Annotated in this window: 48 protein-coding genes, 2 tRNA genes and 3 pseudogenes (1 of these 53 cut by a window edge); 21 read left to right on the top strand and 32 right to left on the bottom strand. The window is 71.5% G+C overall.

Annotated features, from left to right (window positions below):
• From QK440_RS15495 to QK440_RS15450, 10 genes are all read right to left on the bottom strand, one after another.
• Positions 1–1666, bottom strand: partial view of a phage tail tape measure protein gene (locus QK440_RS15495; protein ID WP_282793677.1) — the 5' portion only. The gene continues 665 nt to the left of window position 1, outside the view; 1666 of the gene's 2331 nt are visible here — the first part of the coding sequence; its start codon is at positions 1664–1666; its stop codon lies off the left edge, out of view.
• A 282-nt stretch (positions 1667–1948) separates the two neighbouring features.
• Positions 1949–2224, bottom strand: coding sequence for a hypothetical protein (locus QK440_RS15490; protein ID WP_282793676.1), 276 nt, complete (start codon positions 2222–2224; stop codon positions 1949–1951).
• A gap of 2 nt (positions 2225–2226) precedes the next feature.
• Positions 2227–2655, bottom strand: a complete 429-nt coding sequence (locus tag QK440_RS15485) for an HK97-gp10 family putative phage morphogenesis protein (RefSeq protein ID WP_282793675.1) — start codon at positions 2653–2655, stop codon at positions 2227–2229.
• A gap of 37 nt (positions 2656–2692) precedes the next feature.
• Entirely contained in the window at positions 2693–3694 is a 1002-nt protein-coding gene (locus tag QK440_RS15480; protein WP_282793674.1) for a phage tail tube protein, read from the bottom strand.
• Between the two features lie 17 nt (positions 3695–3711).
• Entirely contained in the window at positions 3712–4140 is a 429-nt protein-coding gene (locus QK440_RS15475; RefSeq protein WP_282793673.1) for a hypothetical protein, read from the bottom strand.
• 8 nt (positions 4141–4148) lie between these two features.
• Complete coding sequence (locus tag QK440_RS15470) at positions 4149–4514, bottom strand: hypothetical protein (RefSeq protein WP_282793672.1); 366 nt, start codon at positions 4512–4514, stop codon at positions 4149–4151.
• A gap of 66 nt (positions 4515–4580) precedes the next feature.
• Complete coding sequence (locus QK440_RS15465; RefSeq protein ID WP_282793671.1) at positions 4581–5756, bottom strand: phage major capsid protein; 1176 nt, start codon at positions 5754–5756, stop codon at positions 4581–4583.
• A gap of 37 nt (positions 5757–5793) precedes the next feature.
• Positions 5794–6393 carry an HK97 family phage prohead protease gene (locus tag QK440_RS15460; RefSeq protein ID WP_282793670.1) on the bottom strand — a complete coding sequence of 200 codons (600 nt, stop codon included), beginning with the start codon at positions 6391–6393 and terminating at the stop codon, positions 5794–5796.
• The gene (locus QK440_RS15455) at positions 6356–7624 is read right to left on the bottom strand and encodes a phage portal protein (RefSeq protein WP_282793669.1); all 1269 of its coding nucleotides are present in this window, start codon (positions 7622–7624) and stop codon (positions 6356–6358) included. Before QK440_RS15455 ends, QK440_RS15460 begins: the two co-directional genes overlap by 38 nt.
• Positions 7625–7774: 150 nt before the next feature.
• Positions 7775–9328 (bottom strand): terminase large subunit, encoded by a 1554-nt coding sequence (locus QK440_RS15450; protein WP_282793668.1) that lies wholly within the window; start codon positions 9326–9328, stop codon positions 7775–7777.
• A gap of 110 nt (positions 9329–9438) precedes the next feature.
• On the opposite strand from QK440_RS15450, the gene QK440_RS15445 reads away from it, so the two are divergent.
• On the top strand, positions 9439–9663 hold the full coding sequence (locus QK440_RS15445) for a hypothetical protein (RefSeq protein WP_282793667.1): 225 nt from the start codon (positions 9439–9441) through the stop codon (positions 9661–9663).
• A gap of 74 nt (positions 9664–9737) precedes the next feature.
• On the opposite strand, the gene QK440_RS15440 is transcribed toward QK440_RS15445, so the two are convergent.
• From QK440_RS15440 to QK440_RS15425, 4 genes are all read right to left on the bottom strand, one after another.
• Positions 9738–10178, bottom strand: coding sequence for a phage terminase small subunit P27 family (locus QK440_RS15440; protein WP_282793666.1), 441 nt, complete (start codon positions 10176–10178; stop codon positions 9738–9740).
• A gap of 610 nt (positions 10179–10788) precedes the next feature.
• Positions 10789–10861, bottom strand: a tRNA-Leu gene (locus QK440_RS15435).
• A gap of 392 nt (positions 10862–11253) precedes the next feature.
• Positions 11254–11523 carry a hypothetical protein gene (locus QK440_RS15430; RefSeq protein WP_282793665.1) on the bottom strand — a complete coding sequence of 90 codons (270 nt, stop codon included), beginning with the start codon at positions 11521–11523 and terminating at the stop codon, positions 11254–11256.
• An 83-nt stretch (positions 11524–11606) separates the two neighbouring features.
• Entirely contained in the window at positions 11607–13370 is a 1764-nt protein-coding gene (locus QK440_RS15425; RefSeq protein ID WP_282793664.1) for a recombinase family protein, read from the bottom strand.
• A gap of 96 nt (positions 13371–13466) precedes the next feature.
• Between QK440_RS15425 and QK440_RS15420 the strand changes: the two are divergent.
• The 4 genes and pseudogenes from QK440_RS15420 to QK440_RS15405 form a co-directional block, all read left to right on the top strand.
• Positions 13467–14447 (top strand): annotated as a pseudogene (locus QK440_RS15420) (low temperature requirement protein A); the annotation flags it as partial.
• A gap of 103 nt (positions 14448–14550) precedes the next feature.
• A complete protein-coding gene (locus tag QK440_RS15415; RefSeq protein WP_282793663.1) occupies positions 14551–15654 on the top strand; it encodes a P1 family peptidase in 1104 nt (367 codons plus the stop codon).
• Between the two features lie 322 nt (positions 15655–15976).
• On the top strand, positions 15977–17209 hold the full coding sequence (locus QK440_RS15410) for an Ig-like domain-containing protein (RefSeq protein ID WP_282793662.1): 1233 nt from the start codon (positions 15977–15979) through the stop codon (positions 17207–17209).
• A 203-nt stretch (positions 17210–17412) separates the two neighbouring features.
• Positions 17413–18186: a DUF6227 family protein gene (locus QK440_RS15405; protein ID WP_282793661.1), complete on the top strand. Its 774-nt coding sequence runs from the start codon at positions 17413–17415 to the stop codon at positions 18184–18186.
• Positions 18187–18326: 140 nt separating this feature from the next.
• On the opposite strand, the gene QK440_RS15400 is transcribed toward QK440_RS15405, so the two are convergent.
• The 6 genes from QK440_RS15400 to QK440_RS15375 form a co-directional block, all read right to left on the bottom strand.
• Complete coding sequence (locus tag QK440_RS15400) at positions 18327–18584, bottom strand: hypothetical protein (RefSeq protein WP_282793660.1); 258 nt, start codon at positions 18582–18584, stop codon at positions 18327–18329.
• A gap of 128 nt (positions 18585–18712) precedes the next feature.
• Positions 18713–19141, bottom strand: a complete 429-nt coding sequence (locus tag QK440_RS15395) for a hypothetical protein (protein ID WP_282793659.1) — start codon at positions 19139–19141, stop codon at positions 18713–18715.
• A 94-nt stretch (positions 19142–19235) separates the two neighbouring features.
• Positions 19236–21344 carry a fructose-specific PTS transporter subunit EIIC gene (locus QK440_RS15390; protein WP_282793658.1) on the bottom strand — a complete coding sequence of 703 codons (2109 nt, stop codon included), beginning with the start codon at positions 21342–21344 and terminating at the stop codon, positions 19236–19238.
• A gap of 176 nt (positions 21345–21520) precedes the next feature.
• Positions 21521–22468, bottom strand: coding sequence for a 1-phosphofructokinase (pfkB, locus tag QK440_RS15385; RefSeq protein ID WP_282793657.1), 948 nt, complete (start codon positions 22466–22468; stop codon positions 21521–21523).
• Positions 22465–23226, bottom strand: coding sequence for a DeoR/GlpR family DNA-binding transcription regulator (locus QK440_RS15380; protein ID WP_282793656.1), 762 nt, complete (start codon positions 23224–23226; stop codon positions 22465–22467). The genes pfkB and QK440_RS15380 overlap by 4 nt, the downstream gene beginning before the upstream one ends.
• A gap of 290 nt (positions 23227–23516) precedes the next feature.
• Entirely contained in the window at positions 23517–25073 is a 1557-nt protein-coding gene (locus tag QK440_RS15375) for an MFS transporter (protein ID WP_282793655.1), read from the bottom strand.
• A gap of 119 nt (positions 25074–25192) precedes the next feature.
• Here QK440_RS15375 and QK440_RS15370 point away from each other — a divergent pair, with 119 nt between their 5' ends.
• On the top strand, positions 25193–26182 hold the full coding sequence (locus tag QK440_RS15370; RefSeq protein ID WP_282793654.1) for a WYL domain-containing protein: 990 nt from the start codon (positions 25193–25195) through the stop codon (positions 26180–26182).
• A 442-nt stretch (positions 26183–26624) separates the two neighbouring features.
• On the opposite strand, the gene QK440_RS15365 is transcribed toward QK440_RS15370, so the two are convergent.
• The gene (locus QK440_RS15365; RefSeq protein WP_282793653.1) at positions 26625–27629 is read right to left on the bottom strand and encodes a sigma-70 family RNA polymerase sigma factor; all 1005 of its coding nucleotides are present in this window, start codon (positions 27627–27629) and stop codon (positions 26625–26627) included.
• A 216-nt stretch (positions 27630–27845) separates the two neighbouring features.
• Here QK440_RS15365 and QK440_RS15360 point away from each other — a divergent pair.
• The 4 genes and pseudogenes from QK440_RS15360 to QK440_RS15345 form a co-directional block, all read left to right on the top strand.
• Positions 27846–28037: pseudogene (locus QK440_RS15360) on the top strand (GNAT family N-acetyltransferase); the annotation flags it as partial.
• A gap of 249 nt (positions 28038–28286) precedes the next feature.
• A pseudogene (locus QK440_RS15355) lies at positions 28287–28628 on the top strand (N-acetyltransferase family protein); the annotation flags it as partial.
• 47 nt (positions 28629–28675) lie between these two features.
• On the top strand, positions 28676–29740 hold the full coding sequence (locus tag QK440_RS15350) for a questin oxidase family protein (protein WP_282793652.1): 1065 nt from the start codon (positions 28676–28678) through the stop codon (positions 29738–29740).
• A gap of 44 nt (positions 29741–29784) precedes the next feature.
• On the top strand, positions 29785–30405 hold the full coding sequence (locus QK440_RS15345) for a MarR family transcriptional regulator (protein ID WP_282793651.1): 621 nt from the start codon (positions 29785–29787) through the stop codon (positions 30403–30405).
• 115 nt (positions 30406–30520) lie between these two features.
• On the opposite strand, the gene QK440_RS15340 is transcribed toward QK440_RS15345, so the two are convergent.
• Positions 30521–32053 (bottom strand): MFS transporter, encoded by a 1533-nt coding sequence (locus QK440_RS15340; RefSeq protein ID WP_282793650.1) that lies wholly within the window; start codon positions 32051–32053, stop codon positions 30521–30523.
• Between the two features lie 168 nt (positions 32054–32221).
• Complete coding sequence (locus tag QK440_RS15335; RefSeq protein WP_282793649.1) at positions 32222–32890, bottom strand: TetR/AcrR family transcriptional regulator; 669 nt, start codon at positions 32888–32890, stop codon at positions 32222–32224.
• 369 nt (positions 32891–33259) lie between these two features.
• Here QK440_RS15335 and QK440_RS15330 point away from each other — a divergent pair, with 369 nt between their 5' ends.
• The 3 genes from QK440_RS15330 (at position 33260) to QK440_RS15320 (ending at position 36211) form a co-directional block, all read left to right on the top strand.
• On the top strand, positions 33260–34633 hold the full coding sequence (locus QK440_RS15330) for a M6 family metalloprotease domain-containing protein (RefSeq protein ID WP_282793648.1): 1374 nt from the start codon (positions 33260–33262) through the stop codon (positions 34631–34633).
• A gap of 107 nt (positions 34634–34740) precedes the next feature.
• The gene (locus tag QK440_RS15325) at positions 34741–35556 is read left to right on the top strand and encodes an SDR family oxidoreductase (protein ID WP_282793647.1); all 816 of its coding nucleotides are present in this window, start codon (positions 34741–34743) and stop codon (positions 35554–35556) included.
• A 139-nt stretch (positions 35557–35695) separates the two neighbouring features.
• Positions 35696–36211, top strand: coding sequence for a GNAT family N-acetyltransferase (locus QK440_RS15320; RefSeq protein WP_282793646.1), 516 nt, complete (start codon positions 35696–35698; stop codon positions 36209–36211).
• 52 nt (positions 36212–36263) lie between these two features.
• Here QK440_RS15320 and QK440_RS15315 read toward each other — a convergent pair whose 3' ends face one another.
• From QK440_RS15315 to QK440_RS15305, 3 genes are all read right to left on the bottom strand, one after another.
• Positions 36264–37856 (bottom strand): aldehyde dehydrogenase family protein, encoded by a 1593-nt coding sequence (locus QK440_RS15315; RefSeq protein WP_282793645.1) that lies wholly within the window; start codon positions 37854–37856, stop codon positions 36264–36266.
• Positions 37857–38362: 506 nt separating this feature from the next.
• Positions 38363–39862, bottom strand: coding sequence for a VOC family protein (locus QK440_RS15310; protein ID WP_282793644.1), 1500 nt, complete (start codon positions 39860–39862; stop codon positions 38363–38365).
• 151 nt (positions 39863–40013) lie between these two features.
• Positions 40014–41207: an FAD-binding oxidoreductase gene (locus tag QK440_RS15305; protein WP_282793643.1), complete on the bottom strand. Its 1194-nt coding sequence runs from the start codon at positions 41205–41207 to the stop codon at positions 40014–40016.
• Between the two features lie 258 nt (positions 41208–41465).
• Between QK440_RS15305 and QK440_RS15300 the strand changes: the two genes are divergently transcribed.
• Positions 41466–41538, top strand: a tRNA-Arg gene (locus tag QK440_RS15300).
• A gap of 331 nt (positions 41539–41869) precedes the next feature.
• Positions 41870–42436, top strand: coding sequence for a Uma2 family endonuclease (locus QK440_RS15295; RefSeq protein WP_282793642.1), 567 nt, complete (start codon positions 41870–41872; stop codon positions 42434–42436).
• A gap of 643 nt (positions 42437–43079) precedes the next feature.
• On the opposite strand, the gene QK440_RS15290 is transcribed toward QK440_RS15295, so the two are convergent.
• From QK440_RS15290 to QK440_RS15275, 4 genes are all read right to left on the bottom strand, one after another.
• Entirely contained in the window at positions 43080–43421 is a 342-nt protein-coding gene (locus QK440_RS15290; RefSeq protein ID WP_282793641.1) for a DUF6415 family natural product biosynthesis protein, read from the bottom strand.
• Positions 43418–43816: a hypothetical protein gene (locus QK440_RS15285; protein WP_282793640.1), complete on the bottom strand. Its 399-nt coding sequence runs from the start codon at positions 43814–43816 to the stop codon at positions 43418–43420. Before QK440_RS15285 ends, QK440_RS15290 begins: the two co-directional genes overlap by 4 nt.
• Entirely contained in the window at positions 43813–44097 is a 285-nt protein-coding gene (locus QK440_RS15280; RefSeq protein ID WP_282793639.1) for a hypothetical protein, read from the bottom strand. The genes QK440_RS15285 and QK440_RS15280 overlap by 4 nt, the downstream gene beginning before the upstream one ends.
• Before the next feature lie 271 nt (positions 44098–44368).
• On the bottom strand, positions 44369–45547 hold the full coding sequence (locus QK440_RS15275; RefSeq protein ID WP_282793638.1) for a helix-turn-helix transcriptional regulator: 1179 nt from the start codon (positions 45545–45547) through the stop codon (positions 44369–44371).
• A 132-nt stretch (positions 45548–45679) separates the two neighbouring features.
• Here QK440_RS15275 and QK440_RS15270 point away from each other — a divergent pair, with 132 nt between their 5' ends.
• The 4 genes from QK440_RS15270 to QK440_RS15255 all read left to right on the top strand — a co-directional run bounded on the left by QK440_RS15270 (position 45680) and on the right by QK440_RS15255 (position 50761).
• On the top strand, positions 45680–46225 hold the full coding sequence (locus QK440_RS15270; RefSeq protein ID WP_282793637.1) for a flavoprotein: 546 nt from the start codon (positions 45680–45682) through the stop codon (positions 46223–46225).
• 352 nt (positions 46226–46577) lie between these two features.
• Positions 46578–48656: a hypothetical protein gene (locus QK440_RS15265; protein ID WP_282793636.1), complete on the top strand. Its 2079-nt coding sequence runs from the start codon at positions 46578–46580 to the stop codon at positions 48654–48656.
• Between the two features lie 4 nt (positions 48657–48660).
• Positions 48661–50280: an ABC transporter substrate-binding protein gene (locus QK440_RS15260; protein ID WP_282793635.1), complete on the top strand. Its 1620-nt coding sequence runs from the start codon at positions 48661–48663 to the stop codon at positions 50278–50280.
• A 130-nt stretch (positions 50281–50410) separates the two neighbouring features.
• Positions 50411–50761 (top strand): hypothetical protein, encoded by a 351-nt coding sequence (locus tag QK440_RS15255; RefSeq protein WP_282793634.1) that lies wholly within the window; start codon positions 50411–50413, stop codon positions 50759–50761.
• Between the two features lie 51 nt (positions 50762–50812).
• Here QK440_RS15255 and QK440_RS15250 read toward each other — a convergent pair whose 3' ends face one another.
• Together QK440_RS15250 and QK440_RS15245 are read right to left on the bottom strand one after the other, a co-directional pair.
• Complete coding sequence (locus QK440_RS15250; RefSeq protein WP_282793633.1) at positions 50813–52027, bottom strand: DegT/DnrJ/EryC1/StrS family aminotransferase; 1215 nt, start codon at positions 52025–52027, stop codon at positions 50813–50815.
• Between the two features lie 2 nt (positions 52028–52029).
• A complete protein-coding gene (locus tag QK440_RS15245) occupies positions 52030–53169 on the bottom strand; it encodes a GNAT family N-acetyltransferase (RefSeq protein ID WP_282793632.1) in 1140 nt (379 codons plus the stop codon).
• A 912-nt stretch (positions 53170–54081) separates the two neighbouring features.
• Here QK440_RS15245 and QK440_RS15240 point away from each other — a divergent pair.
• Together QK440_RS15240 and QK440_RS15235 are read left to right on the top strand one after the other, a co-directional pair.
• Entirely contained in the window at positions 54082–55092 is a 1011-nt protein-coding gene (locus QK440_RS15240; RefSeq protein ID WP_282793631.1) for a CinY protein, read from the top strand.
• Positions 55093–55285: 193 nt separating this feature from the next.
• Positions 55286–56995 (top strand): NAD(P)-dependent oxidoreductase, encoded by a 1710-nt coding sequence (locus QK440_RS15235; RefSeq protein WP_282793630.1) that lies wholly within the window; start codon positions 55286–55288, stop codon positions 56993–56995.
• Positions 56996–57133: the final 138 nt, after the last annotated feature.

Genomic DNA, 57133 nt, shown 5'->3' with positions numbered 1-57133 from the left:
GCTTGATCTTGTCCCAGTTGGCCCAGATCAAGGCAGCAAGCCCCACAACGGCCGCGATGATCAGCGGTATGGGTCCCATGGCGACCAGCCATGCGGCAGCCATGCGGGCGGCTTGGATCGTGGCCTGTGTGCCCATGAGAATCCACTGAGCGACCATGACGCCACCGGCCCAGACGGCTCTTGCTGCGGCAGCGATCCACTGACCGACGATGACGGCGCCGGATATGACAGCCTGCCCAGCTGCACGCAGCCAGCCGCCGACCACTGCCCAGGATGCGGCTACCTGAGTGGCAGCGGACGTGGTGGACGTCGTTGCCGTGGTGATCCATGCGCCGACGGCTTTAGCTCCTGCCGTGACGGAGGTAGCGCCCCATGCCACCAGGGCGGGCAGCAAGACGACTGTGATGACGCTGGCTACGGCAAGGATGGGCACGCGGTGGCGCTCCGCCCAACGGCCCGTGGCGGCAAGCCCGTCCGCCAGCGCCCCAAGAGCGGGCAGGACGGTGCCGCCGATCACGTCGACGGCGAGCGTCTGAAGTCCCCGCCAGAAGGCAGTGATCCGCTGAGCCGCGTTGTCGTGCATGGTGTCGCCAGCCTTCTTGGCGGCACCGTCGACGCGGCCAAGGGCCGACACGGCGGTGTCCACATCCATGGAGTACAACGCTTCCCCAAGATCTTCTGCTTGGGTTCCGAAGAGCGCGACGGCTGCCGCCGACCGGTCCGCCGGGTCCTTGATGGCACGGAGCCGGTCCAGGGTGAGCCCCAGGGCCTCACGAGCGGCGGGCCCACCGGCAGCGATCTTGGCGCGCATGTCATCGGCGTTGAGCCCAATGGCCTTGAAGCCGTCCGCCGTCGTCGTACTGCCGTCAATCGCACGGATGGAAAATTCCTTGATCGCGTCAGCGACGATATCCGCGTCTCTCGCGCCGCCCTGTAGCCCCTGGGATATGAGGCCCATGGCATCCTTGCCGTCCAGGCCCATTTTCCGGAATTGGGTCGAGTACTCGTTGAACGTGTCCAACAGGTCTTCGGCCTTATTTCCGCCGACCTGGGCGCCACGAACGAGAATGTCAAACGCTTCACTGGCATTCTTTGCCATTCCCGTTTTGAGCATCTGGCCGACAGCATTTGCAGTCGGGCCCACTTCATCACCCAGGACGGCCGCAACGTCCATTGCAGATTTGCCTATCTTCTCCATTTCCCCGGCGGTGGCTCCCGCAGGAACTAGACCTTGCTGCCAAAGGGCTTTCAGCGCGGCATTCGCCTCGGCCACGGATTCGCCCCAGCCGGATGTGTAGATGGCACCCGCTGCCTCACCCAGCCGCTTCGCCTCTTCGGGGCTAGCGCCGAGTTGCGCGGCCAGAAGGTCACTGCCCGCTTCGCGGCTCATGGCTTCCCCGATACCGGCGACAAGACCGGCGCCGACGGCGACCCCAGCGGCGGCAGCGAGCCCGCCGAAGCGGTCCGCGAAGGAACCCATTTCGTCGCTGGCTTCGTCACCGGCGCTGGCAACTTCGTCCCCCAGGCGCCCCGCCTCTTCGGTCGCCTCCCGCAACGCCTCTTCGACGCGGCTGCCAAAGTCGGTCACGTCTGACGCGCCCGCGCCCAGAGACCGGCTCAGATCGTCCAGATCTCCCAGGAGTGTGATGGTGATCGGTTTGGCCACGCCGCCCGCCCCCTATTCAGTTGTTCCTCTGCGTCAACCCCGCAGCGTGCCGCCGCGCGTTCCGCCTATGCGCAGAGCGGGATCACGTCATGACCGGCGTCCGTCTCTCCCCCGGCGCCGGAGCCCCGGAGCGGCCACGAGTAGCGCGACGGTGCGCTTTCCTCTGCGCCTCCAAGTCAGCGGTCATCTGTTCCACAAGCGTGTTGTAGTCCCTCAGCGAGAGCGCGCGCACGTCGCACCACGTGAGCCCCTGGAAGTGGCCGACGAGACGCGCACACGTGATCACTCGCTGAGCGCGGTAGGGTCCTTCGCCTTCTGCTTGAAGGAGATCCGGAGCTTGCCCGCGTCCTCTGCGGAGAAATCCGGGTCTTCCCGGCGCTTGACCACCACGGCCATGGCTCGAAGGAGCTTCGCCTTACGGGCGCCGGGCTTCGCCAGGGAGTCCAGCGGGCCGTCAATGATCTCTTCAATGACGTCAATCTCGTCAATGGTCAGACTGTCGATATCCAGGGACAGGATGTCACCTAGCGACTCCGTCTTGTGGACCTTGTTCCCCATGTTCAGTTCTCCAATTTGTCGCGGAGCACGGCGGTAATCTCGCGCTCGTATGTCTCGGAAACCTTGCCGCTATTGCGCGCCATGGCGCGGTACAGAAACCGATTCGGCTTGATGCCACGCTTGGGGTACCCGAAATGAATCGCCCCCGCATACGGAGCGCGGGAAGCGGTGCCCGCCTTGATTGCGGCACTGTTCGCCGACGCGACTACCTTGACGGAACGCGCCAGCTTTCCCGGTCGGTACTTCCGAGCATCCTTCGGCGTGCGCGTCCTCTGCGGGACGCCTCTTTGCGCGTCAGGCTTTACCAACTCCGCAGCGCTCTTGTTCACTTCACGGACTGCCTTACTCAGGTCCTTGTCCTTGAGCTGGCGCAAGGTCCGTTTGAGTTGGTTGAGTCCTTCGACCCGGACGGAGAATCGTGAGCCCGCCATGCCACCCCCTGGGCAGTGCACCATGTGGTGCACTGCATCACTTCGTCGGCGGAATGAAATTTGGCGTGGGTTCCACGTACGTGAGGCGGATAGCGGCGCGTCCGTCTCCGGGGTCCAGGACGCGGAAGGGAAGCTCAGCCGTCGTGACGTCATCGACGCTGGCCTCTGGTGAGTCACCCGTGAACTGAACGGCGGGCAGTTCAATGCGCATGCTCGTGCCGGGGGTGATGCCGGTGAAGTCGACGACCAGGGCGGCCACCTTCCCGGCAATGAAAGCCTCATACGCACGCAGCGCCCCCGTGGTGAACTCACCCTCCAACGTGCCCTCATACGTCGGCATGGCCGCCCGCACGGGCACCTTCTTCAGTGCGTTGCCCCTCAGGAAACGCCGGTCCGTCTTCATGCCCCGATCCCCGGTCAGCTCAAGGGAGTTGGCGTCAAGAGACACGCTCGTGCCGTCGACACTCAGCGCGATTGCCGTGCGCGACCAGTCGTAGACGAACGCGCTCTTGGGGTACGCAATCGGCAGCGCATCGCCGGGCTTGTCCGAATGGCTCACGTCCTGGAAGTCCCATGTGACCGTGGCCGTGACGGGGTTCTCCGTCTCTGCCTTAAGCTCCCACTCCGTGGCCACGCATCCGACGTGCTTGTACGCCACCGTCTTGCCGTCCGTGGTCGGCCGGAGCATCTGAGCCGTAAAGCTGGGCGACTCGCTGACGGGCGCCGTCTCGAAGACGTGCGCGGTCATGCCCGTCTGCGGGTTGGGTGTGCCGCCGTCGTACTTGTCGAAGAGGGCAGAGAAGAGAGCGGCGGCGCCCGCATCCAGAACGTCCACCTCAAGTTCGCCTTCGCCACCCATGTTGATGATGTTCCGGCGGTCAGCGCGGGCCGTTTGCTGACCAGCGCGGAAGCCCACGGATTCGATGAACTCCCGACTGACCTTCCAGCTATCGGACTTCCCCTCGTATCCCAACATGGCAGTGGCCGCCGTGCCGTATGCCGATTCCTTGCCTATGCCTATCGCCGCGTCCAGTGCCATACCGGTCCCCTCTTCAGTTATGTAATCCGTCCACGCACCCGCACGCGAACGGTCAGTGCGGCGTACGCGCCGTCTGTGGATTCGGCCGTCTCCGTCTCGGAGGACTCAGGGCGCACGTCCAAAAGACCGGGGACGCTCCCCGGGGCGACGGCGCGGCATGCCTCCCAGACTGCCTCCCGGAGCCCGTAGACGGCCCGCTCTGCGACCATGGGATCGCCGGGTGAGATCACCAGGGCATGCACGCCCACGAAGCCCGTGACGGACGTGGGCTTGCGCGGCCCTTGCCTCATGGCAGTCACGGCCGTTTCGTCTTCCAGCGTGGCGCCTAGCCAGACCTGCTGACGCCGGTCGCTCTTGCCGGTCTCCGCCCAGGTGCACTGAACCCCGGCGGGCACCGTGGTCTTCAACGCCTGGAAAAGAGCCTGTTTCGTCTCGAAGATCAGCACGGCGCCCCCTACAGGAATGTGAACGGCAAGCGGACGCGGTACCTGTTCAGATGCGCGTTGACTTCCGGCAGCGACGTGGGGCGCCAGGTACCGCCCGCCTGAGCTAGCTGAACGGAGCCATATTCTGACTGGAGTTGTAGCGCCCGATCCGGCACGCGCGAGACCAGATCCAAGCAGTACTGACGGGCCAGCGTGCGGACACACCAGCGGATCGTTTCCGGCGCCGCGTCGGTCCCCTCCCACTTCCGGCCGCAATAGGTCTCGACGACTTCCACCGCGTACGCAATGGCGTCCGCCAGCGTGCCGTCAGGGAACAGCGCCGTGTCTTCCACGCCGTCCAGGGCGCGCACTTCTTGCACAGTCGCGTACGACACAACCCCCCTCTTTCCGAAGAGGGCGGACCAGTGCACCACGTGGTTCACTGGCCCGCCGTTGCAGCCTTACGCCTTCGGGGTAACCGTCAGAACCTTCGCCGCGCGCAGGTCGACAAGAAGCCCATCCGCCCGCTGAATGAAGCGGTAGACGATCTGGTCCGTCTTGAAGTTGACGTCAACGGACCGCTCAACCCGGAGCGGCCCGGCTAGCCGGATCTTGTACTTGGACAGGTCCGCGAACAGAACCTTGTCGTCCGGCATGACAGCGTCGGTCGTTACCACGCGTCCGTTGAACAGGTCCGGCGCCCCGGCCGTCAGCGCCGACTGCCACAGGTACTGACCGTTGCTGTCCTTGACCTTGCGCATGGTGGCCGCCGTCTTGTCGGAGACCACGAACGTGGCCGCGTCCCGGTATGACGACGGAAGTTCGTAGAACAGGTCAATGAGCGCGTCGGACACCTTGGCATCCGTAGCGCCCGCCGTCCACGTGGCCGCCGCCGGAGACGCAGAGGGGACGATCCCCTTGGGCTGACCGGTACCGGTACCGGTCAGCCAGTGGGCACCCATGCCGTGCCCCAGGGCCGGACCGGCATCCCCCACAAGGAAGCCCACCAGGTCTAGCGTCTGGTCCTGGACAAGCTCCGTGCTCACCACGCTGGCATAGGCGTACTTGTACGCGCCGACGGAGCGTTGGACCGTGGTGGGGGTCGACTCGGGAATGTTGGCGTTCTCCGCGACGATGCCCGCCGCCGCACGGCCGGTGACAACCGTGAAGTCGATAGGCTCACCCCCGGCGGTGGTCAGCAGTGCAGCACCGTTACGCATCACGGTGGAGCGCTCCACCGCCTCAGCCAGGAGCTGACCGAAGAGCGTGCGCGGGATAACGTTCTTGCCCGTGACGGTGTCCACGGCGCGGGACTCCGGCGCGAACTGAGCCGCTTCATACGGGGCCAGCGACCGAAGCTGTGTTGCCGCCTCTGCAAGCTTGTCCTGAGTCTCCTTCTTGGAGCCGGTCCCCTTGAGACCGGCCATAAGGCTGCTGATGGAAGCCTGACTCTTCAGGACTTCGATGCCTCGCCGTATACGGCCGTCATAGTCGGCAATGGCGTCGAGTAGCTTCGTCTCCTTCTCGCGCGCGTCACCGTCCATGTCCTTGCCTGCGAACTCTTCGCCCAGTGCGCGAAGCTCATTGGTCGCCTTCTCGCGTGCTTCAAGATTGGCGGCAAGCGTCTGAGCGTCCATACGGACAACCCCCTCTATTCAGTTGTGGAAGAAGCGTTCAGCGCAGGAGCGCGCGGGCAAGGTCCCGCGCCGGGTGGCTGAGCAGTGCACCACGTGGCGCACTGCGTGACGCAATGCCGAGACCGTGAGCAATAGAGCGCATGAGCCCGGCGTCTGTGGTGGGGTAGGCGGGGTTGAGCACGGGACCCAGTTCCACCACGTCCATGCTGGTGAGTTCGCGGATGGGGAGTCCCGACTCCGCGTCTAGTTCGCCGTGCACGCGTTGGCCGCCGTCCCGCACGCGGAAGGTGAAGGAAGATCCCTTTACGTCTCCGCGCTTGAGGAGTTCGGCAAGGTCTCTGCCGACCGTGGTGGGCGGCAGATCGATTTCATACCAGCCGCCCTCAGCGTCTTCACCGGTCCGCAGCGTGCCCGCGCTCATCCGCCCTAGAGCGTTGTTGTTGTCGTGGTTGTACGTGGCCACCACGTCATTGGTGCGGAGCGATTCCGCCCCAGCGCCCGGCATGATCCGCTCACGGAACCCTCCCAGGTCGTGGGACAACTCCCCGAACCGGTAGGCGTACCCGCGCATGGTGAGTTTGTCGCCGTCGGCACGGATCTCAGCCGGTCGCGTCAGACTCCGGCGTTCCATCGTCATCGGAGGTATCCCCCTCTTCGTCGGTCGCCCCGCCGCCTGCCGGGGGATGTGGTGGCGCCGGAGGCACGGGAGTGTCAGATCCGGCGCCGTCCGTCACGTCAGCAAGGTTGAGCGGTACTCGGTGCGCGTCTCCCGCGCCGTCGGGGAGGGGTTCCAGGTCTTCCCACGCGCGTACTTCGTCAATGCTGTAAATGCCTTGTTGCAAGCCGACGGAGTACATAGCCATGCGTTCCGTCGGCGCCCCGCGCTGTATGCCGTCAAGTGAGAACTTGACGAACTTCTGACGGTCGGCCGTCTCCGCGAACAACAGCCGCGTGAGAGCGGCTTCGATCCGCTCAAGCCACGGACGAAGAGAGAACATGGCGAACGCCTGGTTCTGCTCAGCGAGCCCCGACCCCCAACTAGTTGAGTTGCTCGCGTCGGCAATCAGGTGGGGTGGTACGCCGAAGATCCTCGCAACTTCCGGAACTTGAAACTGACGGGTCTCCAAAAACTGGGCCTCGTCCGGTGACAGTGAGACCTTGCTGAACTTCGCACCCTCCGTGAGGAGCGCAACCCTGTGGGAGTTCTCCGCCCCGGAGTTGGCCAACCGCCATGCTTCGCGGGCGCGCACTAGCCCCTCTTCCGACATGGCACCCGGTACTTCAATGAGGGCGCCGGGTATGGCCCCTTGGGCGAAGAAGCGCGCACCATACGTCTGTGCCGCCATGGCCAGGCCGATGGACTCACGCGCGAACGAGATAGGCGAGACACCCGCGTACTCCCCCGGCAAGGTCATGCCGGGAACATGGAGGATTTCCCGGGTGGTGAACCACCCCAAAGCAACCTCGTTGCCGTCGTCGTCATAGTCAGACGCATGGAAGACCTTCCGGCGCCTGCCGTCCACCACCACCATGTGAACTTCGATGCGGGCCGGATCAAGGACTTCCAGACCGACGATGTTCGGGCCGTCCCACAGGACAGCCAGATAGGCGTTGCCGTCCAGGAGAAGGGAGAGGACCGTCTGAGACAGCAGATCAATGCGGCCCGTGCCGCCGGGCTCAGCATCTGGATAGTCAAGCCACAGAGGAGACTTGACCTCTCTGCGCACTCCACCGCGCCGTGAGTAGGTGGCCACGGGCAGCGTGCAAATCGTCTCGCTGAGAAGACGGACGCACGCGAAGACGGCGGAGACCGTCAGCGCCGAGTTCGCGTCTACCCGCTGACCGGCTGCCGACATGACGCCGGGCACCGGGAATAGGTCGGTCGCCGGGTCCCACTGCGCCCGGCGCTCCGGCGTCCGCGAGCCCCGGAAGAGCGCACGCCAAAAGCCCATGTGCCCCGCCCCCTTATTCAGTTGTGGTAGGCAGTGCACCACATGGCGCACTGCTCAGTTCCTGCGCTACAGGTCGTCGAAGAACTCCGCCGACCCGCCGACGGCGAAGACCTGGCCGTCGTCTTCCCACGTCGCCACGACCGGCGCGTCAATCAACCCGGGGTTTTCCTCGCGCCACATGACGGCGCCGTGGACAGCAAGGATCATGGCAACCGCTAGATCGATCTTCCGGCGGGAAGACGCGAACTCCTTGGTGATGCGCGCGCCGTACTTGTCCTCACGCAGCACCGCGTTACCGATGTGACGCCCCAGCGCAGGGTTCCCGTCATGGGAGAGACGGCCGTCCCGGCACGCGTCATACACAGCCTGAGTCGCCGGAACAATCCGCTTGAGGGAGTTCGTAGGGAACGCCTCCACCGGGTGCCCCTCCGTCTCAAGGTTCTCTAGCGTCTCTTCCCAGCGGTACGGGTCGGCCACCAGGTTCCGGACGGTGTAGGTGTCCAGTGCGGAGCGCAGAGCTTCGCGCACGTCGACCATGGGCACCCGCCAGTGCGCGTCATCCGGCGGTGCCTCCCAGTGCCCCAGGACGAAGACGCGAAGGTCCGCCACGCGGGCAGCGACCAGGGCCGTGCTGTCACCCTTCCAAGAGCCGTCAAAGCCCAGCACGACGGCATCCCCGGGGCTCAGCGTGTCATCCACCGCCAGGGAGTCCCACAGGCCGTGAGGCAGCCACGTGGAGCGTCCGCGCACGAACTGGCTCAGCCTGTAGATACGGAAGCTGGCCTCAGTGCTCCGCTGGGCGGCAGCCTTGAAGTCCTCTTCGTTCAGGATCTCGAAGGACGGGTTGCACGCGCGCCAGACGGCCGGGGCCAGGTGGTCCACCTGTTCCCCGATGCGCGGACCCCACGACCGGTAGAAGAGCGTTGCGTCCGTGGCCTCACCGGAGTTGACCCGCTCGCCTTGCTCACAGAGCAGAGCGAAAGGGCCGTCCGGGTCCGGCCCGGCGGTGCTGACTACCCACGTCATGGGCTGATTCCGCGCGGCAGACCCCAGCGTCAGCGCGTCGAAGAGATCCGCCGTCCGCGAGAAGGCGTACTCATCCAAGCTGACGGCCGACGGGTTCAGGCCCTGTTGCCGTCCAGCGTCCGCCGACACCACGCGGTACGTGCTGTCCTTGTAGCGGATCACATCGCGCTGCACTTCGCAGACGGCGGACAGCTTGGGCGACGCGGTAACCATCTGCTTGGCAGCGTCGAAAACCATACGCGCCTGATTACGGTCGTTGGCCGCAGCGATCACCTGGCGCTGCGTATCGGCCCGGTCGGCAATCAAGTGGTAGAGCATGATGGCAGCCGCCAGCGTGCTCTTCCCGTTCTTCCTGGCAATGCAGACCACGCACATCCGGTGCTTCCGGCGCCAGCGCCCGAAGGAGTCGCACTCAAGTCGGTACGCGTCAACCAGTAGTTCGCGCTGCCACGCCAGGAGCTTGAAGCGCCGACCGGCGAACGACCCCGTGAGGTAGCAGAAGGCTTCGATCCACGCGGCTACCCGGTACCCCTCAGAAGGGAACGGCGCGTCGGCCGGTATGTGACGGGCAATCAGAGGGTCGATAGCGCCCACGTCCGCCCCCTCTATTCAGTTGTGGAACCGAGGAGTTCAGCCCCGTTGTGGCCGACCGCCCTTCTTGCTACGTTCGGGCGACCACCCGGACGGCCGTGAAGGGGCGAGGAATGATCACAGGTGCGCTGACCGTGACGACGGCGAAGGATCTGCGGCCCGGAGACGTACTTATCGGCGCCCTGGGCGCCCAGCCTTTGCAGGAACCCCGCGAAGTGACGGGCGCACCGGCGGCAAGCGCAGACGCGCCGGGAACGGTCAGCATCCCCACACGCGAAGGGGGCGACCCCCTGATGGCACGCGCTGCCAAGAAGATGGTGGTGGTGCGCCCCCGCTAAGACGCGAGTAAACGGCCCCCGCCCCCGGCGGGGGTTTCTGCACGTCCGACCCAACGCACCACGTGGTGCACTGCCTAGAAATCCTCAGGTCCGGCGGCCACGCGGCGCGCCTCAGCGGCCACGATGCCCAACCGCATGCGCGCTTCGGGCGTGAAGCCGATGACCGTCTCTATCGCCCGTAGCTCCCGCTCCGTGGATTCGACGTAGCGCATGGCCGGATGGACGGCAGGCTGACCGGTGGACCCCACCGTCATGAGCCCGTCTTCATCCACGGCAGCCAAGAGAGCCGCACGCCGGTCGTGCAGTTCCGCGTACCGCAGGATGATGTTCCGATCCGTGTCCGGCGAGTAAGCGCCGGAGCCCGCCGACCAGACGGCACGCCACACGTCACGCCCCACAGACTTGAGGTGAGACGGCACGCGCGGTGCACGCCCCTCGTAGACAACGGGCGCGACCGGCTCAGCGGCAGCACTGGCGTGGCCCGTCCGGTGGTCCGGGCTCTTGCTTCGAGACACGTTCACACCACCTTCCCGGCGCTTAACGGGTCGTTAAGGGGTGCCTTTCTCGCGGGCCCAAACAGGGCCTTGGCCAGGCGCCGCAAGGGGGTAGCCACCCAAAAACGGTGCCACACCCAGCGTGCGTTTTCCGAGCTTGGGCCGGGATCGCCAGAACGCATTTTTCGGGAACTTTGGACGCGCTCCCGCCCTCCCCCGGCACCCTTTCCTCAGAATGGAAGGGTCTTATACCCGAAGTCCTCTGCGGTTTTATGCCGATGGCACCGCTTGCAAAGCGGCTGGACGTTTCCCGCCACGTCCTCACCCCCCTTGGCCAGGGGAATGATGTGGTCCACGTCGATAAGAGACGCAAGGAAGACACCGCGACACCGCGCACACGGGCTCTCGCCAGCCTGGCGAATGGCCTTGCGCATGAGGGCGGCAGCGTTCTGCCCACGGGCGATAGCCTCGCGCCGCTTCCGGTGCGCCTGTCGTGTGCGCCCGCTCTCGTACGCCTTGTGGTGGCCGGAGCAGCGACCCTTGACGGTCGCCCATTCCCGGCAGTCCAGGCAGCGGACACGCATGAATACCCCCCCCTGCGGGTCAGCGCACCACGTGGTGCACTGGTTCGTGCCCGCCCCCGGATTCGAACCGGGAACCTCACGTTCCTAAGACGTGCGCCTCTGCCGTTGGGCCAGGCGGGCAAGCGAGAGCGGGCCGGACCCAGACCGCCGTGTGTCCGCATCGGGAGGGGTGCGCGGTAACCGGCCGCTCTCTGCCCCTACTAGAGCGTGGCGGTTGCTCATGGCGCGACCATTCCCACCCCCGGGCACCTTCGGGAAGGTGGCGCCGGTCACTATGCGGTGGAACGGTGCAACGACGACCCTTCTGGTTTTCCCATAGGTTTTCTTCTGGAAGTCCAGAAGAGGTCAAGAACCGCCGAACCACCGCACCCGCTGAGCCGCAGCCATCGCGCGGCGGGCCGTCGGCGGGTTCGAATCGGAACACCGCATTCCGATTACATGGGCATGACAATGCGCACGGCAAGGAAAGCCCCGCCAGCCGCGATGGCTGACGGGGCTTGGTGCGCCAGCTCCTAGCTGACAGGGGACATGCGGACCAGGACGGCGCCCGGTGCGTTGTAGGTGATCCCGCGTCCGCGTTGGATGGTGGGCCACGCGTCCACGGCCCAGCGGCCCAGGGGGGCGGTGTAGTCGGTCGCCAGCTCCCTGCGCGTGGCTTCGTCGTCCACGCCTGCCAGATGGGCGCTCAGGGCCTCCAGAAGGGCTCGCTGGGCTTCCTGTGGGGTGTTGACCGTGGCGGCGCCGTCGGCGGGCTCAGGGGCGAGTGTGAGCGTCCATGTCATGTGCGCCTGTGCGGGGTGGCTCCGCAATTGCTCTTCCCTTCTCGTTATCGGCTTGCTGACTGACTCCGCTCCGAGTCAGGCTCTCATGCGCCCGGCGCTGCCACAGTCCGAATCTTGCTCTTCCTGCGGGCGCTGCTCTTTTCCACAAGAGCGAAGGTATTCGATATCACCTCGTCCGTAAGCGTAGTTCGCTTATCTCGCCAGTTCGGGCGCAGTCGCCTTTCGATGGGCGTGCGGTCCCCCTTGTACTTCGCGGGTAGCAGAGTCACATCTACTAGAGCGGCCTTTACGAGTGCCCGTCGCCCGTCAATACCTTCTCGCTCCCACAGTTTCGCCAGAGCCTTACCGTCCCTGAGCGGTGTGAGATCCGAGTCACGGGAGAGCACTTCCAGCTCTGCTTTCATGCCCACGATTTGCGGTTCAAGCTCGTTACGAAGTGACTCATAGCGCGACTCGTCCATCCTGCCGCCAACGAAGAACTCTTTTTCCAGTCGCGTCATGCGTGATGCGGCGTTATCCAAAGCTGCCATGACCGCCTGCTTTCGCTTCTCCTTGGCTGGGTCCTGGTACGAGAGCCAACCCCGAGCGATTTCGAGAATGGTAGGCGAGTCGGCGGGAAGGTTCACGACGTGGTTCCGCCACATGATCCCAATGGCGTCGTCTATTCGTTGCCTTCTCGTGGCTACACCCACACACATGGATGGACCGTTATTGATGCGCGTCAAGCAACGGTAGTTTGCGCCACCGTTACCCATAGGGCCGCCGCAGAGGGGGCACTTTAGCACCTCGGTCATGAGGGTAGTTGCCGCCCGCTTTCCTCGCGTTCGGTCCCCAATGCTCGTTCCAGGGCGCGACCGCCTCTTGATGATTGCCTGGATCTTCAACCATTCAGAGAAAGTCACCACGTACTCACCGCACGGTATCGGGTTTCCTTGCCTATCGAGCAAAGGGATAGAGCGACGTCGCCACTGGTCCACGGGGTTGCCGAACTCATCCGTTAGACGCTCGCGGTCAGGGATAAGCCCCGCCCAGCTAATCGACATACTCAGGTGAATGATCCCTTGGGCCGACCACAGATAGCCCCGCCGCGTACGCCACCCACGCATGTTGAACTGGTTCGCGATCTTTGCCGGAGTGATCCCCCGTAGCAGTAGCTTCGCCATATGGCGCGCCCGTGGGTATTCGGCATTTCGCTTGAGCTGACCGGATGCTTTGTCATAGTCGAGCCCATAGGGGGTTACACCGCCCGGCCACCTACCCGCCTGCTTAGTGGAATCGATGCCGTTCTTTGTGAACTCGGCTATCTCTTTGGCTTGCTCTCGGGCTTGCTCAGACAGGATGGCTAGTACCATCCGAGAGCCTTTAGAGGAATCGAGCCGTTCCATGGTGATAACGACACGCGCCCGCCGCCTGTCGAATTCGTCCAGCAAGGGCCCAACTTGCCCCATGCCCCGCCGGGAAAGACGACTGGTTTTCCACACGTACAGCGTCTTAGATGTTCCGTCCAGGATTGCTTCTGTGGCGTTGTTGAACTCGCCACGCTTCACGTACGCCTTACTTGCAGAGCGTTGCTCGAACCACACATGCCGGATCATCTTTCCTTCGTCACGCGCGTACCGGCAGATGTCACGAACGTGCCCCCGCAACGCATCCACGGTGTCTTTCTTCTTGCTGCGCCGGATGTACATCTCGGCCAGGTCTTCAGGTGCGCCTGTGACCGGGTGCCACAGCCCTAGCTCTTGAAGTTCGTCGTCGTCGAAGCCCAGGGCTATAAGCGTCGCGTAGTCGTCGCGCCCGCCGCCGCATCGTTCTTCCTCTGCCAGTTCAACACTCTGGTGGTCGGTCATCGGCCGCCGTCCCGTCGTCGCCACGGTTCCCGTTCTGACCACGTGGAGCGCAAGGGTTACCAGGCTCCGCAGGTCAGATCGGGTGTTGCACCGTTGGCCATTGGGTGGGCCTGGATGAACTTCACCTGGTTCGCCTCCGCGTACGACAACGACGACGCGCTCTACCGCGTGGTGACCCTGCTCCAGATCGCCGGGGTCCTGGTGCTCGCGGCCGGTGTCTCGAAGGCCTTCGAGGACCATCAGTTCCTGGCCGTCTGGCTGGGCTACCTGATCATGCGGCTCGCGCTGATCACACAGTGGCTGCGGGCGGCGGCCTCCACCACGGGGGCCGAGCGGCGCACGGCGCTGCGGTACGCGGGCGGGGTGGCGCTGTGCCAGGTGGGCTGGTTGGGGCTGCTGGTGCTGCCGGAGGGGGCGCGGCCGTGGACGTTCCTGGTGATGGCGGTCGCCGAGATGGCGGTCCCGACGCTCGCCGAGAGGGCCCGGACGACGCCGTGGCACCCGCACCACATCGCCGAGCGCTACGGCCTGTTCACGATCATCGTGCTCGGCGAGACGATCGCCGCGGCGACGGTGGCGGTGAAGTCGGCCCTGGACGAGAACGACGCGCTGGGCGAGTTGCTGCCCATCGCCGTCGGCGGGCTCCTGCTGGTCTTCGCGGCGTGGTGGATCTACTTCGTGGTGCCGATCCACGGCCATCTGCGCTCGAACCGACAGGCGTTCCTGTGGGGCTACGGCCACTACCTGGTCTTCGGTTCGGCGGCGGCGATCGGCGCGGGGATCGAGGTCGCGGTGGAGCAGGCCGTCGGCAAGGCACACCTCTCGGTGACGGCGGCGTCGGCGGCGGTGACCATCCCGGCGGCGGTGTACCTGCTCACGGTGTGGCTGCTGCACGCACGGCACTTCAAGGTGGGCCTCGCGCAGCAACTGGTGCTGCCGGTGACGGCACTGGCGGTCCTGGCGTGCACGGTCGCGGGCCGCTGGGCGGTGCTCGTGGCCGGCATCGTGGCCGCGCTCGCGGTGGCGGTCGGCGTGCTCCTCACGGCGCGGACGGCGCGGGCGCGGGGCGCCGCCTGACCACCACCGGAGCCAGGCACGGAGCGAGTTGCGGAACCACCGGCCGCGGAGCCACCCGGAGCACGCGCGCCCCTCCCGGCGGGACCCGTGGTACGCATGCCGCATGACGACTTCCGACGCACCTGACGCAACTGACGCACGGGAGGCGGGGACACCGGCCGGCCGGGCCGGGGCGCTCACCGACGTGGCCGGGCTCAGGGTCGGGCACGCGGAGCGCGTGGGCGACGGCTGGCTCACCGGGACGACCGTCGTGCTCGCGCCGGAGGGCGGGGCCGTGGCGGCCGTGGACGTGCGCGGCGGCGGCCCGGGCACCCGGGAGACGGACGCGCTCGACCCGCGGAACCTGGTGCAGCGGGTGGAGGCGGTCGTGCTCACGGGCGGCAGCGCGTACGGCCTCGACGCGGCGGCCGGGGTGATGGCGTGGCTGGAGGAGCGGGGCCGCGGGGTGCGGGTGGGGCCTGATCCGGCGCACGTGGTGCCGGTGGTGCCCGCGGCGTGCGTGTTCGACCTGGGCCGGGGCGGCAGCTTCCGGGCGCGGCCGGACGCGGCGCTGGGGCGGGCGGCGGTGGAGGACGCGGCGGCGCGGGCGAGCGGTCACGCGGTGGCCGAGGGGAACCGGGGCGCGGGCACCGGCGCGGCGGTGGGCCCGCTGAAGGGAGGCATCGGCACGGCGAGCACCGTGCTGGACTCGGGCGTGACGGTCGCGGCCCTCGTGGTGGCGAACGCGGCGGGGTCGGGGACGGACCCGGCGACGGGCGCGCTGTACGGGCGGTTCTTCGAGGGGGCGCCGGTGGAGCTGCCCGCGGCGGAGGTCCACGCGGCGGCGCGGCGGCGCCTGGCCGAGGCCGTGGCCCGCAACGGACAGCCGCCGCTGAACACCACGCTCGCCGTGGTGGCCACCGACGCCGAGCTGACCAAGGCCCAGGCGCAGAAGCTCGCGGGCACGTCGCACGACGGCATGGCGCGCGCCGTGCGGCCGGTGCATCTGCTGCACGACGGCGACACAGTGTTCGCCCTGGCCACCGGCGAGCGCCCCCTCGACGTCACCGCCCCCTTGGCGCTCAACGACATCCTGGCGGCAGGAGCGGACATGGTGACCAGAGCCATCGTCCGCGCCCTCCTGGCAGCAACCCCGGTAGACACCCCAGGCGGCCTCTTCCCCTCCTACAGAAGCCTTTACGACAGCGACAGCCCTTCCGGCGTTTGAGGACGAGGCGCGAAGCGCCAAAAAAGGGGGAAAGGGGCGAAGCCCCATCCAGCCACGCCGCAGGCGAAGCGTGGCGCCGCCCGGCCCGGGCCCCGCGAGAACAGCCGCGGGCGCAGCCATGTGCTGGCGCTCACACCCGGGCCCCGGAACCGTTCCCTCGCCGAACGCCTCCTTATCCGTACTGGACATGATCCGTACCGGGACACGATCCGTACGGGGACACGATCCGTACCGGGACGGCCTCCGTACTGGAAACCCGTACCGGACCGGATCGCCCACACACCACGAATCCTGCTGTACACAGACTGATGGGGAGCAGCCCGTGACAACGCCGGACATCGCAGCGCAGCCACAGCACCGTCGTCGCCGTCGGGTCCTGCTGGCGACCGCGGCGCTCGCGGCCGTCGGCGCGTTGACCCTCACGGCCTGCGGCGGTGACGCCGACGCCAAGGACGACAAGAAGTCCGGGACGGCCAAGGACGCGTCCGGGGCGCAGATATCCATCTCCTCCAAGGACGGCGCGACCGACGCCTCGATCAACGCCACCGGCGTGAAGGTCAAGGGCGGCAAGCTGACCAGCGTGAAGATGACGCAGGTGACCTCGGGTGCCGCGGTCGAGGGCACCATCTCCGCCGACGGCACCACCTGGAAGCCCAAGGCCCAGCTGGAGCGCGGCACGAAGTACAAGGTCACCGCCAACGCCAAGGACGGCGAGGGCCGCCCGGCCATGGAGAACGCGACGTTCACGACGGTGGCGTCGGCGAACAGCTTCATCGGCACCTACACGCCCGACGGCGGCACCACCGTCGGTGTCGGCATGCCGGTGTCGTTCACCTTCGACAAGGCGATCACGAACAAGAAGGACGTGCAGTCGCACATCAACGTCACGTCCAGCAGCGGGCAGAAGGTCGTCGGCCACTGGTTCGGCAACCAGCGCCTGGACTTCCGGCCGCAGGAGTACTGGAAGGCCGGTTCCAAGGTCACGATGAAGATCGACCTGGACGGCGTGAAGGGCGGCAACGGCATCACCGGCGTGCAGGACAAGACGGTCACGTTCACCGTCGGCCGCGCGCAGGTGTCCACCGTCGACGTGACCGCCAAGAAGATGACGGTCGAGCGGGACGGCAAGGTCATCAAGACGATCCCGATCTCCGCGGGCAGCCCGCAGAACCCCACGTACAACGGGCAGATGGTGATCTCCGAGAAGTTCGTCCAGACGCGGATGAACGGCTCGACGGTCGGCTTCGGCGGTGAGTACGACATCAAGGACGTACCGCACGCGATGCGTCTTTCGACGTCCGGCACGTTCATCCACGGCAACTACTGGGGCTCGCCCTCCGTCTTCGGCAGCGCCAATACCAGCCACGGCTGCGTGGGGCTCCAGGACGTCCAAGGGGCGCAGGGGGACACCCCGGGCAAGTGGTTCTACGACAACTCGCTCATCGGGGACGTCGTGACGGTCAAGGGTTCGCCGGACAAGACGATCGCCCCCGACAACGGCCTGAACGGCTGGAACATGTCGTGGAGCGAGTGGACGGCGGGCAGCACCACCTAGTCCGCCGCCCAGTCGACGGAGGTCCGCGGGGCGCGCGCAGCGCCCCGGGCGCCGCCCACGCGGCGCCAACGCAGCGAGCCGCACGGGAACTTGCCGTGCGGCTCGATCGTTTTCCTGTTCCCGGACATGATGTCCGACCCAGGGGCTACGGTATGCACGCACAAGGTGACATGCAGCAACGCCGGAAGCATCCGGGAGTATCCGTGAGCGTTCCGTACGAGACCGCGTACGAACCACCAGAGTCGCCCGAGCCCCTGTCTCCAGAGGAGCACCTCGAGCGACTGCTCGGCCGCGCCCTGAACTCCTTCGACCTGCCGGACGTGACGCTCCGGCGGTTGGACCAGGCGCTGGCCTACGACAGTTCGCTGCACTCCGCGCACCACAGCGCGGGCCTGCACCGCGAGACGTACCGCCACACCTGGCTGCTCGCCGACGGCAGCGCGCTCACCCTGTGGGAGCTGGCGCACAACACGGGCCCCGGCAGCAGCCCCACGTACGAGCTGTACCTGGACGAGGAGGAGGCCGGGGTCGCCACGGCCCGGCTGCCGCTGCCGCCCGACACCCCGGCCGGGGACCTGCCCGTCGTCCTCCAGCTCACGGCGGCGAACGAGCCCGCGCACACGTACGTGCCGGACGACTCGGCCGACCACGCCCGCAGGCTGCTGCGCCGCGCGGAGAACCCGGCGGGCGCGGACCGCCCCGGCGAGGACATGGAGCGACTGCTCCGCTCGGCCTTCGCGCACCAGATCACCCAGGCCTTCGGCCGCTCCGGGCTGAGCGGCGAGGCCCGGCTCGGCTTCTCGCTGTACGAGCACGCGTTCCTGCTCTTCGACGGCTCCGAGGTCAGCCTGTGGGAGGTCGAGCACACGGCGACGGCCGACGGCCGGCACATGTGCGAGGTGTACGTGAGCGAACCCGCGGCCCGCGCGGCGATGGAGCGCCGCGCGCGGACGTACCCGGTGTCGCGCAGCCGCTGACCGCTCCCGACAGACCGCTCACGACGGACCGCTTCCGACAGACCGCTCGCGACGGGCCGCTTCCGTCGGACCACTTCTGTTGGACCGCTTCCGACGGACCGCTCCCGCCCGTTGGACGGAGGGCCGTGCGGTGCGGGAGTTCAGCCCTCCCAGTGGCCGTGTCCCGTGCCGAACTGCCGCACCAGACCGGCGAACGCGGCTCGTTCGGCCGCCGTCAGGTCCACGGACTCCGCGCGGGGTGGGCCGGACTGGCCGGGCAGCGAGCGCAGCGCGGGCCCTTCCGGTGCCGGGGCCGCGCGCAGCCGCCGTATGCGCAGGAAGGTCAGGGCCCAGAGGGCGGTCGCGGCGGCGAACAGCGCCACGCCTGTCTGCTGAACGATCGAAGCACCGTCGAACATGCCGCTCAGTAGACAACAGCCGCCCACCCCCACAACAGAGGCGTTAAGGGGACTTTGGGCCTGAAGTGACGTATCTCGCACACGGTGCCTTCCGGTTGCGCTCCCTCGTCGGCGCTCCTCACGTCAGGTCAGGCGCCGGTTCGGCCGTCCGGCTCGCGGTCCCGCTCCTGTCCCGGTGGGCGTTCGCCCGTCACCAGGGTCGCCATGCGGAGGCAGATGGCGGGGAGTTCGGGGGCTTCGCGGTCCCAGTCCTCGGTGTCGACGCCCGCGAGGACGCAGGACGACCACAGGGTGGCGAGCAGCCGGGCGGCGACGTCGGCGTGGGCGGGGCTCGCGGCGGGGGCCTGGCGGCGGACGGCCTCGGCCGCCTGCTCGAGCAGGGCGGGTTCGAGGAGCCAGCGGATGCTCGTGCCGGTCTCGACGAGGAAGCCGGAGTAGACGGCCAGGTGCACGGGGTCGGCCTCCACGCCCTTGGCGTGGTTCGCGCGTGCCTGCTCGGTGAGGTCGGTGACCATGCCGAGCAGGCTGCTGAGGTGGCTCTGCTGAAGCTCGCTCACGGTGGCCCCCACGGGATGCTGCCCGTGCCCGGGCGCCCATGCCGCAGTACCAGTGCAGTATGCCCACGCCCGGGCGTCCGGGAACGCGGTCCGCTCAGGCGGTGACCGCGGCCTTCGGCTCGTCCGCGGCGGACGGCGCCGCGTCCCCCTCCGGTGCGGCCGGTGCCTTGCGGGCGCTCTTGAGCAGGATCACCACGGCGGTCGACACGCAGACCCCGGCGGCTACGGCGAGCAGGTAGAGCAGGGGGCGGCCGATCAGCGGCACCACGAACACGCCTCCGTGCGGGGCGCGGAGCGTGCAGCCGAAGGCCATGGACAGGGCGCCCGTGACCGCGCCGCCCGCCATCGACGCGGGGATGACCCGCACCGGGTCCGCGGCCGCGAACGGAATCGCGCCCTCGGTGATGAAGGAGGCGCCGAGGAACCAGGCCGCCTTGCCGTTCTCGCGCTCGGTCCGGGTGAACAGGCGGCCCCGCACGGTCGTGGCCAGCGCCATCGCGAGCGGCGGCACCATGCCGGCCGCCATCACGGCGGCCATCACCTTGAGCGAGCCGTCGGTGGGGTGGGCGAGGCCGCCGACGGCGAAGGCGTACGCGACCTTGTTGAGCGGGCCGCCGAGGTCGAAGCACATCATCAGGCCGAGGATGACGCCGAGGATGACGGCGTTGGCGCCGGAGAGGCCCTCCAGCCAGTCGGTCAGGGCGTTCTGCAGCGAGGCGATGGGCTTGCCGACGACCAGGAACAGCAGGAAGCCGACCACCGCCGAGGAGATCAGCGGGATCACCACCACCGGCATGATGCCGCGCAGCACGGCCGGGACGCGGACGCGCTGGATGCCCATCACGACGGCGCCCGCGAGCAGGCCGGCCGCGAGGCCGCCGAGGAAGCCCGCCTCGATGGTGACGGCGACCGAACCGCCGACGAAGCCCGGTACGAGGCCGGGCCGGTCGGCCATGCCGTACGCGATGTAGCCCGCGAGGACGGGGACGAGGAAGGCGAAGGCGAGGCCGCCGGTCTGGAAGAGCAGGGCCGCCCAGCTCGTGTGGTCGGTCCAGACGAAGTGCTCGGCGACCGACGGGGCCTTGTCGATCTTCCAGCCGCCGATGGCGAAGCCGAGGGCGATGAGGAGGCCGCCGGCGGCGACGAAGGGGACCATGTAACTGACGCCGCTCATCAGCCATTTGCGCAGCTTGGTGCCGTAGCTGTCGCCGCTGTCGCCCGTGTTGTCGACGGGGCTCGGGCCGGCCGGGGCCGCCGTGGCGTCGCCGCGGGCGGCCTTCTCGCGGGCCTCGGCGATGAGGGCGGCGGGGCGGTTGATGCCCGCCTTGACGCCCACGTCGACGGTGGGTTTGCCCGCGAAGCGGGCCTTGTCGCGTACGGGGACGTCGTGGGCGAAGATCACGGCGTCGGCCCGTGCGACGGTCCCGGCGTCGAGGCGGGTGAAGCCCGCCGAGCCCTGGGTCTCGACGGTGAGCTCGACGCCCGCGTCGCGCGCGGCGTTCTCCAGCGCCTCGGCGGCCATGTAGGTGTGGGCGATGCCGGTGGGACAGGAGGTGACGGCGACGATCCGGAACGAGGGCTCACCCTCCTGGGACTTGGTGAGCGGGGGCTCGTCCTCATCGGACCCGGCCGCCGACCGACCGGCGGCCGGGTCCGGGGCGCCCTCGGCGGGCGGCTCCGCGTCCGGCCCGTCCACGGTGGCGTCCGGGGCCTCCGTCACGGGAGCGGCCGGAGCGACGGGCGCGGGAGCGTCGCCCCGGATGAGTGCCGCCGCCGTCGCCGCGTCGGGGGCCTCGCGCAGGGCCCGCGTGAACGCCTCGTCCATCAACTGCCGTGCCAGGGACGACAGGATCGTCAGGTGGGCGTCGTCCGCGCCCGCCGGGGCGGCGATCAGGAAGATCAGGTCGGCCGGGCCGTCGGGGGCGCCGAAGTCGATGCCCCGGGCGCTGCGGCCGAAGGCCAGGGTGGGCTCGGTGACGTGGGCGCTGCGGCAGTGCGGGATGCCGATGCCGCCGTCGAGACCGGTGGGCATCTGGGCCTCGCGGGCGGCGACGTCGGCGAGGAAGCCGTCCAGGTCGGTGACGCGGCCGAGGGTGACCATGCGCCTGGCGAGGGCGCGGGCCGCCGCCTCCTTGGTGTCGGCGGAACGGTCGAGGTCGAGGTCGACCAACTCCGCGGTGATCATGGCGTGGTTCTCGCTCATCGCGGGCTCCTTTGCGCGCGTGCCGCCCGGGGACACGGGCGAAGTGGGGACGGGGGCGAGGGTGGGGGCGGGGCGAGGGGGGACGGGGGTGAGAAGGGAACGGGTGTCGGTTCAGGGAGCGGGCCGGTCAGGAGGGCCAGGTCAGGGCACGGGGCCGGTCAGGAAGCGGGCCCCGTTCAGGGAGCGGGCTCGGTCAGGGCGAGGTCGAGCGGGACCTCGTCCGTGACGGTGACGGCGCCGGGCGCGAGGTCGGCCGGGGTGGGCATGACACTGCCGGGCAGCCGGACGGCGGCGGCGCCGTGCGCGACGGCCGAGGCGAGGGCCGCGGGCCCGGCGCCGCCCGCGACGAGGAACCCGGCGAGGGAGCTGTCCCCCGCGCCGACGTTGCTGCGTACGGCGTCGACGCGGGCGCGGCCGACGTACGTACCGGTGTCGTCGACGAGGAGCTGGCCGTCGGCGCCGAGGCTGGCGAGCACGGCGCGGGCGCCGCGTTCGCGCAGTTCGTCGGCGGCCTTGAGGACGTCGCCGAGGGTGGCGAGGGGGCGGCCGACGGCTTCGGCCAGCTCGGCGGCGTTCGGCTTGACGACGTCCGGGCGGCCGGGGAGCGCGGCGAGGAGGGCGGGGCCGGAGGTGTCGAGGGCGATCCGGGCCCCGGCGGCGTGGCTGCGCCGGACCACGTCGGCGTACCAGGAGGGGGCGAGGCCGCGCGGGAGGCTGCCGCAGCAGGCGATCCAGTCGGCGTCCGCGGAGTGGGCGGCGACGGTGCCGAGCAGGGCCTCGCTCTCGGCGGGGGTGAGCGCGGGGCCGGGCGCGTTGATCTTCGTGAGGGTGCCGTCGGGTTCGGCGACGGAGATGTTGGCGCGGGTGGCGCCGGTGACCTGGACCGGGGCGACGTCGATGCCCTGCTCGTCGAGGAGCTGGGCGACGAGGGCGCCGGTGGCGCCGCCGAGGGGCAGGACGGCGAGGGTGCGGACGCCGGCGGCGGCGACGGCGCGGGAGACGTTGACGCCCTTGCCGCCGGGGTCCATGCGGTCGCCGGTGGCGCGGACGACGTCGCCGCGGGTGAGGGCGGGGACCTCGTAGGCGCGGTCGAGGGAGGGGTTCGGGGTGACGGTGAGGATCATGCGCGTACCACCTCCGTGCCCGCGCGCTCGATGGCGGCGGCGTCGTCCGGGGCGAGGCCGGTGTCCGTGATCAGCAGGTCGACGTCGGTGAGGTCGCCGAAGCGGGCGAAGTGCTCCTGGCCGTACTTGCCGCTGTCGGCGAGCAGGACGACGCGGCGGGCGGCGGCGACGGCGGCGCGCTTCACGGCGGCCTCGGCGAGGTCGGGGGTGGTCAGGCCGTGCGCGGCGGAGAAGCCGTTGGCGGCGAGGAAGACGACGTCGGCGCGGATCTCGGCGTAGGCGCGCAGGGACCAGGCGTCGACGGCCGCGCGCGTACGGTGCCGGACGCGGCCGCCGACCAGGTGGAGCTGGATGCCCGGGTGGTCGGCGAGGCGGGCGGCGGTGGGGAGGCTGTGGGTGACCGCCGTGAGCTCCGCCTCCAGCGGGAGGGCGGCGGCGAGGCGGGCCACCGTCGAACCGGCGTCGAGGATGACGCTGCCCTCGGGCGGCAGTTCGGCGAGGGCGGCCCGGGCGATGCGGTCCTTCTCGTCGGCGGCGGTGCTCTCGCGCTCCGCGAGGTCCGGCTCGAAGTCCAGGCGGCCGGCCGGGATGGCGCCGCCGTGCACCCGGCGCAGCAGGCCCGCGCGGTCCAGGGCCTTCAGGTCGCGGCGGATGGTCTCCGCGGTGACCTGGAACGCGGCGGCGAGGGACAGGACGTCGACGCGCCCGCCCTCTCTGGCCAGGCGCAGGATCTCCTGCTGCCGCTCTGGCGCGTACATGGCTCGGGGCCTCCTGCCGTATGCCCGGGTGTGTGGGTTCTTCTGGAGCGTACGGGCACTACGGCGCGAAGTAAACATGAACGGATGTGGTTCGGGCACAAACGGGCCCCTTGGCGCCCAGAGCACCCAGAGCACCCACAGCACCCCGAGCGCCCAGAGCATCCCGGTGCGGAAACGGCTCCACCCACCCGCCCCGGGACCGTGACACGGCCCCGCCCGGCGGCAGCCGGGAATGCGCGGGTGGGTGGGGAGAGAGCCCGAGGAGGAGGGCCGGGGAGGCGTCCCGCGGCTCAGCGGGTGAGGGCCGGTTCCGGGGTCTCGGCGGGCGCGGGGGCCTCGGCAGGCGCGGGGGACTCGGCGGGGCCGGACTCGGCGCCCTCGATGTGCTGGGCCGGGCGCCGGGGCAGCCCCAGCATCAGCAGGAAGATGACGGTGAGGACGCCGACCACCCACCACAGGGCGTTCTCGAAGCCGTGGGCGAACTCCGCGGCGACCCGCTGCCGTACGACGTCCTCGTCCATGGCGCCGTAGAAGACGACGGAGACCAGGCCGAGGCCGAGCGCGTTGCCCATCTGCTGCACGGTGTTGATGAGCCCGGACGCGGAGCCCGCGTGCTCGCGCGGGACCTCGGAGAGCACCGCGTCCGTCAGCGGCGCCACGATCAGGCCCATGCCGAGGCCCATCACCACGAGCGGCAGGGCCATCTGCCAGGAGGTGATGCCGGCGCCGTACCGGTCGGCCTCCCAGATGTAGATCAGTACGCCCGCGGCCATGGTCAGCGCGCCGGTCTGGAGGACCTTGCGGCCGAACCGCGGCACCAGCTTCTGCACGGAGATCCCGGCGGCGAAGGAGACCGCGATGGAGAAGGGGACGCCGGTCAGGCCCGCGTGCAGCTCGCTCCAGCCGAGGCCGACCTGCATGTACATCGTCCAGACCAGGAAGAAGATGCCCAGCGAGACACCGAAGACCGTCTGTACGGCGATGCCCGCGGCGAAGCTCCTCACCTTGAACAGGGACAGCTCCACGAGCGGCGAGCCGTCCCGGGCGGCCTTCCGCCTCTCGTACGCCACCAGTGCGGCGAAGACCACCAGCGAGCCCGCCATCGTCACGTGGCCCCAGACCGGCCAGTCCAGCTCGTGCCCGCGCGTCAGCGGGTAGAGGACCATCAGCAGGCCGAGGGTGACGAGGACGACGCCGACGAGGTCGAGCCGCAGGGCGCGCGGCGCCTTGGACTCGGTGATGAACTTCCGCCCGAGGAGCAGGCCCGCGATGCCGACCGGCAGGTTGATCAGGAAGATCGGGCGCCATTCGAGGCCGAAGAGGTTCCACTCCGTGAGGAGCGCGCCGAGCAGCGGGCCGGAGACCGCGCCGAGGCCCACGACCATGCCGAACAGGCCGAAGACCTTGCCGCGCTCGTGCGCGGGGAACGTGGCGTGCACGATCGAGAGCACCTGGGGCACCATCAGGGCGGCCATCGCACCCTGAAGGATGCGGGAGGCGACGAGCATCTCCGGGTTCGCGGCGAAGCCGCACAGCGCCGAGGCGACGGTGAAGCCGGCGATGCCGATGAGGAATATCTTCTTGCGGCCGTAGATGTCGCCGAGCCGCCCGCCGGTGATGAGTCCGGCGCCGAGCGCGAGCGCGTAACCGGCGGTGATCCACTGGATCTGGCTGAACGTGGCGCCCGCGTCCCGCTGGATGGCGGGGATCGCGATGTTCACGATCGTCACGTCGACGAGGTCCATGAAGGCGGCCGTCATCACGATCGCGAGGGCGAACCACCGGCGGCGGTCGGCCCGTGACTCCGGGGACGGAGCGGCCGGGCTGGGGGTGCTGGGTGAAGTCATGCCGTCAGGCTAGGAGCCGTATAGGCCAGATCGTGTCCTAGATCCCCTCCTGGCGGCGTGCGGGAATCCGCCGCCCCAGTAGGTCGGATCGTGTCCTACTTGCCCGGCATCCTGGGGGCATGACGACTTCAAGCGGTGGCGGTACGGACACTCCGGCGCGGCTCCTGACGCTCCTCTCGCTCCTGCAGACGCCGCGGGAGTGGCCCGGCGGCGAGCTCGCGGATCGGCTCGGGGTGTCGCGGCGCACGGTGCGGCGGGACATCGACCGGCTGCGGGAGCTGGGCTATCCCGTGCAGGCGACGCAGGGCGCGGCCGGGGGGTACCGGCTCGTCGCGGGCAAGGCGATGCCGCCGCTCGTCCTCGACGACGAGGAGGCCGTGGCGATCGCCGTCGGGCTGCGGGCGGGGGCGGGGCACGCGGTGGAGGGCGTGGAGGAGGCGTCGGTGCGGGCGCTGGCCAAGCTGGAGCAGGTGCTGCCGTCGCGGCTGCGGCACCGCGTGGCCGCGCTCGGGGCGGCGACGATGTCGCTGGCCAGCGGGGACGGGGCGCGGGTGGCGCCGGAGACGCTGACGACGATGGCGTCGGCGACGGCCGGGCGCGAGCGGCTGCGGTTCGCGTACGAGGCCAAGGACGGGACCCCGTCGCGGCGTCTCACCGAGCCGCACCGGCTCGTGTCCACGGGGCGCCGCTGGTACCTGGTGGCGTACGACCTGGACCGGGAGGACTGGCGTACGTTCCGGGTGGACCGGGTGTCGGAGCCGTTCGCCACGGGGGTGCGGTTCGCTCCGCGGATGCTGCCGGGGGGCAGTGCGGAGGCGTATGTGCGGCGGAGCGTGCTGCCGCGGCGGCAGGAGTCCGCGGCGTACGACGTGGACGTGGAGTTCCAGGCACCGGCCGCCGAGGTCGCGCGGCGGCTGCCGCCGTCCCTGGGGGAGGTGACCGAGGTCGGGGAGGGGCGGTGCCGGCTGCGGGGGTCCGTGACCGAGCCGGTGGAGTGGGTGGCGGTGCGGTTGCTGTGGGTCGAGTGCGACTTCGCTGTGCGCGGGCCCGGGGAGTTGGTGACCCGGGTACGGGACCTGGGCCGCCGCCTCACCGCCGCCGCGAGCTGAGCCCCACTGGCCTGGGGCCGCCCTCCTCGGGCCGAGCCTCGCTGCCCGGGGCCGGCCTCTCCGGCTGGGCCTGCCCTGGGCCTACGGCCTCGCCGCGGTCTCGGGCTGAGCCCGGCCGCCGCGCTTCCCACCCGCCCACCCGTACAACCCCACCCACAGGGCAAGCCCCGACGCCCCCCAGGCCGACACCCCCCGTCCGCTCAGCGCTCGCAGACCGTACACACTCACGCAGCACGACAGAACGCCCGTACCGGCGGAGGAGCCCTCGCTCACTACACCGCCGCGCGCCAAGACCGGGCCGGGTCGCGCGCGCCGAGGGCGTACCGGCGGCACCCGGGAATCCAGGAGCAGCCCGCCGCCGCGGGCGCGGGCCCCGGCGCAGCCGACCGCCAAGCCGTGGCCCGGCCTGCGGGGCAGCTTTCGTCCCGCCTGGCCGGCCGCTCTAGGCCACCGCGTCGAAGCCCGTGTCCCGCGCCAGCTTCTTGAGTTCGAGCAGCGCGTGCTTCTCGATCTGGCGGATGCGCTCGCGTGTCAGGCCGTGCTCCTTGCCGACCTCCGTCAGCGTCCGCTCGCGACCGTCGACGATGCCGTACCGCATCTTGATGATGGAGGCCGTGCGCTGGTCGAGGCGGCCGATGAGGTCGTCCAGCTCCTCGCTGCGCAGCAGCGTGAGGACGGACTGCTCCGGGGAGACGGCCGAGGTGTCCTCCAGGAGGTCACCGAACTGGGTGTCGCCCTGGTCGTCCACCGACATGTTCAGCGAGACGGGGTCGCGGGCCCAGTCCAGGACGTCGACGACCCGCTCGGGGGTCGACGCCAGCTCGGCGGCGATCTCGGCGGGCTCCGGCTCACGGCCGTGCTCGCGGTTGAACTCGCGCTGCACGCGGCGGATCCGGCCCAGCTCCTCCACCAGGTGGACGGGGAGCCGGATGGTGCGGGACTGGTCGGCTATGGAGCGCGTGATGGCCTGGCGGATCCACCAGGTGGCGTACGTGGAGAACTTGAAGCCCTTGGCGTAGTCGAACTTCTCGACCGCGCGGACCAGGCCCGCGTTGCCCTCCTGGATGAGGTCGAGCAGGGGGAGGCCGCTGCGCGGGTACCGGCGGGCGACGGCGACGACCAGGCGCAGGTTCGACCGGATGAAGATGTCCTTCGCCCGCTCGCCCTCGGCCACCAGGGCGCGCAGCTCCTCCTCGGAGGCGGCGACGGCCGACTTCTCCTCCACCTCGCCCTCGAGGATCTTCTGCGCGTACACCCCGGCCTCGATGATCTGGGACAACTCGACCTCCCTCGCGGCGTCGAGCAGGGGCGTGCGTGCGATCTCGTCGAGGTACATGCCGACCAGGTCGCGGTCGGCGATCTCGCCGCCAGATGCGCGAACACTGCGGGCCGCGCCGGTCTCACCGGTGTCGGCGGACGTACGACGGGCGACGGCACGGGTTGCCATGCGTGCTCCCTTGCGTGGTTGTCACTGGTCGGTCCGGCTGGGACCACTGGTCCGGACGGGCCGGGCGGTCCAGGTGTGGACCTGTGGTAAACGGCACACCTTCCCAGGTGCCCCGCATCTGCTGGAAACAACGACTGGAATCCGGACAGAATTCCCAAGCCGCACATGCATTTTCGTGATCATGCAGTACCCTGTCCGGCCACACAGGGAGGGCACGTGCCGCAGGGACCCACAGAGGTGCAGGTCAGACCAGGCGTCGAGGGGGACCTCACCGCCCTCACGGAGCTCTACAACCACTACGTCCGTGAGACCGCCATCACATTCGACACCGTCCCGTTCCTGCCGGAAGAGAGACGCCGTTGGCTGCTCTCCCACCCCAAAGACGGCCCCCACCGCCTCTTGGTTGCCCAGGGTGGCGAAGAGGGCAAACCGGATGAAACGGGGAAATCGCCGGAATCCGGCGAACGCCAGAAATCCAGTGAACGCCGGGAATCCGGTGAGCGTCAGGACCCCGCTGGGCGTCGGGTACCCGCTGGGCGTCGGGAATCCGCTGCGCGTCAGGAATCCGACAGCCGCCGAAGACCCGACGGCCGCCGGGCACCCGCCAGCCGCCCGGCACCCAACAACCACCAGCCACCCGCCAGCAGCCAAGCCCCCCGCATCCTCGGCTACGCCACCTCCAGCCCCCTGCGCCCCAAGCCCGCGTACGCCACCTCCGTCGAGCTCAGCGTGTACTGCGTCCCGGAGGCGGCCGGGCGCGGTGTCGGCACGCTGCTGTACCGCCGTCTCCTCGCCGCCCTGGAGGGCGAGGACGTGCACCGGGCCTACGCCGGGATCGCCCTGCCCAACGAGGCCTCGGTGCGGCTGCACGAGCGCTTCGGGTTCCGGCACCTGGGGACGTACCGGGAGGTGGGGCGGAAGTTCGGGCGCTACTGGGACGTGGCCTGGTACGAGCTGCCCCTAGGGCGGAGGGACCAGGAGGGACTGCTGAGGGACTAGGCCCGCGGACCGTTACCGCCGCGGGGCCGGGCGCCTAGCGTGCGGCCATGGACGACGTACACACGTCCGGAGGCGACTCCGGCATCCTCGACGAGGCTCTCGAACGGCTGCACGCGAGCGGCCCGGAACGGCTCGGGCGGCTGACCAACCACGGTCCGATGGCCGTCGAGGCCCTGGTCCGCCGCGGCCAGGCCCGTACCGTGCACCGGTGGCTCGACTACTACCGGCACAAGCTGGAGGACATGCCGGGCCGGGTCGCCCCGGTGACGGACGCCACCTGGCGCGAGGCCCTCGGCGATCCGCGGCGGGCCGCTGACTGGATCGACCACTTCTCGCGCGCGCTCGCCGAGCGGCCCTGGCGCGAGGTGCTCGCCGCCTGGTGGCCGGTGCTCCTGCCGGGCATCGCGGGCGGCTCCACGCACCCGGTGATCCGCGTCGGCCACGCCGTGCGCGGCCTCCTCGCGCCCGGCGGCGAGACCGCGCCCCGGCTGGCCGAGCTGGCCCACGGCCTCGGTTACTGGGCGGCCCGCCACACCCCGCTGCCCCCGCGCGCGGCGGTCGCGCTGCCCGCGTCCGCGGGGGCCCTCGCCGCCCTCGCCGCCGTCGAGCGGATCCCGGTCCAGGACGGCCCGCTGCCGGACCGCTTCGCGCAGCTCGCCTCCGTACCGGTGTGGCCGACCGCGCCGGCCGCCGACCCCGACGCCGCGCGGGACCACCTCACCGAGCTGGTCGCCGCGGCCGTGCACCGCTACGCCGACCACGGCCACGGTGAGCCGATCATGCTGGTGCACGCGGCGACGGCGCCCAACGCCGTGCTGCGCGCCCTGCCCGCGCTCCCCCGCGCCCTGTGGCCCGCGTCGCTGGAGGCGGCCTGGGCGGCCGGGGCCGCGGTCACCGCCGCCTACGCGCCCGCGGACCCGGCGCCGCCCGAGGAGACGCGCGCCGCCTACGGCGAGGCCGCCACCAGCACGTTCGAGGAGGTCTTCGCGCGGGCCGCCGCGCACGGCGACGACCACACCATCAAGTTCGCGGACACCGCCCTGGACGTCGGCGACGAGCGGGCGCGGGCGGCCGCGCTGCGCGGTGTGGAACTGAATCCGCCCGCCCTGTGACGCGGCTCCGGGGCGGCACAGGAAGGGCTCGTACAGTGGGATACATGGACCAGCCATCCACCTCCGCGCGGAACGCCGCCCCCCTGTCCGACCGGACGGCCCCCGCGGCCTCCGACCGGAGCGCCCCGACCGCCGCGCCCGCCCCCGGGCCCGCCGGGGCGACCGCCCCGCGCGGGGACGCCGAGCCGCGCTGGCTCGGCGAGGAGGAGCAGCGCACCTGGCTGGCGTACGTGCACGCGTCCACGCTCCTGGAGGACTACCTCGACCGCCAGCTCCAGCGGGACGCCGGCATGCCGCACCTGTACTACGCGCTGCTCGTGCAGCTCTCGGCGGCGCCGCGGCGGCGGATGCGGATGACGGAGCTGGCCCGCAGCTCGAAGATCACCCGGTCCCGGCTCTCGCACGCGATCGCGCGCCTGGAGCGCAGTGGCTGGGTGCGGCGCGAGGACTGCCCGACCGACAAGCGGGGGCAGTTCGCGATCCTGACCGACGGCGGGTACGAGGTGCTCCAGCACACCGCTCCGGGCCACGTGGAGGCGGTGCGGCAGGCCGTCTTCGACCGGCTGACCCCGGCACAGCAGAAGTCCCTCGGCGAGATCATGCGGATCGTCGCCGAGGGACTCCAGCCGAAGGAGGCGGGCGCGGACCTGCCCTGGCTCCGTTAGAGCCCCCGCCCACGCCCCCGCACCTGCTCCGGCCCCCGCCCCGTGACGCGGACGGGCCCGCCCCGGCTCCCTGGGGAGCGCCGGGCGGGCCCGTACCGGCAGACCGCGGGGGGCGTCAGTGCGCCACCACCGGGATCTTCACGGCGTCGTCGGGGTTCTCGGCGCCGTCGCCGGAGGCGGCCGGGGCGCCGTTCTGGGCGTCGGTGGTGATGAGCACGGCGGCGATCACCGCGGAGACGACGAGGATGCCGACCGCCCACCAGATGGCGTGGGTGTAGCCGTCCACCATGGCCTTGGCCGCGAGCACCTTCTGCGCCGCCGGGGTGGTGGCGCCCGCCACGTGGTCCTCGATGTACGCCGTGGTCGCGGAGGCCGCGATGGTGTTCAGGAGGGCCGTGCCGATGGCGCCGCCGACCTGCTGCGAGGTGTTGACCATCGCGGAGGCGACACCGGCGTCACGCGGCTCGACGCCGTGCGTGGCCAGCGACATGGCCGGCATGAACGCCGTACCCATGCCGAGGCCCAGCATGAGCTGCGCCGGCATGATCAGACCGGCGTACGAGGTGTCGATGTCGAGCTGCGTCAGGAGCAGCATGCCGAGGGCGGCGAGCAGGAAGCCCGGTGCCATCAGCAGGCGCGGCGCGACGCGGGTCATCAGGCGGGTGCCGATCTGCGTCGAGCCCACGATCATGCCGAAGATCATCGGCAGGAACGCGAAGCCGGTCTTCACCGGAGAGTAGCCCTTGACGATCTGCAGGTAGTACGTGAGGAACAGGAACAGGCCGAACATCGAGATGACGGCGAGGCCGAGCGACAGGTAGATGCCGCCGCGGTTGCGCTCGGTCAGGACGCGCAGCGGGAGCAGCGGGTGGCGGACCTTGGCCTCGGTGACGACGAACGCGGCCAGCAGCACGACGGAGGAGACGAACATGGTGATCGTCACGGTGTCCGACCAGCCCTCGGACTCGGCGCGCGTGAAGCCGTAGACCAGCGCGACCAGGCCGAGCGTGGACAGGACCACGCCGGGGATGTCGAGCGGCGAGCGGTTGCGGCCGCCCTCGGGCTCGCGGATCACGAAGTAGGCACCGGCGGCGGCGACGATCGCGAACGGGATGTTCACGAAGAACGTCCAGCGCCAGTTCAGGTACTCGGTGAGGAAGCCGCCGAGGATGAGGCCGACGGCACCGCCGCCGCCGGCGATGGCACCGTAGATGCCGAACGCCTTGGCGCGCTCCTTGGCCTCGGTGAACATCACCGCGAGCAGGGACAGGGCGGCGGGCGCGAGCAGCGCGCCGAACAGGCCCTGGAGGGCGCGGGCCCCGAGCATCATGGCCTCGCCGGTCGCGGCGCCGCCGAGCGCGGAGGCCGCGGCGAAGCCGATGAGGCCGGTGACGAAGGTGCGCTTGCGGCCCCACAGGTCGGCGATGCGGCCGCCGAACAGCAGCAGGCCGCCGAAGGCCAGGGCGTAGGCCGTGATGACCCACTGCTTGTTGCCCTCGGATATGCCGAGGTCCTCCTGGGCCGAGGGCAGCGCGATGTTCACGATGGTCGCGTCGAGGACGACCATGAGCTGGGCGAGCGCGATGAAGACGAGGGCCTTCCAGCGCTTCGGATCGGGAGCGAGTGACGGAACTGCTGACTGTGACATGGGTGGAGCCACCTAGGGATGCAGGGATAAACAGGGTGAGTACTGATAAACGAGACACCAGGAGGGCGGCCGGGCGCATGGGTCCCGGGTCGGAGTGCGGGTCCTCCTTCCGACCCGGGTCCGGGTCGCGGCCGTCGCCGTCCGGCGAACGATTGCTTCAGGAGCTGCTCAGTGCGCCTTGTCGCGTAGCTCCTCCAACGTCGCGGGGTGTCCGGGAAGCGGTGAGCGTGCCGGCGCCATCAGGCCGTCCAGGAACAACTGGAGATGGCGGTGCACGAACTGGTCGAAGTCGAGGAGGCAGCCGCCGGTGCCCGGCAGCGGCCTGGTGAGCTGCCCCAGGGCCACCATGAGGTCACCGACGCCGATGTCGGTGCGGAGCTGGCCGGCGCGGCGGGCCCGCTCCATGAGCGCCTCCACGACGCCCTCGACGCGGACCCGGGCCGCGTGCAGCTCGGGGTGGTTCGGGTCGAGCGACTCGGAGAGGATCGGGCACAGCGCGCCGATGCGCTCGTCCACCGCGTCGTGGGCGAAGTCGCGCAGGGCCGCGAACGCGGACTCCGGCGCGGCGTCGGCGGCCGCGACGGCGGCCTCGGCGAGGCTCGTCACCCGGTCGGTGACCGAGAGCAGTACGTGGTGCACGAGCTCGTCGCGGTCGGCGAAGTGGCGGTAGACCGTGGCGTTCCCGACGCCCGCGCGGCGCGCGATCTCGTCCAGCGGCACGTCGGCGCCGCGCTGGACGAACATCTCGCGTGCGGCGGCGACGATCCGCTCCCGGTTGCGCAGGGCGTCGGCCCGCGGGCGGGTCGCGCGGCGCTGCGCGGCGGTGGCGGTTTCCACGGCGAAGTCTCCTCGAAGCGGTCAAAGGCCTCAGGTTCGCAGGGCCCCAGGTGGCGGGTCCAACGAATTTCCCGGCGGGAGCTGAGGTGCGCGATGCGGGGAGTTGATCCCCGTTTCGCGCGGACACCTCCCTAAACGGGGACGCCGTCCCCGGTTATTTCCCCTCCGGCCTGTGACGTACCTCACATTTCCGACGGACCCTCACCCCGTCGGCCCGCCCCCACCCCGGCCGACAGTCCGCCCCCACCCCAGCCACCCGCGATACCCACGATCGGGCCAGCTCAGCGCGCGCCCGCGCACCCTCCGGCACAGGGTGATCGCAGAGGGTGCAGCCGGACCCGCGGCTGCCGCGGAGTGGAGGGCCCACGTATGCAGCAGCCGCCGTGGAAGGGCATAGCCGAGGGCCGGAGCGCCGAGGGCACCGGGAGCGGCACCGCCCCCGGGGGCCCCGGACGGGCCCCCGCCGGGGCCCGCCGCCACCGGCTCCTGCGGGCCGCGGCGCTCGGCTCGGCCGCCGCGGTCGTGCTCGCCGTGACCGCCTCCGCGAGCACCGGCCGCCTGCTCGCCGACACGGCCTCGGCCTCCGGCCCCGTCTCCCAGACCCGCTCCGGCGCGCACGGCCCCTGCATGATCAGCGGCGAGCTCGGCGTCCAGATGTCCGAGGGCATCCCTACCGGCCCCGGCTACGCCCGCTCCACCGGCACCGTCCGCGCCCTGAACCTGATGGTCGACTTCTCCGACGCCCCCGGCGAGGGCACCGCGCTCGACCGGCTCGGGGAGTTCTTCCCGCAGACCACCGACTGGTTCCGCACCAGTTCGTACGGCCGCCTCGACTACCGGCCCGAGGTGCCGGTCCCCGACTGGCTGCGGATGCCCAAGCCGTTCAAGGAGTACGGGATAGAGCGCGGCGCCCCCTTCGACCCGGGCTACCGGGAGCTGGTCGAGGACATCGTGGCCGCGGCCGACCCGGACGTCGACTTCCGCGCGTACGACCTGGTGAACGTGCTCATCACCCCGAACGCGGGCCCCTCCGCGCTCGACACCGTCCTGTCGGTGACGTTCGCAGGCAACCACGAGGCGCCGGTGGCGGACGGCGTGCCCGTCGCCAACGCCTCGTTCGTCTACAGCCGCCAGGACGACGGCTCGGGCAGCTACGACCGCACCGGCTACCGGGTCCTGCCGCACGAGAACGGCCACGTCTTCGGCCTGCCGGACCTGTACACGCGCGACGGCGGCGGCGCCGTCGGCCACTGGGACATCATGAGCGAGGACTGGGGCGCCAACAACGACCTGCTCGGCTGGCACAAGTGGAAGCTGGGCTGGATCGACGACGCGCAGGTCGACTGCGCCCCGGCCCGCGGCACCACCGAGCACCTGCTCACCCCGCTCGCCGAGCGCGGCGGCACCAAGCTGGTGTTCGTGCCGACCGGCGCGCGGACCGGGTACGCCGTGGAGTTGCGCACCCGCGCGGGCAACGACGAGGCGGTGTGCCGGGCCGGGGTGCTCGTCTACCGCGTGGACGCGGGCGTCGACACCGGCCAGGGCCCCGTCACGGTCACCGACGCCACCCGCGACAGCGGCGGCTGCACCCGCAGCCCCAACGTGCACGCGGAGCTGTCGGACGCGCCCTTCGCCCTCGGCGAGACCTTCCTGGACCGCGGCAAGGGCGTCCGGATCAAGGTGGCAGGCGTGGACCTGGACGGCAACTACCGCGTGCACATCACGCGCGCCGGGAAGGCGTGAGCAGCTTCGCACCGAGGAGGCCTTGAGCCGGGGCGGAGGGCGGGTGACAGAGTGGAGGCGCACGAGCCAGCAGGATCAGGGCGAGCTCTCCAGGAGGCTGAACGACCATGGCTGACAGCCGCGTTGTCCTCGTCACCGGCGGCGGTACCGGCATCGGTGCCGCCACCGCCCGGCAGCTTCGCGCCGACGGGCACCACGTCGTGGTGTCCGGGCGGCGGCCGACGCCGCTGCGCATCGTCGCCGAGGAGACCGGCGCGCTCGCCCACCCCGCCGACGCCTCCGACCCCGAGGCCGTCGCCGGTCTCGTCGCGGCGACCCTGGAGGCGTACGGGCGGCTCGACGGCGTCGTCCTGAACGCCGGGGTGGGCCGCCCCGGCGCCGTCGGCGACCTGGACCCCGAGGACTGGGAGACCGTCCTCGCCACCAACCTCACCGGCCCCTTCCACCTCCTGCGCACCGCCCTGCCGCACCTCCTGGAGACCCGCGGCTCCGTCGTGGCCGTCGCCTCGGTGGCGGCGCTGCGCAACGGCGTCGGCAACGCCGCGTACGCCACCTCCAAGGCGGCGCTGCTGCAACTGTGCCGCTCCGTCGCCGTCGACTACGGCCCCCGCGGGGTGCGTGCCAACACCGTCTGCCCGAGCTGGGTGCGCACGGAGATGGCGGACCGGCGGATGAACCAGTTCGCCCACTCCGCCGGGTTCGGCGACGGCGCGGCCGGCATCGACACCGCGTACGAGAAGGCGACGCGGCTGATCCCCGCGGGCCGCCCCGGCACCGCCGAGGAGGTCGCCGAGGCCGTCGTCTGGCTGCTCTCCCCCGCCGCGTCGTTCGTCAACGGCGCCACGCTCACCGTCGACGGCGGCGTCACCGCGGTCGACCCGGGCACGGCCGCGTTCGGCTTCCACATCGAGACGCGGAAGTAGGCGGGGCGGGCGGGGCACGGCGCGCCCGGGGCCCGGGGCCCGCGGGGCGGCGCGGCGGGGCAGCGCGGCGGGGCAGCGGCGCGGCGGCGGAAGGGGAATTTCCTGGTCCTCTCGGGCGCGGTGGCCGTACCGTGCCGTTATGCCCGAACTCGCGCGCCTGCGCCTCGACCACGCCCCGGCCCTGCTCGCCTTCGAGCGGGAGAACCGCGCCTACTTCGCCGCGTCGGTACCGGACCGCGGTGACGCCTACTTCGCCGAGTTCGACGAGCGCCTGCGCGCGCTCCTCGCCGAACAGGAGGCCGGGGTCTGCCACTTCCACGTGGTGGTCGACGGCGACGGCGAGATCCTCGGCCGGGTCAACCTCGTGGACGTGGCGGACGGCTCGGCCGAACTCGGCTACCGCATCGCCGAGAAGGCCACCTCGCGCGGGCTCGCCACGGACGCCGTACGGCAGGTGTGCGTGCTGGCCGCCACGGAGTACGGCCTGACGTCGCTGCGGGCGGCGACCACCGCGGACAATCCCGGCTCGCGGGCCGTGCTCGCCCGCGCCGGCTTCGTCCCCACCGGCGAGATCGTCCTCGACGGCCGCCCGGGCGTCAGCTACGTCCGCGACCTGACCGGGGCCGCTGTCCGGGCGACAGTACACAGCCGCTGAGCCGTGCGCGGGGGCGTCAGGCGTGGACGGCGTGCGGGGGTCCGGCCGGTGCTCACAGGAAGCTGACGTTCTGCGCGAGGGCGAGGCCGCCCGAGTAGTTGACGGTGTTCGTCGCGGACCGCATGTACGCGCGCCACGCGTCGGACCCGGACTCCCGGCCGCCGCCCGTCTCCTTCTCGCCGCCGAAGGCGCCGCCGATCTCCGCGCCCGACGTGCCGATGTTGACGTTGACGATGCCGCAGTCGGAGCCCTCGGCGGACAGGAACAGCTCGGCCTCGCGCTGGTCGCGCGTGAAGACACTGGACGAGAGCCCTTGCGGCACGTCGTTGTGGAGCGCGACGGCCTCCTCGAACCGGTCGTACGTCAGCACGTACAGGACGGGCGCGAAGGTCTCCTCGCGCACGACGCCCGACTGCGCGGCCCGGCCGGTGTGGCCGGTCTGCCCGCCGACGCGGACGAGGGCGGGCTCCACGTACGCCGCCCGGGGTGCGACGTCGGCGAGGCGCCGGCCTCCGCCCGCGAGGACCTCGCCGCCCTCGTCCCTGGCCCGGGCGAGCGCCTCCCGCATGCGGTCCAGCGCGGCCGGCGAGATGAGCGGCCCGACGAGCGTGCCCTCGTCGAAGGGGTCCCCGACCGGCAGCTTCCGGTACGCGTCCACGAGCCGCCCGAGCAGCGCGTCGGCCACGTCCCGGTGGACGATCAGGCGGCGCAGCGTCGTGCACCGCTGCCCCGCCGTGCCCGCGGCGGCGAACACCACGCTCCGTACGGTGAGGTCGAGGTCGGCGGAGGGCGCGACGACGGCGGCGTTGTTGCCGCCCAGTTCGAGCAGCGAGCGCCCGAAGCGGGCGGCCACCCGCGGCCCCACCTCGCGCCCCATGCGCGTCGACCCGGTGGCACTGACGAGCGCGACCCGCGGGTCGTCCACGAGGCGCTCCCCCACCGCCCGGCCCCCGAGGAGCAGCCGGTGCACGCCCGCCGGGGCGCCCGTGTCCGCGGCGGCGCGATCCAGCAGCCGCGCGCACGCCAGCGAGACCAGCGGTGTCAGCTCGGACGGCTTCCACACCACGGTGTCGCCGCAGACCAGGGCGACGGCGGTGTTCCACGACCAGACGGCGGCGGGGAAGTTGAACGCGGAGATCACGCCGACGACGCCGAGCGGGTGCCAGGTCTCCGCGAGCCGGTGCCCGGGCCGCTCGGACGCGATGGTGCGCCCGTAGAGCTGCCGCGAGAGCCCGACCGCGAAGTCGCAGACGTCGATCATCTCCCGCACCTCGCCGAGGGCCTCGGAGCGGATCTTCCCCACCTCGACGGTGACGAGGTCGGCGAGGTCGCCCTGGTGCGTGCGCAGCAACTCCCCGAGCCGCCGCACCAGTTCCCCCCGACGCGGCGCCGGGACGACCCGCCACGCACGGAAGGCCTCGTCCGCGACACCGACGGCGTCGTCGACGTCGAGGGGCGTGGCCACGGCCCCGGCCCCGGCCCCGGCCCCGGCGAGTGGGAACAGCGGCTCGCCGGTGACAGGGGTACGGGCGTGGAGCCCGTCGCCCTCGGGGAGGGCCACGTCCCCCTCGGGGAGGGCCACGCCGATCCGGGAGAGGGCGGCGAGGGCGCGGGAGCGGAGGGTGTCGGTGGCGGGGAGGGACATCGGGGGCTCCTCGGGGGCGTCGGCTTCGGGGGCTCGGTTTGTCCGGTGGTGTCTGGTGCTGGTGGCGTCTGGCGGTGAGCCGCCTGTTGGTGGGGGACTCGGTTTGTCCGGTGATGTCTGATGCCGGTGGAGTCTGGTGATGAGCCCTCTGTGGCGGAGGGACTCGGTTTGTCCAGTGGTGTCTGGTAGTGAACCCTCTGGTGGTGGAGAGACTCGCTTTGTCCGGTGGTGTCCGGTGGTGAGCCCCCTGGTGGCGGGGGGCTCAGCTCGTCCGGCGGTGGCCGACGGCGGCACTTGGCGGCGAGCGGGGTAGTCCAGCCCGTCCGGCGTTTGAGGACGAGCGCGGAGCGCGATCGGGGGGCGAGGGGGCGCAGCCCCCAGGGCTCGGGGTGCGGGTGGTGGCCGGTGGGCGTGGGGGGCGTTGGGGGGGCCCGCCCCCCCCCCCCCCAGGGCTCGGGGTCGCGGGGGCTCAGGGTGTGCGGGCCCGGGCGGAAGCCCGCGAGGGGTCAGGGGGCCCGCCCCCCGGGCGCGGGGCCAGCGGGGCCGGGCGCGGAGCCAGGCGCAGGCCCGGGCCCGGGGCCAGGCGCGGGCCCGGGCGCGGGGCCAGGCGTGAGGTCGGGGAGCCCCAGCTCCCGCCCCACCCGCTCAAGAGAAACCCGCTCTTCCTCCTCGTACAACCCGAAGGGATCAAGCACAGCCCGCCCCACAGCCCCCGACAACCACGCGCTGTCGTAAGCAACCCCCTCCCGCTCGTCGTCCCGCACCCCCGCTTCGCGCAGATTGGACTGAAAGATCCCCGCGGCGGACCGGGGCAGGAAGTCCTCGTACACCACGGGCTCGGCCCGCACCCAGCCCCCGTCGAGGAGGCCACCGAGGGTCGTGGGCGGGGCGGCGCCGTCGCGGGGCCGACCGTCCACCACGTGGTACGTGAAGTGGCCGAGCCCGCGCTCGGCGAGCCCGCGCTCGGTGGGGGGCAGGTGGGCGGCCCACACCTCGCGGGCCACCGCGGTGCGCTCGGCGGGGGTGCCCGGGCGGCGGGCGTCGACCTGGTCGAGCAGGTCGTCGTACAGGGCGCGCCCGGCCCGGGTGAGGGCGATCCCGCGGGCCTCGACCTCTCCGAACCGCACCCGCAGCGACCCCCTGACCACCCTCCCGTCGGCCTCCCGCATCGCGCGCGGCTCGTCGAGCGCCCGGAACGACGTCTGGCGCAGCAGTACGTCGGGCCCGTCCCAGGCGGGCGGACCCTGCACGGTGTCGATCATGCGGACGCCGCGGGCGGTCATCCGCCGGTACAGCTCGTCGATGTCGAGGACGCGCGGCGTGAGGTGGTTGAGGTGCGTGCTGCGCACGCCCCCGATGTCGGCGGCGACGGCGGAGACCCGGGCCAGCTCCTCGTACCACCCCTTGTCGATCGGCTCGGCGGACAACTGGAAGGACCGCACGGCAAGGGTGAGGAACCGCTCTGCGTCCGCGCCGGAAAGCCCGCCCTCGGCCTCGGCCCGGTCGGCGGGGGCGAGCAGCTCGCGCGGGAACAACTCCCGCGCGGCGAGGAACCGCTCGAGGCGCGCGCGCAGTTCGGGCTCGAAGAACCGGGGGTCGGCGGGGGTGAGGAGCGAGGTGAATACGCGGAACGGGTTGCGGGCGAGTTCGTCCGCCGCCACGGGCCGGAAGGCGGTGGACACGACGGGCACGGCGCTGCCCGCGGCCTCGCGCAGATCGTAGAACCCGACGGGCCGCATCCCCAAAGCCCCGAACACCCGGGCCACTTCACCCAACTCGGCCGGAGTCCCCACTCGGATCGCCCCGTGCCGCTCGGCCGTGACCCGCCCGATGGACCCGAACCGCTCGGCGTCGGCGCCACGCGCCCGCAGGACGTCCTCGTTCACCTCCCGCGAGACGTCGACGAGGGTGGCGTACGCGGGAACCTCACGCCCGTACATGTCCGAGAGCCGGGCGGCGAAGGCGGCGCGGAGCTGCCAGGGGCGGCGGTGGTCGTCATCGGCCATGGGACGTTCACCTCTCGGGGGTCGGGCAGCGGACGGACGGTCGTACGGGCGCACGGGCGCACGGTCGTACGGGCGCACGGTCCACGCGTACGGTCTCCGGCGGGGGATGGCAGGGAATCCACCGGACGGCGCCGAAGGCCGAGCGGGAACGTCACACCACATGAATCTCGGGCCTCTCGGCACCGGCACCGGCCCCGGCTCCGCCCCCGGCACGGAACCGCTCGGCGCTCAGCGGAGTGACATCGATGACGGGCTCCCGCTCCTCCAGGTACAGATCGCGGACGACTTCGCCGACGGCCGGGGCCTGGAGGAACCCGTGCCCGGAGAACCCGGTGGCGTACAGGAAGTTGGGGACGCGGGGGTCGCGCCCGATGAGGGCGTTGCGGTCGGGCGTGACTTCGTAGAGCCCGGCCCAGCCGCCCACCACGTCGAGCCCGGCGAGCGCGGGCATCCGCCGCCGCGCGGCCTCGCGGAACAACCCCACCCAGTCGTCCGTCCACGACGTGTCGAACCCCTCCTCCTGCCGGGGGTCGGCGAGCCCGATGAGCAGCGCGCCGCCGTCGCCGTTGTGGAAGTAGGCGGTGGAGGAGAAGTCGATGGTGAACGGGATGCGGGGCGCGGGCGGCACGGGCGGCGCGGTGAACGCGATCTGCCGCCGCAGCGGCCGCACGGGCAGCGGAACCCCTGCCATGTCCCCGACGGCGGCGGACCAGGCTCCGGCGGCGCACACGACCGCGCCGCACGGGATCACCCCGTGATCGGTGCGCACGGCGGCCACGCGCCCGCCGGCCAGCTCCATCCCGGTGACCCGGACCCCCGTACGGAACGAGACCCCGAGCGCGGCGGCGGCCCGCGCGTACCCGGCGACGACGGCCCCCGGCCGGGCGTGCCCGTCCCCGGCGGAGTACACCCCCGCGACCAGCCCCTCGGCCCGCACATACGGACACAGCGCCCCGGCCTCCTCGGGCCCGACGACCCGGCTCCGTACGCCCATCCGCGCCTGCACTTCGACCCCGGCGGCGAAGGCGGCGAGGTCCTGCTCCCGATCGAGCAGAAACAGATACCCGACCCGCCGCAGCCCGATGTCCCCGCCGGGCCGCCGCGCGAAGTCCCCGTAGGCCCGCAGGCTCCGCGCCCCGAGCGCCACGTTCACCGGATCGGAGAACTGAGCCCGCACCCCACCGATGGGCTTCCCGGAACTACCGCCCCCGAGCACCCCTCGCTCCACCACCACAACATCCCGCACCCCGGCCTCAGCCAGATGAAACGCAATGGCCACCCCCATCACGCCCCCACCAACCACCACCACCCGAGCCCTGGTCACCCTCACCGCCTCCTCCCACACGCCTGGGCCCGACGGCAGCCGCCCCGTCCCGCGACCAGGAGCTACCGCGGACCTCCCCCGACAGCTACGGGAAGCCGCCCCTGGAGCGCACCTCGGGCCCCTCCACACCACTCACCCCCAGTTCACGCCCCGGAACACTCCGCACACAAGACCGCCCCGCGCACCCCCCACCGGGCCGCCCCACCCCCGGCCCCACCCGAGGCACCCCCGCCGCACCATCGGCTACCCTGTCCAAAGCCGTCCCCCTACGGACGGCACGCCTTCGTAGCTCAGGGGATAGAGCACCGCTCTCCTAAAGCGGGTGTCGCAGGTTCGAATCCTGCCGGGGGCACAGCGCACCACCGCTCTGACCTGGGTTTTCTCCCCCAGGGAGGGCTCCTACTCGGCCTCGGACTCCCCGTCCGGGGCCGTTTGCGTGAGCGACCGGGCTCGGGCGGCTCCACGGAAGCGGGCTCTCCCGGTCCCATCGCGGCGCGGCTGGGTCAAGTGGGACATCGCTCACCGACCACTTAATCGCGCGGGGTGCTCCAACCGTGGGGCTCGCTGGTCGGATGCCGGCCGACGGGTAGGGGGCGAGTGAGATCCGCGTGCTGCGCGAGTGGTGGACAGTACGCTGAATCCAGCGGGATCGGGCCCGCAGCACAGTGTCCAGGAGGTGCTTCATGACGGCCGAGATGGTGGCCCCGGCGTGGATGCATGAGCAGATCACGGCGGAGGAGTACGACTCCTGGTCCGAGGAGCAGTGCGCCGGCATCGAGGTCGTGGACGGGATGGTCGTTGTGAGTCCGAGTGCGTCCAAGCGGCACAACCGGCTGGCCCGGATCCTGGCGAACGCCCTGGATGCCGCCGCGGGCCCGGACTGGAACGCCGACACGGACTTCGACGTCCGGCTTCAGGACGTCCCGCTCACCAATCGACGCCCGGACGTCGTCGTGTACCGCGCAGACACGATCGACATCACCCCCACCCGCCCCGAGCACGTGCTGTTGGTCGCCGAGGTGGTATCGCCTGGCTCGGAGACCACCGACCGAATCGTGAAAGTCGACCAGTACGCCAAGGCAGGCATCGGCTTCTACTGGCGGATCGAGCAAGCCGCGACAGGCGTTCCTCTCGTGTACACCTACGTTCTCGACCCCGCGACGAAGACCTACCGAGACGGGGGCGTGTTCACCGGCGTCCTCAAGGTAGCGGCTCCCTTCCGGGTGGAAATCGACCTCGGCCAGATCTGACCACGCGCTGCTCGCATGAGCCGCAGCAAGCAGCCCGCCGGGCCGGAGACCTCTATCACGGTTGTCGGTGGGGGCCCTATGGCGTCAAACATGCTGGCCACCAGGGGGCTTGGGACCCGGGGCGCGATGCCTTGACTGAGTCCTGGCTCCTGGCGCTTGACGGCCGGCAGGCGGAGACATAACTGCCCCTCGACCGCTCCTGTGCCACGCGCCCGACAAGGCGCGACATATGACGAGCTCCGCCAAACAAGATCGCCAGAACCTTGTTGGATGCCGCTCGACCCCATGCCTGCCTGCGTACCCATCCGCCGCCGGGCCATTGGATTGCGTTCGCACCGCGCGCCGCGAAGCGCAACTCGGCCAGGTGCAGCTCGCCTAGCGCGTCGGTCGGCATCACGAAACGGTGCATCGCTACGAGGCTGCGACGCGGGTGCCCACGCTCGTCGGCCTCCTGCTCATCGCCGGCGCCTGCGACGTTCCGCTCGCGGGCCTCGTCCGCCGACCGGCTCCTCGTGCGGACACGGCCACGCGTGCCACACCACGTGGGCCCCGGCGCCGGACGGCGAGTCCTTGGCGTGGGTGTCGGTCCGCTCGCCGGGCCGGATCGGTTCGTGGCAGCGCCAGCACAGTGGCGCGCCCGCGCTCACGGCCGCACCTCACCCTCGGCCGGGTACTCCCGCAGCTCCCGCAGGCGGCGGGCGAGTTCTGCCAGACGCACGGCCGCGGCCATCGGGCCCACGCGCGGGTCCGGCTCCTCGCCCCGCGCCAGGACATCGCGCGCCGCGTCTATCGCCTTGAGGTGCCGGTACCAGTCCCGGCTGCGGACCGGCGCCGCGGCGGCCGCCCGCTCAGCCCCGGGCAGACGGAGGCGGATCTCGGTGACGAGACGGCGGTGCACCTCGGCGGTCTCCTCCGGAGGGGGCAGCGTCGCGGTGGCGCCGAGGGCGAGCGCCAGGAGTTCGTCGAGCTGCGGCGTGGTCGTCATGAGCGTGTCCCTACTGCGATGGTGTCCACCCCGGCCCAAGCAGCGAGCGCGCGCAGCACGACGGCCAGGCGGCGTTCGCCGAGCGGCAGGACGCGGTCGAGGAGGACCTGGCGGCCGAGTGCGACGGCGAGCACGACCTCCAGGAAGGCGTACTCGGCGTCGTCGAGTTCGAGGTCGGTGAGGCGGAGGGAGAGGTGGGTCCAGTCCGCCCGTACGCCGTCGTCGGTCCGCGCGACCAGGACGCGCCGCACGGCCGGGCGGGCGAGCAGCGCGTGCTCCTGGATGAGCATGGTCACCGCGATCCGGTCGCGGTCCTCGGTGGCCCAGCCGCGCAGGCGCTCCTCGACGGGCTCGGGACCGGGAGCGGGCGGGGTGTGGTCGTGGTGCACGGTCATCGTTGGCCCACCGTCCTGAGTGGGTCGGCCGTGGCCAGCAGCGCGCGCAGGTGCCGGAGGTCGCACAGATTCCCGGGTGTCTGCGGCTCGATGATCCAGCGGGTGAGCATGGTGGGGTGGCCGGGGCGGGGCACGCCGAGGTAGGTGTTCGTGGAGAGCCGCTCCTCTGGGCCGTCCCACTCGGCGCCGCCCGGGGCGATGAGCACGTAGTACGGGCCGAGGCTGCTGCGCAGGTTCCGCAGTACGGGCCCCGCGAGCCAGTCCCCCAGCGCGTCGGCCACCGTCCGCGGCTGGTCGCTGCCCGCCGCGGCGTGCAGCGACCAGCCGGAACGCGCACCGCGTCGAAGCGACGGCCGAGCGGAAAAAGCGCTATGCCGTGCTGCTCCCACTCCGCCCAGGCGTTGGCCGGCCGCGGGTCGGCGTCTGCCAGCCACTGTGATACGGCTCCGAGGGTGGCGTCCACGATGTGCCCCTGTCGTCGCTGATCAGGTGTGATGACCAGCGTGACCATCTACAAGGGCGCCAACTGTCACTCTTCAGTGACACCAGGTGTCACAGACCAAGCCAGGTGGACATGTGCCCCAACGCGTGGGGCGTGCGGCGCTGCTGGTGGATCAGACCCTCGACGGTCGCTCGTGCGCCAGGGTGGTAGCGCGTCTGCTGTGGGGCCACCTCGCGAGCTTTCACCAGCGACTTCAGTGCCGCCTCGCTCCGGCCGATCTCCATCTCCGACCTCGCGCGGTCGATCAACACGTGAGCCCGGCGAGAGGAGGGCCACGCGTCGGGGATGACGATCTTCTTCGCCTTCTCGACGGCCTTGCCGTACCGCCCCATCTCGGTGAGCGCGGAAAGCTCGTGCGCTGCCCAGTTCGTCGGTCCGAAGGAAAGCCAGTGGACGTGGCCCATCTCGCCCACGCGATCAGTGATCTTCTTGGCTTCATCCAGGTGCACCTTCACCGTGTCCGCTTCGCGAGCGCGCGCGGCGATGACGGTGGCGCCCAGGTGCAACTGGCCCGCGACAGCCAGTGATACGGGGCTCTCCTCGCACTGGTCGAGGAGCTGGTGACCGGCGTCCACGAGGCGCAGCCCGATGGTGTGCTCCCCTTCACGGTGGTAGACGAGGCCCCGCATGTACTGGCGGACCGCTGCGAGAACCGGGTCGGAAGCCCGCTGAGCAGCCCATTCCATCCGGTCCAGGGCGATGGTGGACAGGTCGTAGAAGCCGAGCTTCACGGTGACGTCATGCGCGGTGCGGAACACGGATCCGAGGGCCGCCCACAGGGCCGTGGACGGGGTCCGGTACGCGGCCGTCGTCAGCTCGGCGATGAAGCAGGGCAGGGCGCGGGCCACCTTGCTGATCTCTGCTGCCCGCACCTGTTGGCACAGAGCGTCCGCGGCGGCGACGAGCCGGGGCGTCTCCCGCACGGCGACGTCGGGATCCGCGCCGAGGTCGTACAGGTCGAGTGATTCCCGGATCGGTCGGATCAGCTCGGCGAGGCGGTCCTGCTGGAGCTCGGTCATGTACGGCTGGCCGGTCAGCGCGGTCACGTCCACGTGAAGGGCCCGCGCACACGCCGCTGTGAACTCCGGGCTCGCCGCCTTATGCCCGCCCTCGACTTGGTGGACCATGCTGTACGAGTAACCGATCTTCAAGGCCAGTCCGCGCTGCGTCAGCCCAGCACGCTTCCGGTGCTGGGCGATTCGGGCTCCGGAGTGGTCGTCTCTGGGCATACTGGAGCTCCGTTCTTGGCTCACCATTTGGAACGGTACCCGCGCTCATGGGCGCTGGACTGGCAACCGCCCCTGCTCCGGGTGGAACAAGGGCAGTTGCGTGTGATCGATACCGCGAGGTGGGATGGCGGTATGACCTCACGGACCCTGTACCTGTTCGGTTCGGCGGCACCTCCGGTGTTTGACGTGGCCAAGGTGATCGAAGCGGCGCAGGCGGACGGGTGGGACGTCTGCCTCGGCCTGACGCCGACGGCAGCCCGCTGGCTCGACGAGAGCCTGAACGGGCTGGCCGCGCTCACCGGGAACCCGGTGCGCAGCGACTACAAGCTGCCCGGTCAGCCCGACGCCTGGCCCAAGGCTGACGTGATCCTCTTCGCCCCGGCGACGTTCAACAGCATCAACTCCTGCGCACTCGGCCTCACCCAGAACTTCGTCGTGGGCGTCGTCGCCGAGGGCATCGGCAAGAGCATCCCGACGGTGGTGGTGCCGTGTGTGAACGCCGCGTACGCGCGCCACCGTCAGCTGGACCGCAGCATCACGGAGCTGCGCGAGCAGGGCATCACCGTCCTGTACGGCGAGGGCGGCTTCGTCCCCAACCCGCCCGGGTCCGGGAAGCCGACGGCGTATCCCTGGGACGCCGCGCTTGCGACCGTGAGACGTCTGTCCGAAAGCGTGTAACGCTCTTTGGGCCCGGGGCCACCGCCCGGGCCGGGGCCGCCGGCCTCCCCGGACGGGCTCGCACCCGGTTCGAACGCCCATCGCGCCGTTCCCCAACTCGGGCTTGTATTTGCGTTGTTGGCCTGGACTTCACCAGCAGCTCCATTACACTCGCCGCGACGTCGGCTCACCCGTCGCGTGCCACCGCGGTACGAGGGGCGGGCACGCTGGACGGCACCGGGGGGTGAGCCGGAGGGTGGCCAGGCTTGGGTTCGAGGAGTTGGTCGGGGACGACTGCTTCTTTCCGCGGCTGTTGGGGCGCAACGCGCACGGGCGTATGGGTGCGCTCCCGTACGGTCCCGACCTTCCCGTCGTGCTGCTCACCGGCGGCCCCGGCACGGGCAAGCAGCAGCTGCTCGAAGAGGTGCGCGACCGGTTCGGCGGGAAGGCCCCGGTGGCGCTGGTGGACTGTGCCGATCCGCAGTACGAGAGGGAGGCAGGCGAGCGGCCCTCCTGCCGGTCCGCCACGACGGAGACGCTGTACGACATCGCGCAGCGGATGGAGGAGTGGGACGGCCCGGGCGGTGCCGTGCCCACGCCCCGGTTCTTCGCCGGGATGGCCGCGGTCGCGGCGGCACAAGGGCTGCGGCAGCAGGAGCTGGACGAGGAACTGACCCGGTACCGCCGGCTGCTGCACGCCTCGCAGACCGCGGCCGTCCGGGTCCTCCGGAATCTGACGCACGGCTATCTGGTCGCGCTGGCGGCGGTCGTCGCCCCGCCGGCCGCGATGCCGCTGGTGGGCGCGGCGCTGACCGAGTTCCTCGAGACGCTGGCGGCCAAGGGCGATGAGCCGGTGCAGACCACGTACCGGGACTACCCCGGCGCCGCCGGCAACGCCGCCACCGGGCTGCGGCTGCTCGGCAGGAGCTTCCGCAGGAGCGAGGAGGGGCGCCGGTTCGCCGAGGGGTTCCTCTTCCGGGCTCTGCGCGAGGACGTGACAGCGGCCTACTCCGGTGCCGGTGCCCGGCTGAGACGCGTCGGCCGGCCCGCCATCCTGTTGCAGCACTCCAACTGGCCGGTCGGGAGGGAGCTACTGGCCGCCGCCCTCGACGACTGGGCCGAGGGGCACCGGGGCCGCACGGTGCTCGTCGCGAGCGAGCGGATGGCCGAGCCGCTGTTCCTGGCCGGGGAGCAGCGTACCGAGGAGCTCGCGGTGTACCGGCCGGACGAGCAGGCGCCACCCAGGACGTGGGAGCGGCTGCCCGCGCGCGGCCAGCTCGGACAGGCCGTGCTGCTGCTGCGCATGCCGTCGCTCACCTCCGTGCAGATCAAGCAGCAGGTGCTGGAGGAGGTGGGCGCGGTGGACAGCGCGGGACTGCTGCTGCGGGCCCAGGGCGCGGTGCGGCGGCTCTCCGGCCACCGCCCCCGGATGGTGCAGCGGCTCGCGGAGGCGGCCGCGCACCTGCCCGTACTGGACAACGACCGCGACCTGCTGGCCCACCCGGCCCTCCTCGACGGTACCCCCGCGCCGGTACGGGACGTACTGCTGGAGGAGCTGGTGCTGCGGCAGTTGCCGGAGCGGCTGCCCGTGGGGCACGCCGACCGCTGGCTCGACCTGCTCACGCAGCTGTCGGTCGCGCACACCGGCGACTGCGCGCGGACGCTGCTGCGCAGTGCCGAGCTGGAGCAGCTGGCGGGCGGGCTCACCGCGGACCAGGTGCAGCAGTACCTGCTGGAGAGCGGCTGGCCGGCCTGCGAACGGCACTTCATCGGCGACTTCGGCCTGCGGCAGCTGCTGATGTGCCGTCTGTACGGGCCCACTGGCGCTGAGCCCGGTCCCCGCTCCCCCGCCGATACCCGCACCTCCGCCGGAAGCGGTGACCGCACCAGACCCGGTACCGGAACCGGAACCGGTACCGGCACCCGCACCGACTGGCACCGCAACCACAGCCTGCTGCACGCGCACTACCGCGCCCTGCCCGCGGCCACGGACCACGCCTTCGGCACCACCGCCGCGCACGGCCTCAACCACGACCTGGTCGCGGGCGGTGGCCCGGAGCGCGCGATACGGCACCTCGCCGAGGAGTTCCCGGCGTCCGGTGCGCGGGCCGAGGAGTGGTGCGAGGAACTGCTGGCGATCGCCCAGGCCCCGCTGCTGCGGGGCCCGGACGTGCGGCACGCCCGGATGAAAGTGGCGGAGATCGTGGGCACCACGCTGGAGCGGCAGCTGGATCAACTGCTGCACGCCGTGTGGCTGTGCGAGGAGCGCACCCGGCCGGCGGACGTCGCGGCCGCCGAGAAGATGGTGGGTCTGCTCGGCGACCTGGCGCTCGCGTATCCCGAGGCCGCTCCCGTGCTCGCCGAACGCGCCGGGGACTGGGGCAAGCGCGCCGCCGGCAAGCGCCCGTTGCAGCCCTGCGCCTGTACGTCCCACATCGGTCAGGGGAGTTGAGCGGATGTCCCGGTCCTTCGGCAGCCGACTGTACGACGCGACGTGGGAGACGCTGCTGAAGCGGATCATCACGTGCACGGTGGTGGTCGCGCTCGTCATCGCCGCGTACATCATCCGGAACGAGATCACCGAGGACGCGGGCTCCTGCGCCGAGGGCGTGACCGAGTCCGGCGGGGAGTGCATCGGCGTCAACGGGTCCGGCTACGACTGGGGAGTGCCGGAGATCGGTCCGGTGGTCGACCGGATCGCGGAGGAGAACGGCCGGCTCGGCGATACGTACGTCACCGTGGCGATGTTGCTCCCGCTGCAACCGAAGGCGAAGGCCGAGAGGCAGCAGCTCCGCAGCGAGGTGCAGGGCGCCTATTTCGCGCAGTACCGGGCCAACCGCGAGGAGGGCGCCCCGAAGGTGCGGCTGGTGCTGGCCAACCCCGGCAAGGACTACCTGAAGCAGCACGAGGTGGTCCCCGACCTCGTCGACATGTCCCGCTCGCGGCACAGGCTGCGCGCCGTGACCGGCTTCAATCTGTCCCTCGCCACCACGGAGGCGGCCATCCGGAGCCTGACCGAGCACCACGTGCCGGTGCTGGTGGCACGGGCGTCGGCCGGCTCGCTCGCCAACGAGGAGGGCAAGGAGCGCGAGTTCAAAGGGCTGGCCCGCATCCTGCCCACCAACCAGGAGCAGGCCCGCGCGCTCGCGGACACCGGCGGCAAGCGCAAGAACAAGCAGACGGTGGTCGTGCGGGACACCAGGGCCGACCCGTACGTCCACTCCCTCTCCGTGGCCTTCCAGAAGCTGGAGGAGGAGGAGCCGGGGCCGGACGGCCCCGGCACCATGACCTTCAGCTCCGCCGGGATCTCCGTGAAGGGCGACGTCGACAACCAGTTCCGCCCGATGGTCGACACGATCTGCAGCTCCGGCGCGGACACCGTCTACTTCGCCGGGCGCTCCACGCATCTGCGGCTGTTCCTCAAGCGCTTGGCGCAGGACGACTGCGCGGGCACGAGGTTCACGGTGGTCTCCGGCTCGGACGCGGCATCACTGAAGAACAAGATGTCCGGCGACGACTGGGCGCAGCTCCTGGACGACTCCGGCGCCCCGAAGATGACCGTGCAGTACGCGGCGCCCGCCCACCCCGACGCCTGGGACACCGAGGTGCGGGCGTGGCAGGACCAGGAGCGGAAGCGGAACGGGCGGCGGCCGGACGCGGCGCGGGCACCCCGCTCCCTGCGCGACCCGCTGAACGAGCTGGCCCGGCTGCGCCAGACCGCCGCCAAGGCGGGTGGGACCGGCCCCCTGGACCTGGCGGACTCCCGCACCATGATGGTGCACGACGGCGTACGGACCGCCGTCGAGGCCATTCGCGGCGCCAAGCTGCCCGGCGAGGCGGCCCCCACCCCCGAGCAGGTGGGCAACCGCTGGGCCACCATGCAGGCCAGCAACCGCGTCGACGGCACCAGCGGCCGCATCTGCCTCACCCCGGCGGGCAACGCGTACAACAAGCCCCTGGCGGTGGTGGAGCTGCGCCCGGGTGAGAAGACGGCCCCCAGCAGGCTGGGGTACGTCGGCCTGGCGTGGCCGCAAGGGCGGAAGCAGGCGGAGGACTGCGTGGTCCGCGGGTCCTGAGCCGGGGGGCGCCCTGAGCGGGCGAACTCCCTGAGCGGTGAGCGCGGGTGCCTGGGATGCGGCACCGGGCGTCGCTCTCGTCGTCGATGGCGGTGGAGCGGGTGAGAACAGGGCTCGATAGGTTCGTTGCATGGCTTCTGCACTTGTTGTGGGGTACGACCCTCAAGCGATCCCTGGCGTCGATGGTGAAGCGCTGCGTGCGGCGCTCGACGCCGAGTTGGGGCGGTTCGACGAGCACGGTATCGATGCCGCCATGACGCTGCTCGTGTTCGACGGGTCCGTCGAGTCCACACTCGTGGCGTCCTTGACCGAGCGCCCGTGGGACGTCGTGGTCGTCGGTGCGGGGATCCGCAAGACCGAGCAGTTGCTTCCGCTCTTCGAGCAGATCGTGAACCTGGTCCGGCGCCACGCCCCCCAGGCAGCCATCGCGTTCAACTCCGGTGGCGGTGACAGCGTCGAGGCGGCGCGGCGATGGCTCTGACAGTCGGTCGCGCCGACGTGCCCTGAGCGGAACCGACGCTCTGTTGCCGTCTCACCTACGCGCCGGGCCCGGCTCCTTCGCGTCCGGCACCGCGCCGACGTCCACCGCCCTCGCCCCCTCCCGCCCCAGCGCCCGCCCCGCCTCCCGGGCCAGCAGTGGGTCCACCGGCAGGACGTGCGTGGCGAACCAGCGGGCCGCTGTCGGGTCGGGGGACGGGTCGACGAAGTCGGGGCCGGCGTAGTCGTCCAGGGGTGGGTCGTAGAGGTAGCCGCAGACCAGGCCGTGGGTGATGAGGCGGTCGACCAGGGTGTCGCGGTTCTCGACCAGGAGCGGGACGCGGAACAGGGGCGGCGGCGTGTCCCCGGTGGCCTGGAGCTCCGGGGACGCCCAGGCGGTGCGGGACAGGAGGGAGACACCGACGCGGCGGCGCGTGAGGTCGGCGTCGAGGCCCGCCATGCGTGCCGCCAACTGGCCGCGGACCAGAGCCCCGTGCCGCGCCCGGTAGCCGTGCAGGTCGACCCGGACCCACGGGTCGTACGCCGGCAGGCTCGGCGCCTCGCGGGCGCTCTCGGCCAGGCGCGGCGCGTGCAGCGGCATCCGGTAGCCGTCCCGCTCCAGCAGCCCGAGGCGCTGGAGCGTGCGCCACACCGGCCGCACGAGGTGCAGCCCGCGCACGGCCGAGCGCGCCAGCGGGCGCAGCGTCGTCGCCACGTCCTCGCGCAGCCGTCCCGGCACCAGGAGGTCGTCGCGCAGCAGCTCCAGCTCGCGGCGGGCGCGCGCGTCCTCGACGGCGAGGAAGCCGCCCGCCATCCCCGCCACGTGCTTGGACAGGCTGTACGCCGCCGCCTTCCCGAAGGTGCCGATCGGCTGCCCGGCCACGTGCGTACCGATGGCGTGCGCGGCGTCCTCGAAGAGCGGGATGCCCAACTGCGCGCAGTGATCGCGCAGTTCGGGCATGCGGTCCGGCATCCCGTACAGGTTCGTGGTCAGGACCGCGTCGACCGAGCGCCAGGTCGGCTCGGGGACGGCCGCGGGGTCGATGTTGCCGGTCCAGGGTGACACGGGCGCCTGGACCGGGCGCAGGCCCGCCGCGAGGACCACGAAGAGGATCACGTCGTCGTTCACCGGCGACATCAGCACCCGCGCGCCCGGCCTGCACCAGCGCCGCAGCGCCAGGTAGAGGGCGAGGCGCGCCGAGGGTGTGTAGACGCATTCGCGTCCGAGCCGCCGGGTCATCGTCGCGGCCAGCCGTGCGCCGTACGTCATCGTCACCTCTTCGTTCGCGGGGAGCCGGGCTTCTGCGGCCGTACGGCCCGTGTGGTGGCGCGGGTGCGCAGGGCCCCGGCCGTCTTCAGGAGGCGGTCGGCGGGTTCCCGCAGCCGGGGGTGGGCGAGGACGGTGTTCCGCAGCCCCCGCACCGGCCTGCGCCACAGGCGGTGGGCCGTCGCCACCGGGTGCGGCCGGGTCGCGAAGCCCTCGCCGACGCGCAGCTCGCGGGTCTTGAGCCAGTCCTTGTACTCCTTGTCACCGCGCCCCAGGTCCAGGAGCCGTACGCCGTCCCGGCCCGCCGCCTCGGCCATCCGCAGGTGCATGAGCAGGCCGGGCGAGTAGTAGCGCAGCTCGGGGTCGTACGCCGTGAACCAGGCCGCGAACACCGTGCGCGAGCGCGGCCCGAAGTGCGCGGCCACCGGCCGGTCCCCCGCGTACACCACGGACAGCAGGCCGGTGAAGTACTCCTCGCGGGTGTCGAAGAAGTCCCGTACGAGGTCGACGATCCACCCGCGCGCGAACCGGTCCATGCGGCCCGTCCTGCGGTACTGCGCGGACTTCCACCGCATCAGCAGGCGCAGCGCCTCCGGGTCGCGCTCGTCGTAGACGAACCGCATCTCCCCCAGGTCGCGCGCGAGGCGGCGTTCCTTCTTCAGCGTCGTCTTGGCCAGACCGGGGTACGTGGCCCGCAGCCAGTCCGGGTACGCGCCGCGGTCCTCGTCGTCCTTGAGGTCGATCACCGGGGAGTCGAACATGCCCGTGACGTACCGGGAGAACGGCTTCTGCTCCTCGACGAGGTGGTCGAACTCGAAGGTGTTCAGGCGGCAGGCGCGCAGGAGCTCCTGGGTGTCCCAGGTCAGCCCGGGGCGGTGCACGAGCCCCTGGCAGTCGGACAGCCCGAGGCCGATGGCCCGGCCGACACCGAGGGCGGTGCGCTCGTACGGGAAGAACCCGACGGGTTCGCGGTGCTCGAAGAGGACGGCGACCCGGGCCCCGGAGCCGTGGTGCCTGCCGACGCCGGCCGCGAACTCCGGGGCGAGGAACGGGTTGGCGTAGTCGGGTGACTCGTCCATCGTGCGGTGCCAGGCCCGGCGGAGCGTGGTGGTCAGCTCCTGGGGCCGGTGGATTTCGATGTCCACGTCAGCTCGCCCGCCCTTCGGCACCGGCCCCGAAGGGCACGCCCGCCGCGGGGCGGTCCCGTAAGCCGTGTGGAGGGCTTTCGTTGGTGGAAAGCACCCTGCCGCTGCGCGGGCTGCCGGATCGGGTGCGGGTGGAACGTGTGCCGGTGGGCCCTGTGCCGGTGAATCCTGTGCCGGTGGAACGCGTGCTCATGGATCGCATGGGCGATCGCTCCTCTTCCCCCCGACGCGCGGTGCGCGTCACATGCTCTCGAGGTGCTGGGCGTCCTGTCACGTCCAGGGCCGGTTTCACCCTGTCTCTCCTCAGGGCTTGCGCCCCGTCTCTCCAAGGCCTCGCCGGTCAGGGCGGGCCGTCTGCGCGCTCGGACGCCGGGACCCGGGAATTCCGGGCCGCCCGGCGCGGCTCAAACCTGGCGAAGCACCACGCAGCCTGTCAAGGGAGTCTGTCGTAACACTTAGGTTGAATCGCCACCTATTTGATTGACGGTTCACGCAGGCTGCGGGGGCGTTTGCGAGCGCGTGCGCACCACGTGCGGCAGGGGCCGCGCCGCGGTCCGCGTCGGCCACCGGGGCTGTGATGTCCGCAGCGGCGCGCTGGGGGGCCGAGCGGGGCGCGGCCGCCTTTCAGGCGCTACTGGGTGACGGTGAACTGTACGGATGCGAAGGCCGGAACACCTCCTGGGCAGGTCGTCGAGGGCGCTTTCGGTGGTGATCAGCCTGGGTGGCCTTCGTCTCGTCGAGCGGACCCCCTGATGGGGTGTCAGGAGTGGCCGTGGTCCGTGGCCGGGCGCGCAGTTCCCCGCGCCCCTTCGGGGTGCTCCCCCACGGCCCTCCCCCGAATATCGCCCGCATATAGACCCCCGTCGGACGCTGTCCCACTCAGCACACCCACCCCCCTAGTGAAGCGACAGCATGGTGAACACGAAGTCCCGTATCCGACGTGCCGCTCTTCCGCTCGGCGCCTGTGTCGTCATGGCGCCGGCGCTCCTGACGGCGCAGGCGCAGCCCGCCAACGCCTTCGGCACGGTCAACAAGTTCGGCCAGCACGGTGAGCACGAGCGCATCACCCGGGCCGCCCTCGCCTGTGCCCCGGGCGCCGCCTCGGACGGCGGCTGTTTCGAGCCGCGCTCCCTGGACCAGGTCGCGGGCCACGAGGGCACGTTCGGCGCGGTCGGGTCGCCGGACTCCGACGAGACCTTCACGACCGCAGCCCACTGCGACGACGCCGACTTCCTCGACAAGCCCGGCTACCCGCGCACCCGGGAGCAGGCCACCACCAAGCTGCGGGAGTGCGTCACGCACCTGCAGAAGCGGTTCGACGAGGGCGTGTCCGCGGCCGGGCGGACCCTCGACTCCACGGGGTCGGTGTCGGCGGACGGCGCCGACCTGGGCAAGGACTGCACGTTCTTCCTCGGCGTGTCCGGGCGCGCCAAGTGCAACGCCGTCGAGGGGTTCGGCCGCGCCCTGCACGGCGTGCAGGACTTCTACTCGCACAGCAACTGGGCGGACAAGCACGACACCGCCCGCCCCCTCGCCAAGGACAACCCGCCCGGCCTCGGCCAGTCGCGGCCCGCGCCGTTCCTCGACCTGACGGCGACCGGCCTGGCCGACGCCTCGGTGCCCAAGGACCTCACCACCGGCTGCTACACCGTCCTCTTCGGCTGCTCGCAGCGCATCGAGCACAGCGACGTGAACAAGGACAACGGCCTGATCGACCCGGTGACCGGCGCCGCGACCGAGCCGGGCACGGCGCGCGGCAAGGTGGGCGACAACTTCCGCCGCGCGGTCGACGGCGCGATCGCCGACACCCGCCGCCAGTGGTCCGACTTCCGCAAGGAGCTCAAGCGGACGTACGGCGAGACCAAGGGCGAGCGCATCGCGTGCGTCATGACCCGCGACAACCCGGTGCGCGACTGCGCCTGACCGCGCCGGGCGCCGCACCACCGCACCGCCGCGCCGCACCACCGCGCCGCTGTGGCGCGGCGGTGCGTGCGGGCCGGACACGTATAGGCCGGATATGGCGGCCGCTTCGAGACTTGCGCCGCCCCCGGCGTCCGGCCACGGACCGGACACCGGGGGCGGCCCGCAGCCGCTGTCTACTCGTACGGAGCGTGCGATGCCCCAGAACAGCCTCTTGGCCGGACCGGCCCCCAGCGCCCCGGTCGCCCCGGTCGCAACCACCGTGGCATCCGCTGCGACCGCCCCGGCCGCGGAGCCGGCGCCCGCCCCCGTCGTCGTCCTCGCGGGCGATCTGCCCGAGGACACCGCGGCGCTGTTCGGCCCCGGCCCCGCCGTGGTCCGCCACGCGGGCGCCGGCCCGGACGGGCTGCGCGCCGCGCTGGCCGGTGCGGACGCGGTGCTCCTCGGCGACGGCCCCGCCCTGGACGCGGCGGCCCTCGCGGCCGCGCCGCGCCTGAAGGTCGTCGCCCGGGCGGGCGCCGGGCTCGGCGCCGTGGACGTGGCCGCGGCGACCCGGCGGGGCGTGCAGGTCACGGCCGCCCCGGACGCCGAGAGCCTGAGCACCGCGGAACTGGTCGTCGGCATGCTCGTCGCCGTGGCCCGCAACATCCCGCAGGCCCACGCCTCACTGACCGGCGGGGCCTGGCAGCGCGGCCGGTTCGGCGGCGCGGAGCTGGCGGGCAGGACGGTGGGGCTCATCGGGCTCGGCCGGGTCGGCTCCCTCGTCGCCGAGCGGCTGACCGCCTTCGCCATGCGTCCGGTGGCCTACGACCCCTACGCGGCGCCGGAGGCTGCGGCCGCGCTCGGTGTCCGGCTCGCCCCGCTCGACGAGGTCCTCGCCGCCGCCGACTTCCTCACCGTGCAGGCGCCCCTGACCGAGGAGACCCGCGGCCTGCTCGGCTTCGAGGCGCTGCGCCGCGTCCGGCACGGCGTACGCCTGGTCACGGTCGCCGACGAGGGCGTCGTCGACGCCCACGAACTGCGGGTGGCCCTCAAGGAGCGGCGCGTCGCCGCCGCGGCCCTCGACCTCGACCCGGCCGGCGCGTACGCCGGTCTCGTGGGCCTGGAGAACGTCGTCGCCACGCCCCGGCTCGCCGCCCGCAGCGCGGAGGCCGCCCGGCGCGGCGCGGTGAGCGCGGCGGAGTCGGTGCGGCTCGCCCTCGGCGGCGCGTACGGGCCGCACGTGGTGAACATGCACGGCCACGCCGTCAGCGACGCCGTGCGCCCGTGGCTCGGGCTCGCCGAGCGGCTCGGCGAGGCACTGACCGCCCTCGCGGGCTCGCTCCCGTCGCACTTGGAGGTCACGCTGCTCGGCGCCCTCGCCGAGCAGGACGCCGACGTGCTCGAACTGGCCGCGCTCAAGGGCGTGTTGAGCGGGCCGTCCGGCCATCCGGTCAGCCTGGTCAACGCCCCGCTGCGCGCCCGCGAGCGCGGCCTGACCGTCCGCCTCGGCCGCGCCGCCGACGCGGGCAGCCACCACAGCGCCGTCGCGCTGCGGGCGATCGGCGCGGACGGCGCCACCGTCCGGCTCGCGGGCACCCTGTCCGGGATCCGCAGGCACCGCAGGCTCACCGAGGTCCTCGGGTACGACCTGGAGCTGCCCCTGGACGGCGACCTCGCCTTCTTCGAGTACCCCGACCGGCCCGGCGCCGTCGGGGAGATCGGCACGCGGCTCGCCGCCGCCGGCGTCGGCATCGAGTCGATGCGGGTGGCCCGCGCCGGGGAGCCGGCGCACGCCCTCGCCGCCCTCGCCACGGACGCCCCCGTGCCGCCCCACGCCCTCACCGAGGCCGCGCGCCGCGTCGGCGCGCGGCACAGCCGCACGGTTCCCGCGGACCGGCCCCGGTCCGCGCCGCGCCGCTGGTGACCCGGGCGGCCCCGGCCGCCCGCCCCGGGCGGTCCCGGGCGCCGGGGCCCGCCGGGGCGGCGGGCCCGGCCCCCCCGCCGGCGGGGGACCCCCCCCCCCCGGCGGGGCGGGGGGCCGCCCGCCCCCCCCGCCGGGCGC

Origin of the sequence: Streptomyces sp. CC224B (assembly GCF_030010595.1) — a bacterium.
In the GTDB taxonomy this organism is placed as follows: Bacteria; Actinomycetota; Actinomycetes; order Streptomycetales; family Streptomycetaceae; genus Streptomyces; species Streptomyces longispororuber.
Note: the sequence above shows the minus strand (reverse complement) of the source record. Positions and strands in the feature narration are given on the sequence as shown.

What these genes read in the sequence shown, in the direction of transcription:
- QK440_RS15490 (WP_282793676.1), bottom strand. Translation starts at nt 2,224, where the DNA reads ATGGGGAACAAGGTCCACAAGACGGAGTCGCTAGGTGACATCCTGTCC.
- QK440_RS15485 (WP_282793675.1), bottom strand. Translation starts at nt 2,655, where the DNA reads ATGGCGGGCTCACGATTCTCCGTCCGGGTCGAAGGACTCAACCAACTC.
- QK440_RS15480 (WP_282793674.1), bottom strand. Translation starts at nt 3,694, where the DNA reads ATGGCACTGGACGCGGCGATAGGCATAGGCAAGGAATCGGCATACGGC.
- QK440_RS15465 (WP_282793671.1), bottom strand. Translation starts at nt 5,756, where the DNA reads ATGGACGCTCAGACGCTTGCCGCCAATCTTGAAGCACGCGAGAAGGCG.
- QK440_RS15460 (WP_282793670.1), bottom strand. Translation starts at nt 6,393, where the DNA reads ATGACGATGGAACGCCGGAGTCTGACGCGACCGGCTGAGATCCGTGCC.
- QK440_RS15445 (WP_282793667.1), top strand. Translation starts at nt 9,439, where the DNA reads ATGATCACAGGTGCGCTGACCGTGACGACGGCGAAGGATCTGCGGCCC.
- QK440_RS15430 (WP_282793665.1), bottom strand. Translation starts at nt 11,523, where the DNA reads ATGACATGGACGCTCACACTCGCCCCTGAGCCCGCCGACGGCGCCGCC.
- QK440_RS15425 (WP_282793664.1), bottom strand. Translation starts at nt 13,370, where the DNA reads ATGACCGACCACCAGAGTGTTGAACTGGCAGAGGAAGAACGATGCGGC.
- QK440_RS15415 (WP_282793663.1), top strand. Translation starts at nt 14,551, where the DNA reads ATGACGACTTCCGACGCACCTGACGCAACTGACGCACGGGAGGCGGGG.
- QK440_RS15400 (WP_282793660.1), bottom strand. Translation starts at nt 18,584, where the DNA reads ATGTTCGACGGTGCTTCGATCGTTCAGCAGACAGGCGTGGCGCTGTTC.
- QK440_RS15390 (WP_282793658.1), bottom strand. Translation starts at nt 21,344, where the DNA reads ATGAGCGAGAACCACGCCATGATCACCGCGGAGTTGGTCGACCTCGAC.
- pfkB (WP_282793657.1), bottom strand. Translation starts at nt 22,468, where the DNA reads ATGATCCTCACCGTCACCCCGAACCCCTCCCTCGACCGCGCCTACGAG.
- QK440_RS15380 (WP_282793656.1), bottom strand. Translation starts at nt 23,226, where the DNA reads ATGTACGCGCCAGAGCGGCAGCAGGAGATCCTGCGCCTGGCCAGAGAG.
- QK440_RS15375 (WP_282793655.1), bottom strand. Translation starts at nt 25,073, where the DNA reads ATGACTTCACCCAGCACCCCCAGCCCGGCCGCTCCGTCCCCGGAGTCA.
- QK440_RS15370 (WP_282793654.1), top strand. Translation starts at nt 25,193, where the DNA reads ATGACGACTTCAAGCGGTGGCGGTACGGACACTCCGGCGCGGCTCCTG.
- QK440_RS15365 (WP_282793653.1), bottom strand. Translation starts at nt 27,629, where the DNA reads ATGGCAACCCGTGCCGTCGCCCGTCGTACGTCCGCCGACACCGGTGAG.
- QK440_RS15350 (WP_282793652.1), top strand. Translation starts at nt 28,676, where the DNA reads ATGGACGACGTACACACGTCCGGAGGCGACTCCGGCATCCTCGACGAG.
- QK440_RS15345 (WP_282793651.1), top strand. Translation starts at nt 29,785, where the DNA reads ATGGACCAGCCATCCACCTCCGCGCGGAACGCCGCCCCCCTGTCCGAC.
- QK440_RS15340 (WP_282793650.1), bottom strand. Translation starts at nt 32,053, where the DNA reads ATGTCACAGTCAGCAGTTCCGTCACTCGCTCCCGATCCGAAGCGCTGG.
- QK440_RS15330 (WP_282793648.1), top strand. Translation starts at nt 33,260, where the DNA reads ATGCAGCAGCCGCCGTGGAAGGGCATAGCCGAGGGCCGGAGCGCCGAG.
- QK440_RS15325 (WP_282793647.1), top strand. Translation starts at nt 34,741, where the DNA reads ATGGCTGACAGCCGCGTTGTCCTCGTCACCGGCGGCGGTACCGGCATC.
- QK440_RS15320 (WP_282793646.1), top strand. Translation starts at nt 35,696, where the DNA reads ATGCCCGAACTCGCGCGCCTGCGCCTCGACCACGCCCCGGCCCTGCTC.
- QK440_RS15315 (WP_282793645.1), bottom strand. Translation starts at nt 37,856, where the DNA reads ATGTCCCTCCCCGCCACCGACACCCTCCGCTCCCGCGCCCTCGCCGCC.
- QK440_RS15310 (WP_282793644.1), bottom strand. Translation starts at nt 39,862, where the DNA reads ATGGCCGATGACGACCACCGCCGCCCCTGGCAGCTCCGCGCCGCCTTC.
- QK440_RS15295 (WP_282793642.1), top strand. Translation starts at nt 41,870, where the DNA reads ATGACGGCCGAGATGGTGGCCCCGGCGTGGATGCATGAGCAGATCACG.
- QK440_RS15290 (WP_282793641.1), bottom strand. Translation starts at nt 43,421, where the DNA reads ATGACGACCACGCCGCAGCTCGACGAACTCCTGGCGCTCGCCCTCGGC.
- QK440_RS15285 (WP_282793640.1), bottom strand. Translation starts at nt 43,816, where the DNA reads ATGACCGTGCACCACGACCACACCCCGCCCGCTCCCGGTCCCGAGCCC.
- QK440_RS15275 (WP_282793638.1), bottom strand. Translation starts at nt 45,547, where the DNA reads ATGCCCAGAGACGACCACTCCGGAGCCCGAATCGCCCAGCACCGGAAG.
- QK440_RS15270 (WP_282793637.1), top strand. Translation starts at nt 45,680, where the DNA reads ATGACCTCACGGACCCTGTACCTGTTCGGTTCGGCGGCACCTCCGGTG.
- QK440_RS15260 (WP_282793635.1), top strand. Translation starts at nt 48,661, where the DNA reads ATGTCCCGGTCCTTCGGCAGCCGACTGTACGACGCGACGTGGGAGACG.
- QK440_RS15255 (WP_282793634.1), top strand. Translation starts at nt 50,411, where the DNA reads ATGGCTTCTGCACTTGTTGTGGGGTACGACCCTCAAGCGATCCCTGGC.
- QK440_RS15250 (WP_282793633.1), bottom strand. Translation starts at nt 52,027, where the DNA reads ATGACGTACGGCGCACGGCTGGCCGCGACGATGACCCGGCGGCTCGGA.
- QK440_RS15240 (WP_282793631.1), top strand. Translation starts at nt 54,082, where the DNA reads ATGGTGAACACGAAGTCCCGTATCCGACGTGCCGCTCTTCCGCTCGGC.
- QK440_RS15235 (WP_282793630.1), top strand. Translation starts at nt 55,286, where the DNA reads ATGCCCCAGAACAGCCTCTTGGCCGGACCGGCCCCCAGCGCCCCGGTC.